At 63.8% G+C, this 48146-nt stretch carries 41 protein-coding genes, 1 tRNA gene and 1 pseudogene; 25 read left to right on the top strand and 18 right to left on the bottom strand.

Annotated elements, in window-relative coordinates; genetic code table 11:
• Positions 1 to 343 precede the first annotated feature (343 nt).
• The 6 genes from VG320_RS09610 to VG320_RS09585 form a co-directional block, all read right to left on the bottom strand.
• Positions 344 to 604, bottom strand: coding sequence for a (2Fe-2S)-binding protein (locus tag VG320_RS09610; protein WP_103706062.1), 261 nt, complete (start codon positions 602 to 604; stop codon positions 344 to 346).
• Positions 605 to 862: 258 nt separating this feature from the next.
• Positions 863 to 1720 carry a glutamate racemase gene (gene murI, locus VG320_RS09605; protein ID WP_327199879.1) on the bottom strand — a complete coding sequence of 286 codons (858 nt, stop codon included), beginning with the start codon at positions 1718 to 1720 and terminating at the stop codon, positions 863 to 865.
• A 91-nt stretch (positions 1721 to 1811) separates the two neighbouring features.
• Positions 1812 to 2291, bottom strand: a complete 480-nt coding sequence (bfr, locus tag VG320_RS09600; RefSeq protein ID WP_103706064.1) for a bacterioferritin — start codon at positions 2289 to 2291, stop codon at positions 1812 to 1814.
• Between the two features lie 261 nt (positions 2292 to 2552).
• Positions 2553 to 4076 carry a fumarate hydratase gene (locus tag VG320_RS09595; RefSeq protein WP_327199878.1) on the bottom strand — a complete coding sequence of 508 codons (1524 nt, stop codon included), beginning with the start codon at positions 4074 to 4076 and terminating at the stop codon, positions 2553 to 2555.
• Positions 4077 to 4163: 87 nt separating this feature from the next.
• Positions 4164 to 4769, bottom strand: coding sequence for a TIGR00645 family protein (locus VG320_RS09590; protein ID WP_327199877.1), 606 nt, complete (start codon positions 4767 to 4769; stop codon positions 4164 to 4166).
• 209 nt (positions 4770 to 4978) lie between these two features.
• The gene (locus VG320_RS09585; protein WP_327199876.1) at positions 4979 to 5881 is read right to left on the bottom strand and encodes a DMT family transporter; all 903 of its coding nucleotides are present in this window, start codon (positions 5879 to 5881) and stop codon (positions 4979 to 4981) included.
• 313 nt (positions 5882 to 6194) lie between these two features.
• Between VG320_RS09585 and acs the strand changes: the two genes are divergently transcribed.
• The 5 genes from acs (at position 6195) to VG320_RS09560 (ending at position 11515) form a co-directional block, all read left to right on the top strand.
• Positions 6195 to 8177, top strand: coding sequence for an acetate--CoA ligase (gene acs, locus VG320_RS09580; RefSeq protein WP_327199875.1), 1983 nt, complete (start codon positions 6195 to 6197; stop codon positions 8175 to 8177).
• Between the two features lie 118 nt (positions 8178 to 8295).
• Complete coding sequence (locus VG320_RS09575) at positions 8296 to 8661, top strand: DUF4212 domain-containing protein (RefSeq protein ID WP_327199874.1); 366 nt, start codon at positions 8296 to 8298, stop codon at positions 8659 to 8661.
• Positions 8658 to 10676 (top strand): VC_2705 family sodium/solute symporter, encoded by a 2019-nt coding sequence (locus tag VG320_RS09570; protein ID WP_327199873.1) that lies wholly within the window; start codon positions 8658 to 8660, stop codon positions 10674 to 10676. The genes VG320_RS09575 and VG320_RS09570 overlap by 4 nt, the downstream gene beginning before the upstream one ends.
• Positions 10677 to 10750: 74 nt before the next feature.
• Positions 10751 to 11374, top strand: a complete 624-nt coding sequence (locus VG320_RS09565; RefSeq protein WP_327199872.1) for a YebB family permuted papain-like enzyme — start codon at positions 10751 to 10753, stop codon at positions 11372 to 11374.
• A 50-nt stretch (positions 11375 to 11424) separates the two neighbouring features.
• Positions 11425 to 11515 (top strand) — tRNA-Ser (locus VG320_RS09560).
• A 195-nt stretch (positions 11516 to 11710) separates the two neighbouring features.
• Here the strand turns inward: VG320_RS09560 and VG320_RS09555 are convergent.
• Positions 11711 to 12127 (bottom strand): HIT family protein, encoded by a 417-nt coding sequence (locus tag VG320_RS09555; RefSeq protein WP_327199871.1) that lies wholly within the window; start codon positions 12125 to 12127, stop codon positions 11711 to 11713.
• A gap of 241 nt (positions 12128 to 12368) precedes the next feature.
• On the opposite strand from VG320_RS09555, the gene cfa reads away from it, so the two are divergent.
• On the top strand, positions 12369 to 13529 hold the full coding sequence (cfa, locus tag VG320_RS09550) for a cyclopropane fatty acyl phospholipid synthase (protein WP_327199870.1): 1161 nt from the start codon (positions 12369 to 12371) through the stop codon (positions 13527 to 13529).
• A gap of 81 nt (positions 13530 to 13610) precedes the next feature.
• Here cfa and crcB read toward each other — a convergent pair whose 3' ends face one another.
• From crcB to VG320_RS09525, 5 genes are all read right to left on the bottom strand, one after another.
• The gene (gene crcB, locus VG320_RS09545; RefSeq protein WP_167059272.1) at positions 13611 to 13991 is read right to left on the bottom strand and encodes a fluoride efflux transporter CrcB; all 381 of its coding nucleotides are present in this window, start codon (positions 13989 to 13991) and stop codon (positions 13611 to 13613) included.
• Positions 13992 to 14108: 117 nt separating this feature from the next.
• Positions 14109 to 14852 (bottom strand): SDR family oxidoreductase, encoded by a 744-nt coding sequence (locus tag VG320_RS09540; RefSeq protein ID WP_327199869.1) that lies wholly within the window; start codon positions 14850 to 14852, stop codon positions 14109 to 14111.
• Positions 14853 to 14998: 146 nt separating this feature from the next.
• Positions 14999 to 16477: a phenylacetaldehyde dehydrogenase StyD gene (gene styD, locus VG320_RS09535; protein ID WP_414696006.1), complete on the bottom strand. Its 1479-nt coding sequence runs from the start codon at positions 16475 to 16477 to the stop codon at positions 14999 to 15001.
• Between the two features lie 29 nt (positions 16478 to 16506).
• Positions 16507 to 17433: a hypothetical protein gene (locus VG320_RS09530; protein ID WP_327199868.1), complete on the bottom strand. Its 927-nt coding sequence runs from the start codon at positions 17431 to 17433 to the stop codon at positions 16507 to 16509.
• 9 nt (positions 17434 to 17442) lie between these two features.
• The gene (locus tag VG320_RS09525; RefSeq protein ID WP_327199867.1) at positions 17443 to 19422 is read right to left on the bottom strand and encodes a primary-amine oxidase; all 1980 of its coding nucleotides are present in this window, start codon (positions 19420 to 19422) and stop codon (positions 17443 to 17445) included.
• A 262-nt stretch (positions 19423 to 19684) separates the two neighbouring features.
• On the opposite strand from VG320_RS09525, the gene VG320_RS09520 reads away from it, so the two are divergent.
• The 9 genes and pseudogenes from VG320_RS09520 to VG320_RS09480 form a co-directional block, all read left to right on the top strand.
• Positions 19685 to 20686 carry an AraC family transcriptional regulator gene (locus VG320_RS09520; protein ID WP_327199866.1) on the top strand — a complete coding sequence of 334 codons (1002 nt, stop codon included), beginning with the start codon at positions 19685 to 19687 and terminating at the stop codon, positions 20684 to 20686.
• Between the two features lie 309 nt (positions 20687 to 20995).
• Positions 20996 to 22456: an APC family permease gene (locus VG320_RS09515; RefSeq protein WP_327199865.1), complete on the top strand. Its 1461-nt coding sequence runs from the start codon at positions 20996 to 20998 to the stop codon at positions 22454 to 22456.
• Between the two features lie 134 nt (positions 22457 to 22590).
• Positions 22591 to 23811, top strand: a complete 1221-nt coding sequence (locus tag VG320_RS09510) for a porin (protein WP_327199864.1) — start codon at positions 22591 to 22593, stop codon at positions 23809 to 23811.
• 140 nt (positions 23812 to 23951) lie between these two features.
• Positions 23952 to 24695 (top strand): (Fe-S)-binding protein, encoded by a 744-nt coding sequence (locus VG320_RS09505; RefSeq protein WP_327199863.1) that lies wholly within the window; start codon positions 23952 to 23954, stop codon positions 24693 to 24695.
• Entirely contained in the window at positions 24692 to 26131 is a 1440-nt protein-coding gene (locus VG320_RS09500) for a lactate utilization protein B (protein ID WP_327199862.1), read from the top strand. The genes VG320_RS09505 and VG320_RS09500 overlap by 4 nt, the downstream gene beginning before the upstream one ends.
• The gene (locus VG320_RS09495; protein WP_327199861.1) at positions 26118 to 26705 is read left to right on the top strand and encodes a LutC/YkgG family protein; all 588 of its coding nucleotides are present in this window, start codon (positions 26118 to 26120) and stop codon (positions 26703 to 26705) included. The genes VG320_RS09500 and VG320_RS09495 overlap by 14 nt, the downstream gene beginning before the upstream one ends.
• A gap of 87 nt (positions 26706 to 26792) precedes the next feature.
• Positions 26793 to 29009, top strand: coding sequence for a cation:proton antiporter (locus VG320_RS09490; protein ID WP_327199860.1), 2217 nt, complete (start codon positions 26793 to 26795; stop codon positions 29007 to 29009).
• Positions 29010 to 29825, top strand: a complete 816-nt coding sequence (locus tag VG320_RS09485; protein WP_327199859.1) for a hypothetical protein — start codon at positions 29010 to 29012, stop codon at positions 29823 to 29825.
• A gap of 81 nt (positions 29826 to 29906) precedes the next feature.
• A pseudogene (locus VG320_RS09480) lies at positions 29907 to 30140 on the top strand (hypothetical protein); the annotation flags it as partial.
• Between the two features lie 292 nt (positions 30141 to 30432).
• On the opposite strand, the gene VG320_RS09475 reads toward VG320_RS09480, so the two are convergent.
• Positions 30433 to 31887 (bottom strand): NYN domain-containing protein, encoded by a 1455-nt coding sequence (locus VG320_RS09475; protein ID WP_327199858.1) that lies wholly within the window; start codon positions 31885 to 31887, stop codon positions 30433 to 30435.
• 331 nt (positions 31888 to 32218) lie between these two features.
• Between VG320_RS09475 and VG320_RS09470 the strand changes: the two genes are divergently transcribed.
• On the top strand, positions 32219 to 33514 hold the full coding sequence (locus tag VG320_RS09470) for an alkaline phosphatase family protein (RefSeq protein WP_327199857.1): 1296 nt from the start codon (positions 32219 to 32221) through the stop codon (positions 33512 to 33514).
• 14 nt (positions 33515 to 33528) lie between these two features.
• Positions 33529 to 34860, top strand: coding sequence for a cytochrome-c peroxidase (locus VG320_RS09465; protein WP_327199856.1), 1332 nt, complete (start codon positions 33529 to 33531; stop codon positions 34858 to 34860).
• A 30-nt stretch (positions 34861 to 34890) separates the two neighbouring features.
• Here VG320_RS09465 and VG320_RS09460 read toward each other — a convergent pair whose 3' ends face one another.
• A complete protein-coding gene (locus VG320_RS09460) occupies positions 34891 to 35976 on the bottom strand; it encodes a zinc ribbon domain-containing protein (protein WP_327199855.1) in 1086 nt (361 codons plus the stop codon).
• A gap of 200 nt (positions 35977 to 36176) precedes the next feature.
• Here VG320_RS09460 and wecB point away from each other — a divergent pair, with 200 nt between their 5' ends.
• Both wecB and VG320_RS09450 read left to right on the top strand, forming a co-directional pair.
• On the top strand, positions 36177 to 37376 hold the full coding sequence (wecB, locus tag VG320_RS09455) for a non-hydrolyzing UDP-N-acetylglucosamine 2-epimerase (RefSeq protein WP_327199880.1): 1200 nt from the start codon (positions 36177 to 36179) through the stop codon (positions 37374 to 37376).
• Between the two features lie 25 nt (positions 37377 to 37401).
• Positions 37402 to 38271: a hypothetical protein gene (locus tag VG320_RS09450; RefSeq protein ID WP_327199854.1), complete on the top strand. Its 870-nt coding sequence runs from the start codon at positions 37402 to 37404 to the stop codon at positions 38269 to 38271.
• Positions 38272 to 38298: 27 nt separating this feature from the next.
• On the opposite strand, the gene VG320_RS09445 is transcribed toward VG320_RS09450, so the two are convergent.
• Entirely contained in the window at positions 38299 to 38925 is a 627-nt protein-coding gene (locus VG320_RS09445; RefSeq protein ID WP_327199853.1) for a LysE/ArgO family amino acid transporter, read from the bottom strand.
• Positions 38926 to 39014: 89 nt separating this feature from the next.
• Here VG320_RS09445 and VG320_RS09440 point away from each other — a divergent pair, with 89 nt between their 5' ends.
• Both VG320_RS09440 and VG320_RS09435 read left to right on the top strand, forming a co-directional pair.
• Positions 39015 to 39923: a LysR family transcriptional regulator ArgP gene (locus tag VG320_RS09440; RefSeq protein ID WP_327199852.1), complete on the top strand. Its 909-nt coding sequence runs from the start codon at positions 39015 to 39017 to the stop codon at positions 39921 to 39923.
• 823 nt (positions 39924 to 40746) lie between these two features.
• Positions 40747 to 41220, top strand: coding sequence for a DUF3331 domain-containing protein (locus VG320_RS09435; RefSeq protein WP_327199851.1), 474 nt, complete (start codon positions 40747 to 40749; stop codon positions 41218 to 41220).
• 432 nt (positions 41221 to 41652) lie between these two features.
• Here VG320_RS09435 and VG320_RS09430 read toward each other — a convergent pair whose 3' ends face one another.
• Positions 41653 to 42915 carry an MFS transporter gene (locus tag VG320_RS09430; RefSeq protein WP_327199850.1) on the bottom strand — a complete coding sequence of 421 codons (1263 nt, stop codon included), beginning with the start codon at positions 42913 to 42915 and terminating at the stop codon, positions 41653 to 41655.
• Positions 42912 to 43895, bottom strand: coding sequence for a PRC-barrel domain containing protein (locus VG320_RS09425; RefSeq protein ID WP_327199849.1), 984 nt, complete (start codon positions 43893 to 43895; stop codon positions 42912 to 42914). Before VG320_RS09425 ends, VG320_RS09430 begins: the two co-directional genes overlap by 4 nt.
• A gap of 523 nt (positions 43896 to 44418) precedes the next feature.
• Between VG320_RS09425 and VG320_RS09420 the strand changes: the two genes are divergently transcribed.
• Positions 44419 to 45840, top strand: a complete 1422-nt coding sequence (locus tag VG320_RS09420) for an NCS2 family permease (RefSeq protein WP_327199848.1) — start codon at positions 44419 to 44421, stop codon at positions 45838 to 45840.
• Positions 45841 to 45971: 131 nt separating this feature from the next.
• On the opposite strand, the gene VG320_RS09415 is transcribed toward VG320_RS09420, so the two are convergent.
• Positions 45972 to 46352, bottom strand: coding sequence for a hypothetical protein (locus VG320_RS09415; RefSeq protein ID WP_327199847.1), 381 nt, complete (start codon positions 46350 to 46352; stop codon positions 45972 to 45974).
• A 95-nt stretch (positions 46353 to 46447) separates the two neighbouring features.
• Between VG320_RS09415 and VG320_RS09410 the strand changes: the two genes are divergently transcribed.
• From VG320_RS09410 to VG320_RS09400, 3 genes are read left to right on the top strand one after another with little or no spacing between them, the layout of a single operon-like run.
• Entirely contained in the window at positions 46448 to 46996 is a 549-nt protein-coding gene (locus tag VG320_RS09410; protein ID WP_327199846.1) for a metalloregulator ArsR/SmtB family transcription factor, read from the top strand.
• Entirely contained in the window at positions 46996 to 47334 is a 339-nt protein-coding gene (locus tag VG320_RS09405; protein ID WP_327199845.1) for an SRPBCC family protein, read from the top strand. Before VG320_RS09410 ends, VG320_RS09405 begins: the two co-directional genes overlap by 1 nt.
• A 43-nt stretch (positions 47335 to 47377) precedes the next feature.
• Positions 47378 to 48124: a thioredoxin family protein gene (locus tag VG320_RS09400; protein ID WP_327199844.1), complete on the top strand. Its 747-nt coding sequence runs from the start codon at positions 47378 to 47380 to the stop codon at positions 48122 to 48124.
• Positions 48125 to 48146: the final 22 nt, after the last annotated feature.

Below are 48146 nucleotides of genomic sequence, written 5' to 3'. Positions count from 1 at the left end.
GCCGTCGCGGTCACGACACGGCGATTCGTGCGTAAGGCGGGGAAGGTCAGCGCGTTGGCGGTGGTTTGAGAAGCCTGCATGTTAGCGTGGCCGCCCTGTATTCGACGGCGCAAAAGGCAGACAACGCGTCGCTACGGGCAGCTTTATGGGCGAAAGATCAACAGCGAGATGCACACGGTGGTCACAAATCCGATCAGCAATTCCATCTCGTCCTCCAGAAAAGGGTGCGAGCGGTAGCTGGCTGGTCGTGAAACTGGCTTGCTGTCGGCGATAAAGCGCTCGGTTTTTTGAGCGTTGTTGCGGCGCGCGTCTCTGCAGGCTGGAAACGTACGCCACGGAAAAATCAGGCAGCCTTGCGCTCGTAGAACGTCAGGGGTACCACGTGCGGCACGGCGACGACCGGGTGAGCGTGGTGATGCGTCACGCCACAGCGGCTTGCACAAACACCGCTTTGCGCCATCACGTCGCGAACGGATTCTTCGCACTTGCCGCAGCAGGTCGCGACGCCAAGCTCGAACTGCAGCTCGTCGAAAGAGTCCATGCCTTCCGCAATGGAGGCGCGAATCGTACGGTCGGAGACGGACTTGCACACGCAGACAATCATGATGGAGCGCAATAGAGAGAGTTAATGCGAATTATTATCATTATGTTTGGCCCGTTTGGCAAGCATGCAGTCGGAATTTTTGTAACAAAACCGGATGCTTAGCAGGGATTTTGCTCTGGATCAGCGATGCGGCGCAGCGGGGCGCGATCGCGCAGGCCCGTGGCAGGCGGGCCTAAGACGGGGCCAGAAGGCGAAAGACGGGTGTAAGAATGGGGCCGTATCGAGCGGCTTTTTTTGCGGTGCTGCGCAGTGTGGTGTTCAGGCCGCGCTGGATTCGAGTTCGCGGGTGCGGCGCGAGGGAATCTGGATACGTTCGACCGGCGCATCGATGTTGAGCAGCGCCGCCGCGAGCGCGCGCAGGTGTGCGCCGTCGCTGGTCGAGCAGAACCGGACATCGGCGGGAGATTCGACATGGGCCGCCGTTGCGCGCAGACCATGCTGATCGAGCACGCGTTCGAGCTGACGGGCGATGGCCACGCTCGTATCCACGAGCGTCATGCGCTCGCCGACGATCGAGCGGATCGCGGCGTCAAGGAACGGGTAGTGCGTGCAGCCGAGCACCAGCGTGTCCGCGCCGGCGTCGAGCATCGGCTGGACGTAGCCGCGCAGCAGCGCGACCAGCTCCGGCGAGTCGATGTCGCAGCGTTCGACCGCCTCCACGAGACCGTGGCCCGGCTGGCACAGCACGCGCAGGTCGTCGGCGTGACGCTCGACGAGCGCCTGGAAGCGCGCACTGCGCAGCGTCACCTGGGTGGCGAGCACGCCCGCGACACGCGACTTCGACAACTGCGCCGCCGGCTTCACGCCCGGCTCCACGCCCACCAGCGGGATCGGCAGACGCGCGCGCACGAACTCGATCGACTGCGCCGTGGCCGTGTTGCAGGCCACCACCAGCGCCTTCGCGCCCTGCGCCACCAGCCATTCGCCAATCGCGAGCGTGCGGTCGGCGATAAAGTCGTCGTCGCGCTGGCCATAGGGCGCATAACGCGAATCGGCCACGTAGACAACCCGTTCCGCGGGCAAATGCGCGCGCACGGCGCGCAGCACCGAAAGGCCGCCCAGCCCGGAATCGAAAATACCGATGGGCGCGGCGCAATGGGGAGCCGGATGGTTCACGTGAGTCGAGGAGCGAGAAAGAATAATTCGGTGCTGCGTTGGCGGGCCGCACCCGCGGGCGCGCGGGGCACGGCCACTACAGCAATCAGAATCAGGATTCTACCGAACCCATCATGGTCTGCTGGTAATTCTGGATGCCGACCTTGTCGATCAGATCGATCTGCGTTTCGAGCCAGTCGATGTGTTCTTCGGTGTCGTCGAGAATCTTCGTGAAGATCTCACGCGAAACGAAATCACGCACCGATTCGCAATAAGCGATCGCTTCCTTGCAGGTGCCCTGGGAGATGTACTCGAGCTTCAGATCGCATTCGAGCACTTCCTTGGTTTCTTCGCCGATCAGCAGCTTGTGCAGGTCTTGCAGATTGGGCAGGCCGTCGAGCATGAAAATGCGTTCGATGAGCCAGTCGGCGTGACGCATTTCGCCAATCGACTCGTCATATTCGTGCTTGCCGAGCTTTTCCAGGCCCCAGTGCTTGTACATCCGCGCGTGCAGGAAGTACTGGTTAATCGCCGTCAGTTCGTTCTTGAGCTGCGCGTTCAGATATTCGATGACTTTCTTGTCGCCTTGCATAATTTTTTCCTTCCTTGTGGGGGCGGGCAGGTTTTAACACTGGGTTCAAACAATAAACGCTCAATTCGCAAAAGCCAAGGCCGAATCTGCGCAAAAATGCGGAAAAATCAGCCATTTGCTGCGTGCTGAGAATTAGTCTCAGTACGCTTCGCGTTAACCAGCGTTAATCAAAGAAAAACCGGGGCGCGGGGCCCCGGTTTTCTAGTTCGGCGTTGCTGCTGCCTCGCGATTATCTCGCATCTTGTATTTCAATCCGATGCATCAAGCCGTCGCAACCGGAATCTTGCCGATCTTCGCCTGCCATTCGGCGGGGCCGGTCTTGTGCACCGAGGTGCCCGACGAATCGACCGCAACCGTCACCGGCATGTCCTGGACGTCGAACTCGTAGATCGCTTCCATGCCGAGGTCTTCGAACGCCACGACCTTCGAGCCACGGATCGCCTTCGACACGAGGTAAGCGGCGCCGCCCACGGCCATCAGGTACGCAGCCTTGTGCTTCTTGATGGCGTCGATTGCGACCGGACCGCGCTCGGCCTTGCCCACCATCGAGATCAGGCCCGTTTGCGAGAGCATCAGATCGGTGAACTTGTCCATGCGGGTGGCAGTGGTGGGGCCTGCCGGGCCAACCACTTCGTCGCGCACCGGATCGACCGGGCCAACGTAATAAATCACGCGGTTCTTGAAGTCCACCGGCAGCTTTTCGCCCTTGGCGAGCATGTCGGCGATGCGCTTGTGCGCGGCGTCGCGCCCCGTGAGCATCTTGCCCGAGAGCAGCAGCGTCTGGCCCGGCGTCCACGAAGCGACTTCTTCCGGCGTGAGCGTATTCAGATCGACGCGCTTGCTGGTTTCCGTGTTCGGTTCCCAGTTGACCTTCGGCCATGCGTCGAGCGAGGGCGCTTCGAGCTTTGCCGGGCCCGAGCCGTCCAGCACGAAGTGCGCGTGGCGCGTGGCGGCGCAGTTCGGGATCATCGCGACGGGCTTGGAAGCCGCGTGCGTGGGCGCTGCGTGAATCTTCACGTCGAGCACGGTTGCGAGACCGCCCAGACCCTGCGCGCCGATACCTAGCGCGTTGACCTTCTCGTGCAGTTCCACGCGCAGCTCTTCGATCCAGTCCTTCGGACCGCGCTTGATGATGTCCTGAATGTCGATGGACTCCATCAGCGATTCCTTCGCCATCAGCATCGCCTTTTCAGCGGTGCCGCCGATGCCGATGCCCAGCATGCCCGGCGGGCACCAGCCTGCGCCCATCGTCGGCACGGTCTTGAGCACCCAGTCGACGATCGAGTCGGACGGGTTGAGCATGACGAACTTCGACTTGTTTTCCGAGCCGCCGCCCTTGGCCGCCACCTGAACGTCGACCTTGTCGCCCGGCACGATCTCGTAGTGGATCACGGCCGGCGTGTTGTCCTTGGTGTTCTTGCGGCCGCCTTCGGGCGGCGAAACGATCGACGCGCGCAGGACGTTGTCCGGGTTCAGGTAACCGCGGCGCACGCCTTCGTTGATCATGTCGGTGACGCCCATCGTCGCGCCGTCCCAACGCACATCCATGCCGACCTTCACGAAGATCGTGACGATGCCGGTATCCTGGCAGATCGGGCGGCGGCCTTCGGCGCACATGCGGCTGTTGGTGAGGATCTGCGCGATCGCGTCTTTCGCGGCCGGGCTTTCCTCCAGCTCATAGGCGCGACCCAGCGCCTCGATGTAGTCCTGCGGATGGTAGTAGCTGATGTACTGGAGCGAATCCGCGATGCTCTGGATCAGGTCTTCCTGCTTGATGACGGTCATGGCTAGCTTCTTTGGGGACGGGGTGATTCGAATCGTGGAATTTTTTGTTTTGACCAGGCGCCGGTTTCGGTCTGTGTAACTCCGGCTTTAATCTGCTTCGGCGACCTCGCGCGCCGGCACCGGATGGCGCGCGGCGAGATCGTGATAATGCTCGGGATGCGTATGCGTGGTGAGGCGGTCGATCCAGGCCATCACCAGCGCGGAGAGCAGGAACGCAACGTGAATGGCCACTTGCCAGATCACCGTGCGCTCGGACACTGCGTCCGGATTGATGAAGGTTTTCAGCAGATGAATCGACGAAATGCTGATGAGCGCCATCGCGAGCTTCACCTTCAGCACGCCGGCGTTCACGTGATCGAGCCATTCGGGCTCGTCGGGATGGCCTTCCAGTCCCATGCGCGAGACAAAGGTCTCGTAGCCGCCAACGATCACCATGATGAGCAGATTGGAAATCATCACCACGTCGATCAGGCCGAGCACGGCAAGCATGATGCTCGTTTCGTCGAGCGACATGGCGTGGGTGACGAGGTGCCAGACTTCCTTGACGAAGAGCACGCAGTAGACCGTCTGGGCGACGATCAGGCCCAGGTAAAGCGGCACCTGGAGCCAGCGGCTCATGAAGATGACGCTGGGCAGCACGCCCATGCGGCGGCGGGAAGGTGCTGCGGTCGACTTGGGGCGTGCGGCGGACATGGGCGTTTCACGTAGGGCGGAAATCGGGCAGGGTCCACGCGGCGCCGGGCGCGCCGCGCCGAGTCTGCCGGATTCCTGCAGGCTCGCGCCGTTCGCGCCGCAGCTCCGCAGGGGCCGGGCGGGCGCTATTGTAACGCGTCGGCGCGACACTTCGCCGCGATCCGGACAGCGAAGCTTTCAGGGTCATTGCATCGGCGGATGACGCTGGCTCACGACGCGACGGGCGGCAGGCGTTTCGTCTTGAGGCTGGCGAGCGCGATGCCCGCGATCACGCAGGCGAGCGCGACGCCATGCGCGGGCGTGGGCCGCTCGCCCAGAAACACCATGCCGTAGACGGCGGCGGCTACCGGCAGCACAGCCGTGAACACGCCCGCGATGCTGCCCGGCACGTGCCGGATGCCCATCATCCACAACACGAAGGAGAACACGCTGGCCGACAGCCCGTACCACAGCACAAGGCCCCAGATACCCGCGGGCACGCTCGCATAGTCGAACGAGAAGGCGCCAGACAAACCAACCGGCAGCATCAGCAGAAAGCCGAACAGATGGGTGTACGCGCAGATTTCCAGCGGCGCGAGCGTTTGCGTGAGACGGCGCGAGAGGATCACGTACAGCGATTCGCAGCAGACCGCGCCCAGCACCATCAGATTGCCGGTGAAGGAAGCGGGATTCGCTTCTGCATTGGCGCCTGCGTCCGCATGCGCCAGATTGATTACGGCGATGCCGACGATCGCCAGCGCAATCGACGCGAAAGCGCGCGCATCGGGCCGCTCGCGCAGGAACAGCCACGAGAACAGGGCGACCACGGCGGGAATCGTACTGGTGATGACGCCCGCGGCGACGGCGCTGGTGCGATGCACGCCGCCCAGCATCAGCAGGGTAAACCCAAATGTGCCGAACAGCGCCTGAAGGAACAGATTGACCCATTCCCCGCGCTTGACGCGGCGCATGCGGGCAAGGCGCAGCAGGGGCCAGAGCACGGCCAGCGCGATCACGAAACGCAGCAGCGCGAACAGCTCAACGGGCAAAAACGCAACGATCGTTTTGCCGATGCCGACATTGCTGCCCACAAGCAGCATGGCGGCGACGAGAAAAAGTGAATGACGGTTCAAGCTGGAATCCTGGCGCTCAGATCAGTTAGCATTCTAAATGGGCGTTTAAGAGGTCGCTATCGATGATCGGCGCATCATCGGCGCACCGGCGTCGGCGCGCTGCGTAAGTAGCAGGTAAGTTGCGCCGCTTAATCTTGAACCGATGGACACGTGCGCGAGTCCATTCGGAACGCAGCAAAGAACCGCAGCAAAAAACGCCGCAGGCGCTCGAACACAGAGAGCGCGGCGGCACACAGGAGACGGCGCGCGCAGGCATCGCAGATGCGGCGCGTGTCCACGAGTTTGACGTTTCATCTTCACCAAGGGGTTGTCGATGTCTGCGATTGAATCGGTTCTTCAGGAACATCGTGTATTTGCGCCGACCGCGCAAACGGTAGCAAACGCGACGGTGTCCGGCATGGACGCCTACAAGGCGCTCGTCGCCGAAGCCGAAGGCGATTACGAAGGTTTCTGGGCGCGTCTCGCACGCGAAACGCTGAGCTGGCAAAAGCCCTTCACGAAGGTGCTCGACGAGTCGAAGGCACCGTTCTACACCTGGTTCGAAGACGGCGAGCTCAACGCCTCGTACAACAGCCTGGACCGCCACGTCGAAGCCGGCAACGGCGAGCGCGTCGCGATCATCTTCGAAGCCGACGACGGCAGCGTCACCAACATCACGTATAAGGATCTGCTCGCGCGCGTCTCGCGCTTCGCCAATGCGCTCAAGCAGCGCGGCGTGAAGAAGGGCGACCGCGTGGTCATCTATATGCCGATGTCGGTGGAAGGCGTGGTGGCGATGCAGGCCTGCGCGCGCATCGGCGCGACGCACTCGGTGGTGTTCGGCGGCTTCTCGTCGAAGTCGCTCAACGAACGCATGGTTGACGTGGGCGCGGTCGCGCTCATCACCGCCGACGAACAGATGCGCGGCGGCAAGGCCCTGCCGCTCAAGAATATCGCCGACGAAGCCCTCGCCATGGGCGGCTGCGACGCCGTGAAAACCGTGATCGTCTACCAGCGCACGGGCGGCAAGGTCGCGTGGCACGAAGGCCGCGACTATTGGATGCACGAAGTGTCGGCGGCGGAAAGCGACACTTGCGCGCCGGAACCGGTGGGCGCGGAGCATCCGCTCTTCATCCTCTACACGTCGGGCTCGACCGGCAAACCGAAGGGCGTGCAGCACAGCACGGGCGGCTATCTGCTGTGGGCCGCGCAGACCATGAAGTGGACCTTCGACTACAAGTCCAACGACGTGTTCTGGTGTACGGCCGATATCGGCTGGATCACGGGTCATAGCTATATTGCTTACGGGCCGCTCACGATCGGCGCCACGCAGGTGGTGTTCGAAGGCGTGCCCACCTTCCCGAACGCGGGCCGCTTCTGGGACATGATCCAGAAGCACAAGGTCACGCTGTTCTATACGGCGCCCACGGCAATCCGCTCGCTCATCAAGGCCTCGGAAGCCGATGCGAAGGTTCACCCGAAGAGCTACGACCTGTCGTCGCTGCGCATCCTGGGCACGGTCGGCGAGCCGATCAATCCCGAAGCGTGGATCTGGTACTACGAGAACGTGGGCAACAAGCGCTGCCCGATCGTCGATACGTGGTGGCAGACGGAAACCGGCGGCCACATGATCACGCCGCTGCCGGGCGCCACGCCCCTCGTGCCGGGCTCGTGCACGCTGCCGCTGCCGGGCATCATGGCGGCGATCGTCGACGAAACCGGCCAGGACGTGCCAAACGGGCAGGGCGGCATTCTGGTCGTCAAGCGTCCGTGGCCGGCCATGATCCGCAACGTCTGGGGCCAGCCGGAGCGCTACAAGTCGGGCTACTTCCCGGAAGAACTGGGCGGCAAGCTGTATCTGGCCGGTGATGGCAGCGTGCGCGACAAGCAAAGCGGCTACTTCACCATCATGGGCCGCATCGACGACGTGCTGAACGTTTCGGGTCACCGCCTGGGCACGATGGAAATCGAGTCGGCGCTGGTGGCGAATCCGCTGGTGGCGGAAGCCGCCGTAGTGGGCCGCCCCGACGACACGACCGGCGAAGCCGTGGTGGCCTTCGTGGTGCTCAAGGCCAACCGCCCGCAAGGCGATGACGCCGTGAAGCTCGCCAACGAATTGCGCGCGTGGGTCGGCAAGGAAATCGGTCCGATCGCCAAGCCCAAGGACATCCGCTTCGGCGAGAACCTGCCGAAGACGCGCTCGGGCAAGATCATGCGCCGCCTGCTGCGCTCACTCGCGAAGGGCGAGGCCATCACGCAGGACGTTTCGACGCTGGAGAACCCGGCGATTCTCGATCAACTCGGCGAATCGCTTTAAGCCGGGCTTCACGCTGGTTCATGGACGCCGCGCTTTGCGCGGCGTTTTTACTTCGGCTCTCGAAGTGATCCTCGCATTGCCTAATTGCCGCGCCAGCGCCTTTTTGCTACACAGGCGCATGGCCGCGCCACACACCCAACCGCCGAATAATTTCAATCCCGTGCCCGAGCCGCCGCCGGTGAGCGCGGCCATGGCGCTCGCGCACCGGCGCTACTGGCGCTTTAACCTGGTGCTGATCGGCGTGCTCATGACGATCGGCTTTGCGGTCTCGTTCGTCGCGCCGCTCTTCGCGCGCGCGCTCGAAACCGTGCGCTTCGCCGGCTTCAGCCTGCCGTTTTACATCGGCGCGCAAGGGGCGATTCTGGTCTACGTGCTGCTGGTGGTCATCTACATCGTGCTGATGCAGCGCGCTGACCGCGAACTTCAGGCCGCGCGCGAAGCCGAACAAGCGATCCGCGACGCTCGCCAGGCGCCGCAACCATGAAGCTCGCGCATCGGCTGATACGCTCCTACGCGCTCTATACGCTCGGCTTTCTCGCCTTCGTCTACGTGATGTGGCGCATCGAACGCTTCACCGGCCCCGGCATGTGGATCGGCTACGTGTTCCTGTTCGTGCCGATCGCCGTGTATGCCGTGATCGGCCTGCTTTCGCGCACCTCGGATCTGGTCGAATACTACGTTGCAGGGCGGCGCGTACCGTCGTTCTTCAACGGCATGGCAACCGCCGCCGACTGGCTTTCGGCGGCCTCGTTCATCGGCCTCGCGGGTTCGCTCTACGCGAGCGGCTACGACGGCCTGGCGTACCTGATGGGCTGGACCGGCGGCTACTGCCTGGTGGCTTTCCTGCTTGCGCCATACGTGCGCAAACTCGCGCGCTACACCATTGCGGATTTTCTCGGCACGCGCTTCTCCAGCAACCTCGTGCGCGCGCTGGCCGTGCTCGCGACCATTCTCTGTTCGTTCGTTTATCTCGTCGCGCAGATCCAGGGCGTGGGGCTGATCGCCGTGCGCTTTATCGGCGTGGACTTCGCGATTGGCATCTTCTGCGGACTGGCGGGCATTCTGGTGTGCTCGTTCCTGGGCGGCATGCGCGCCGTCACGTGGACCCAGGTGGCGCAGTACATCATCCTGATCGCGGCGATCCTGATTCCGGTGTCGTTGATCGCGCATCGAGACGGCCTGGGGTGGGTCCCGCAACTCGACTACGGCACGGTGATGCAGCGCGTGGAAACGCTCGAACGTGACGTGCGCGATGCCAGCGCCGAAGCGAATGTGCGCGACGAATTCCGCCTGCGCGCGGCGCTATGGCAATCGCGCCTGGACGCGCTGCCGGGCTCGTACGTGGAAGAGAAAACGCGCCTCATCGAAACGCTCGCGGACCTGCGCCGACACAACGGCCCGCTGCGCGATATCGATTCAGTCGAACGCGACATCGCGCATTTCCCACGCGACGAGCAGGCCGCGCGCGTGGCCTGGACGCAGCAGCGCGACGACCTGCTCGCGCAGGCGACGCCGCCCGTGCCGATGCACGAACCCTTTCCCGCCGAAAGCGACGACGCGCGCCGCATTCACGAGCGCAATTTTCTGTCGCTGCTGCTGTGCCTGTCGCTGGGCACGGCGAGCCTGCCGCACATTCTCACGCGCTACAACACCACGACTTCGGTGGCGTCGGCGCGGCGCTCGGTGGGCTGGACCCTGTTCTTCGTCGCGCTGTTCTATTTGACGGTGCCGGTGCTGGCGGTGCTGATCAAGTTCGAGATCCTTTCGCACCTGGTGGGCCAGTCCATCGACGACCTGCCGCACTGGGTGATGCAATGGCGGCACATCGAGCCGACCATGATTAACATCACCAATATCAACGGCGACGGCATCGTGCGCTGGAGCGATATCCAGATGAAGCCGGATATGGTGGTGCTGGCCGCGCCTGAAATTGCGGGGCTGCCGTATGTGATGTCGGGGCTGATTGCATCGGGGGCGCTGGCGGCGGCGCTATCGACGGCCGATGGTCTGCTGCTGACGATTTCGAATGTGCTTTCGCACGATGTTTATTACCACATGGTCGATCCGAACGCGTCGAGTCAACGGCGCGTGACGATGTCGAAAATTCTGCTACTGGGAGTTGCGCTATTTGCTTCGTGGGTGGCGTCGCTCAATGCGGGGAATATTCTATTTCTGGTGGGCGCGGCGTTTTCTCTGGCGGCTTCGAGTTTATTCCCCGTGCTGGTCCTGGGTGTGTTCTGGAAGCGCACGACGCGGCTGGGCGCGGTAGCGGGGATGGTGGCGGGGCTGGCGGTGTGCGTGTATTACATCGTTTCGACTTATCCGTTCTTTACGCAGCTTACGGGGTTCGAGGGCGCGCGGTGGTGGGGGATCGAGCCGATCAGTTCAGGCGTATTTGGAGTGCCCGCTGGATTTCTGGTGGCGATTGCCGTGAGTCTGGTGGATCGCAAGCCCGATGAATATACCGTCGCGCTGGTGGATTATATTCGGCATCCTTAATATTTTAAGTATCGATATTCGATACCGGCGGTGGTGGTTTTTGAGCATTCTTATCGGGACGGGCAGGGGGCGGCTTGGCGCGCAAGAATGCGCTTATTGCAGTCTGCCTGGTGAGCTTCCCGATGATTCCTCTTGCTCTGGATGTGGCGGCCCAACTCGAAGTCGGCGACCTGATTTTTATTCGCGTCACGGCGAGGCCTTTTCTCGAAGTGTCCGCGGCCACGGGATGCTGGAGCAATCACGTTGGAATCGTGGTCGATACGTCGGGTGCCGAGCCGATCATTGCGGAGAGTACGTTTCCTTTATCGCGGTACACGAGCTTGCGGCGTTTCGTCGGGCGGTCGGAGGCTGCGCGGTTTGCTGTTTATCGGCTTGTGGGTGGCGCGCTGGAGTCGCGGCACGCGCACATTCGTCGCGCGGCGGGGCGGCGGATTGGCGTGCTTTACGACACGGGCTTCAATCTGCGGTCTTCGCGGCAGTTCTGTTCGCGGTTCGTACGCGAAGTGCTGGCCGAAGCGGTAGGGGTGGAGATCGGCCGCGTGCAGACCTTCGACGAACTGTATGCGCGGCAGCCGCAAGCCCGGCTGGCGTTCTGGCGGCTGTGGTTCTTCGGGCGGATTCCGTGGGCGCGGGAGACGGTTACGCCAGCGAGTCTGCTCGATAGCGCACGGGTGCGGCTGGTGCTGGAGGCGCGTTGAAGCGCCGATTTCCCCTTCCGCCAGAACCCTGCTATAATGCGCCTCCCGCAGGAGAGATGGATGAGTGGTTTAAGTCGCACGCCTGGAAAGCGTGTATAGGTTAATAACCTATCCGGGGTTCGAATCCCCGTCTCTCCGCCACGAATGCTCTGAAGGCCCCGCACAATCGCGTAGATTGGCGGGGCTTTTGGTTTTGGGCTACCGCCAGGTGCTTCGCGTTGATTGTGGCGGCACGACCATCCCGTGCGGCCGCCGCGATCGATGCGCAGACATCGATCCGCGACTTCGGCGTCACACAAATGGCGCGCGAGCCTCGCGCGCCATTCCCACATCGCCTTAAAGCGCCGCGCGAATCCGCTGCGCGACCGCCTCCAGTTCCGCCTTGTCTGCCATATCGCGCGCGTGCATGCGCAACTCCTCGCCCTTGCGGCGCGGGATCAAATGAAAGTGCACGTGCGGCACCGTCTGTCCCGCGGCCGCGCCGTTGAACTGCGCGATTGTCAGGCCGTCGGGCTTGAGCGCCTGACGCAACGCCACCGCCATCTTCTGCACCATCGCCATCGCGGCGGCCACGGCCTCGGATGACAGCTCGTAGATTTCCTCAGCGCCTTCCTTCGGCAGCACTAGCACGTGGCCCTCGGATTGGGGCATCACGTCCATGATCGCGACGGCTGCGTCGTTTTCGCAGAGCTTGATGGAGGGAATCTCGCCGCGCAGCAGCTTGGCGAAGATGTTGTTGTCGTCGTAGGCCATGAAGTCCTCGTGGTCGTGAGCGCTGCCGTCGGTGCATATGCACCCGCTTTATTTTCAGCAACGTGCTTAAAAAAGGGCGCGGTTTTGCAGGCCCGCCTGGCAAGCGCTGCAACCGCAGCGCCCGATTATCGCCGAGAGCCGGGCGAAGCTGTCCGTGTTGCTGCACGTTTTTTGAAGCGGGTGCATCATAGAGTTTCTCGCAGCGCGCGCGACGAAAATTGTCTGATACGGAGCAACACGTATGGCAACGACCGATCTCGAAGCAGCCCATTCCGCCCGCGAGGCCACTGGCTCGGGGGCCTGGCGGTTCGCGTCCCAACTATTGGCACGCGCCGATGTGATCTTCAACGGCCCGCGACCTTGGGACATGCAGATCCATGACCCGCAGGTGCCCGAACGCGTCCTGGCGTTCGGCAATCTGGGCCTTGGCGAGTCCTATATGGACGAGCAGTGGGACTGCGAGCAGCTCGACGAATTCTTCGCGCACGTCCTGCACGCTCACCTCGACGACGACATCGATCCTTCGCGCCTCGTTTTCCATGCGCTCAAGGCGCGCCTCATGAATCGCCAGACCGTACGCCGGGCGTGGAAGGTCGGCCAGCAGCACTACGACATCGGCAACGCTTTTTACGAGGCGATGCTCGACAAGCGCATGACGTACACCTGCGGCTACTGGTCGGGCGGTGCGAAGACGCTGGACGAGGCGCAGGAAGCCAAGCTCGATTTGATCTGCAGAAAGTTGGGCCTCGAACCCGGCATGCGTCTGCTGGACATCGGCTGCGGCTGGGGCAGTCTTATGAAGTTCGCCGCGCAAAACTACGGTGTTTCATGCGTCGGTGTAACGATTTCGAAAGAGCAGGCGGCGCTGGGCGCCGCAAGTTGCGAAGGCCTGCCGGTGGAATTTCGTCTGCAGGATTACCGGCTGCTCGACGAGAAGTTCGACCGCATCGCCAGTGTGGGCATGTTCGAGCACGTCGGGCCGAAGAATTACCGCACCTATATGGAAGTGGCGCATCGTTGTCTGGACGACGAAGGCCTTTTCCTGCTGCATACGATCGGCAAGAATCGTCGCGACACGACGCCCGATCCGTGGATCGACAAATACATATTCCCGAATGGCGAATTGCCCACGATTGGCCAGGTTGCGGACGCTTCGGGCGGTCTTTTCGTGACCGAAGACCTGCATAATTTCGGCGCCGATTACGACCGCACCTTAATGGCGTGGCACGCCAATTTTGAAGCCGCGTGGCCGCGTTTCGAAGCGGAAATGGGGCGCCGTTTCTATCGCATGTGGCGTTACTATCTGCTTTCGTGCGCCGGCGCATTCCGCGCGCGCGATATTCAATTGTGGCAATTTGTATTATCGAAAAACGGGCTGCCCGGTGGTTATCGTCGGCCGTGAATTGGCGGCCAACGCACTTTAGCCCATAAAAAAGGCTGCGAGCGCATCAAGCGCCGCAGCCTTTCTTTTTGATGCCCGCGTTCAGCGCATCACGGCGGCGACCGTCGCGATACCCAATATCGTCATTAGCACCGACGCGCAAACGTGAATTGCGATTTCTCCGGCAGCCCAGCCGAGGCGCCCGTTCTGCAGATGCGCGACCACCTCAGCGGAGAATGTCGAGAAGGTCGAGAGGCCGCCCATGCAGCCCGTGATGACGAACAGGCGCCACTGGGGCGAGACATCCGGAAGGCGCGCAAATGCCGCGAGCGCGACGCCGATGATATAGCCCGCGATGATGTTCGAGGCGAGCGTGCCAAGCGGCAGCGAAGGGAACAGGGCGTTCAGGCGCAGACCGAGCACCCAGCGCAGCAGCGAACCGAGCGCGCCGCCAATGCCGACGGCGAGGATGGACAGATACATAATCGGGAGTCGTTGTAGGTGCAATGAAAGCCAGGCCGCCCGATTGCGTTCAATCGAAAGCGGCCCGAATTCGACTCCGGAGTTTAGCACCCTGTTTTGCAGGCCAGGGCGCGCCCTTCAGGCGAGACCGCCGTTGGCGCGCAACGTTTGTCCATCTACCCAGCCGCTATCCGGTCCGGCGAGGAACGACACGACCGAGGCGATATCTTCGGGCTGGCCGAGCCGCTCCAGCGGCGGCAAGCTCGCGAAGTGGCGGATCTGCTCTTCGGTTTTGCCTTTGAGGAAGAGGGCCGTGGCGACCGGTCCAGGCGCCACGGCATTCACCGTGATGGCGCGCCCGCGCAATTCCTTCGCGAACACGCGCGTGAGCGCTTCGACCGCACCTTTGGTGGCGGTGTAGATGCCATAGCCCGGCAGATTGAGTGCGAGCACCGTGGTCGAGAAGTTGATGATGCGTCCGCCGTTGGCGAGCTTCGTCGCGGCCTCGCGCATCGTGTTGAGGGTGCCACGCACGTTGATATCGAACATTTCGTCGTAGAGCGCGTCGGTCGATTCGGCGACGGTCGCCAGCTTCATGATGCCCGCATTGTTGACGAGCACTGCAGGCTGGCCGAGTCGCTCGAGCGTGGTGTCGAACAGATCGCGCACTTCGGCAGACTTCGCGATATTGGCTTTCACGGCGATGGCGCGGCCGCCTTCGCGCGCGATCTGCGCGACCGATGCTTCGGCCTCCTGTGCACTGGAGGCGTAGTTGACGACAACAGGGTGGCCGTCGCGCGCGAGGCGCAGCGCAACTGCCGCGCCAATGCCGCGCGATGCGCCGGTGACGATGGCGACGCCGCGGGAAGGGGAAGTGTTCATGATCGGGCTCCGTTCGTTCAGGAATAAGTAAAGCGGGAACGGGCTCGATCATGAAGGAAATCGCGCCCCGGATCATTGCCTGGGCGCGGGCTTCATCATTCCATTTCGATTAACAATCGAAGGGAGCGGCGAAAGCCGGGAGGACCTCAATAAGCGATGCAGACCGATTTCGTCTCCGTATAGGAATCGATGATGGCCCGACCGTGTTCGCGGCCGATACCCGATGCCTTGAAGCCGCCAAACGGCAGCGCCGGGTCCACCATATTGTGCGTGTTGACCCAGACGGTGCCGGCCTCGACGGCATCGACCACGCGCAGTGCGCGATCGAGCTGGTTGGTCCATACGCTCGCGCCCAGACCGTATTCGGAGGCGTTGGCCGCAGCGATGGCCTCTTCGACATCGTCGTAGGGCATGGCCACGAGCACCGGCCCGAACACCTCTTCGCGCACTACGGTGAGCGGTTTGTTGGCGGCGTTGGCGACTACGGTCGGCTCGACGAAGAAGCCGGCGCGATTGCCGTTGCCGCCGCCCGCGACGATTTCGCCGCCTTCGTTGCGACCCTGGGCGATCATGCCTGCCACCTTGTCGCGATGGCGTGCGGACACGAGCGGCCCCATCTGCGTGGCCGCGTCGAAGCCGGAGCCCAGCACGGTGTTGCGCGCGACCTGGGCGATGCCCTCGACGATTTCGTCGAAGCGCGCACGCGGCAGATAGAGGCGCGAGCCTGCGGTGCAGACCTGGCCGTGATTGAAGAAGATCGCGCCCGCTGCGCCCTCGATGGCGCGCTGCGGATCGCAGTCGTCAAGCACGATCACGGGGCTTTTGCCGCCCAGTTCGAGCGAGACGCGCTTGAGATCGTCGGCGCACTGGCGGCCGATGATGCGGCCGACTTCCGTCGAGCCGGTGAAGGTGACTTTGTCGATGCCCGGATGGCGCACCAGCGCCGCGCCCGCCGTTTCTCCCTGCCCCGTGACGACGTTGAAGACGCCCGGCGGAAAGCCCGCTTCGTGCGCGAGTTCGGCCAGGCGAATCGCGGTGAGCGGCGTTTCCTCGGCGGGTTTGAGCACGACGGTGCAGCCGCAGGCGAGCGCGGGTGCGATTTTCCACACGGCCATCAGCAGCGGGAAATTCCACGGCACGATTGCGGCGACCACACCGGCGGGCACGCGGCGCGTCGATGCGTTGTAGCGCACGCCGGGCGGAAACGCGAGCGAGAGATCGACCGTGCTGCCTTCGATCTTGGTCGCCCAGCCCGCCATATAGCGCAGCCATTGCACGCTGCCGCCCACTTCGAGCATCTTCGAGAAACCGAGCAGCTTGCCCTGGTTGAGTGTTTCAAGCGCGGCGAGTTCGTCGCCGTTGCGCTCGATCAGGTCGGCGAGCTTGAGCAGCAGATGCTCGCGCGCCGCGGGCGGCAGGCGTCGCCATGAATCGGCCGCGAAGGCGCGGCGCGCGGCCTGCACGGCGGCGTCTACATCGGCGTTGGCGGCGTCCGGAACCTGGGCGATTTCGGCGCCGGTGGCCGGATCGAACACGGCGAAGGTGCGATTGTCGGCGCTCGCGCAGAAGCGGCCATCGACGAACATCTGCGTGCGGATTGTATGCGTGAAGTCCTGGCGGTCCATTGCGTCTCCTGATGGGTGTGTCGGGATAATTAGTTAATGAGCGGAAGTCGATTCGCGACCGGTGCGGGCATCTGGCGGTTGCGGCGCGCCATCTGTGCCGACGCGCAAGCGAAATTGAGCGCGGCCGCGCCTAAAAACAGCATATAAAAGCCCTGGCCGAAGCCCCACGAAGTCGTGGAGAACGTTGCGCCCGCAAGCATGCCGAGGTGATGCGCGACGCCAGGACAAGCGCCTTGCGTGGCGTGGTCAGCGCGATCGTTGCGCAGCAAGGTGGGAAGCGTGAGCGCATCGAGCACGGCGAAAGCGGGGGCGCAGTACAGCGACCACGACGAGAACGCGTCTAGCGTGAGCGCCGCGAGCAGTGCGCCGCGTAGCGAGAACAGAAACAGCAAGGCGCGGCGACGCTCGATTCGTTGAAGCCACACGGCGCTTCCAGTTGCAACGCCGAGCGATAACAGCAGATGAGAGAGTGAAAATGGCTCTGCGCCGCAAAGGGCGAAAAGCTGGAAGCGCGCAAGCACGCCACTCGACATACCCGCAAGCAGCGCGGCGCCGATCAGCGTGCCGTTGCCTGGCCGCTTAAAGTCAATCCGGCGCGTGAGTGACAGTGAAACCGATAAGGCATGCGAATCAAATAGGCGCACTGCCATCAGTATGACAAAGCCCGCAAGTACGAACGGCAACGCAAGCAGCGTTGCGTCCGCGCGCGCCTGCGTTGCCGCAAAGCTCATCGCGCCCATCGTCAGCACGAGCGCAGCGGCGCAGGGCAGCGTCGCTTGCGCGCCGAAGCGTCGTGCGAACATCGGCGGCAGCAACGCCATCGCCAGCAGCGCAACGGCGCTCGCGGCGAAAGCAGCGGCATGCGCGCCGCCGTGCATCGCAACCAGCATGATGCCTGCCGCTAGCGCCGCCGCGCCGCCCGTTACTGCGCACCAGAATGCCGCCGCGCGCCGCATGATGTGCCTTTACTTCTTGCTGCCGCAGCACGACGGCGCGGCATCGGGCGCACCATCCTGCACGCTGTGCGGATCGCGGCCGCCCGGCAGATCCATCGCCGGATTGCCGTAGAAGAAGTTATTCGGCTTGAGCATGAAGCCGGCGTACTCCACGGGCATCACCGGGAAATCTTCGGGCTTGCACACATGCGTGTGGCCGAAGCTGTGCCACAGCACGATATCTTCGTTTTCCACGTTGCGGTTCGCTTCGATATAACGCGGCAGACCGTCGCCGCCCGCGTGCTGGTTCGGGTAGTCGCCGCTTGCGTAGCGCTGCGTCGTGTCATAGGGCGTGACCCACACGTGACGCGTCGCGAACCCGCCGCGCTGGCGCACCTTCGAATCCGGATCGGCCAGCATCAGCGGCGAATCGTTGATGATGAGCTTGTAGCCGGGGTTCGCGCCCACGCGATTCTTCACGTTCGGATTGACCACTTTCCAGAAGCGGCCGGTCTGGCCATTGGCGTTGCGTGCGGCTTCCTGCTCGGTCTTGAGCACGCGTTTGGTGGTGTCGAACACGTTGCCGTAGGGATTGTCGCCGCCCATCGGACGCGGCACGAATTCGTGTTCCGTGACCGAGTTCTTTTCGCCGTCCACCATCATGTGCAGACGCGCGTTGAAGAAGTGCTGATGCGTCGGGCCGCCAAGATTCTCGGTCACCATGCCACCCCACGGATACGTATCGCCATCGGCGACTGCCGAGGTCTGCACGATGCCCGTGAGCTTGCATTCGAGCTGGATCGTGCCGTCCTGATAGAAGTACCAGTAAAAGCCGTAGTCGTAATTGCCGACGGTCGCGAAGAACGAGATCACGAGGCGGCGCGAGCGACGCATTTCAAACACGCCGGTGCGGAATTCGTAGTGCTTCCAGAGCGTGCCGTAATCCTCTTCGTGCAGGCACACGGCGTTCTTCATCGTGAAGCTGTTGCCGAAATCGTCGGCTGACGGAATGTCGAAATAGCGGATCGTGCCCAGACAATCGCAGCCCAGTTCGAGCTGGTTCGCGAGCTTGCCCAGGCCGTATTCGCCCGCGTCGAACGCGCTCTTCCAGTAGTGATTGGTGGTCGGATCGGAGTAGGGCACGCACATCTCCGTCACGCTCGCACGATAGATGATGGGGCGCGGCGCGCTCTTGCCGTCGTCCCAGGTGATCTGGTGCAGCACCAGCCCTTCGCGCGGCGTGAAGCCCACGCGGAATGTCCAGTTCTGCCAGGCAACCTGCCAGCCGTCGATGGTGAAGCTCGGGCCTTCGGGCTGGCTGATCGACAGCGGCTTGACGGTGTCGCGCGGCTGGCCCAGGCTCGGCGTGTCGTAGTTGTGCTTGGCCTTCGGAATCGAAATGATACGGCCGTCATCCACCAGGTCGATCACCTTCTGTTCGAGCAGATCGACCACCGCCACAACGCCCTCGATCGGATGCGCGTAACCGTTGTCGGTCGGGTTCTCGCGGTAGTAGCTCACGCAGCGCACGAGACGGCGGCCGCCTTCGTTCGGGCGATCGAAAGCGCCGGCCGAAAACGGATCGACCTGCACGTTGACGAGATCGGCTTCGGTGAGGCCGCGTTTTTTGACGGCTTCGCGCCACGCCAGGTCTTCCTTGACGATGCGCTCGGCGTTGATGAAGTCTTCGATCATCACAGGCGGCTGGCCGAACGGCGCGCTTTGCAGCGCGAGCGGCGTGCGCGTTTGTACCTTCTTTTCGCGCAGATCGACAATGCATTCGATCGTCTGGCTGCGCGTGCGGTCGATGGCGATCACGAAGGCGCGGCGCGAAAAATATTCGCCCTGTTTCCATGCCACCACTTCGGCTTTCGGCGGCTCCTGCAACTCGGTGACAGGAAAGCGCCCGTATTCGTCGAGCTGCTCGGCGGCCTTCACGATGTCACAGGCGAGCTGCATTTCGGCGAGGCTCAGCGGGTCGAGCGGATGCAAGTTCGGATTCGTGTTCATAAGCGTTTCGTAAGGATGACGTGGGACCGCAAACGATGCGATGAAGCGGCAGGCCCGCAGCCTTTTGAGGCAGGAAATCGGGGGCGATGTCGTGAAGCAATCGTAAAAACGCCATATTTATTTCGCGCTTGCAAAACGCGCCAAAGGGGCGATAGAGTGCGCCAGAGACAGAGCGAACGAACAATCGAGAAGCGGCCGCGGCGTGCAGTGACGTGCATTGCGACGTGCATCCCCACGAACATGCGGCCCAACGGAGAGAGACATGAAAAGAGTCCCTGTCGGCAATGGTTTTCCGATGATCCGGGGCGCAGTGATGGGCCCCATCGTGCGGGCGCTGGACGCAGCCGGAGCGGACTGCGATGCGGTATTGGCCGAATTCGGCCTGAGCCGCCGGCAACTTTCGGATCCTTATGAAATCGTGCCGCTCGGGCGCTATGTGGGCGCGTTCGAGCGCGCGGCGCAGGTGCTCGACGAACCCGGTCTGGGCCTGCGTCTGGGCAATGAATTGCAGCTCACCGAAATGGGGCCGGCAGGCCTCGTGTTCATGTCGTCGCCCACACTGGGCGCGGCGATCCGTAAGTTCACCGATGCGCTGGCGTCATGGCAAAGCGGCACGCTCGTAGACCTCGTGCGCGACAACGCCTGGCCGATGTGGAGCTATCGCGTCGCGCACGCGTCGATCTGGCCGCGCCGCCAGGACGCCGAGTACAGCATGAGCGCGATGTGTCACATGATCCGCCTCGTGTATGGCGCGTCGTGGATGCCGGTGGAGGTGCATTTCGAACATGCCGCGCCCGCCGATATCAAGCCCTATATGCGGATCTTCCGCGTGCCGGTGCGATTCCAGCAGCCTGAAAACGGCGTGGTGCTGCATCCGCACGATCTCGACGCGCCGCTCAAGAGCGCCGACACGCAGATGGCGCGGATGATGGAGCGCCACGCGACCGACCTCATCAAACGCGATACCGTGCCGCATGATCTGGTCGATCAGGTGCGCGATCTGGTGACGCGGCGCCTCGCGCGCGAAAAGCTCGTGGTGGCCGATATTGCACGCGATCTGGGGCTGTCGAACCGCTCGCTGCAACGCCATTTGACGGAGGCGGGCACGTCGGTGCGCGACATCATCCGCGAAGAGCGCCAGCGCAGCGTGGCCGTGCTGCGCGAGCAGGACGGCATGACCAACGCCGCGGTAGCGCGTGCGGTGGGCTATGCGGACGCCACGGTGCTGTGGCGCGCGACGCGCAATTGGGACAGAACGGAATAACCTTCTCTGTAAGCAATTTGTTTGTTTGTCGAAACATCTGACGAAAAAAATATCAGCAAAAAACCATTCGTCATCCGAATCAATTTTTGCGCCAGAATCTCGTTAAGTAAAAACCCGCAGCCGCATTGGCGCACTTTATCGAAAATTTGGCGCGATCAGCCAGGTCGCCCAATTTTTTAGCTGCCTACCATGCGCTCCAATCGAATCTCGAAATGCATCAGCGAGATCCGGTCCCCAGAGCGCCTTCAGGCACGCGGTTCTTCATCGTGTCGCGTGGCGCAATCAGAACAGACACCAGCAGAGGCATCGATGAACGAACCGTATTCAAGCGCCGGACTTGTCGGCGACGCCGAGGCAGATCGCGCGGCCGTCCCGCAGCGCAGCCTGCTCGGCCTGTGGCAAATCGTGTTTCTCGTGATCTCGGCGGCAGCGCCGCTTACCGGCATGCTGGGCGCGGTGCCCCCCGCCATTAGTCTTGGCAACGGCGCGGGCATCCCGGGCGCCTTCGTGATTGCGGGCGTCGTCCTGCTCGTGTTCAGCGTGGGCTTTGCGTCGATGAGCCGCCATATCGTGCGCGCCGGCGCGTTTTACGCTTACATCACGGCGGGTTTCGGGCGGCCGCTGGGCATGGCGGGCGCGCTCGTCGCGCTGCTCTCGTACACCTGCATCCAGATCGCGCTGTACGGTCTGTTCGGCTTCTTCTGCACGGTGGTGCTTGGGCCGCTGCTGCATAGTGCTATGCCGTGGTACGCGTATTCGTTCGCGTGCATTGTCATCGTGCAGATCACGGGTCTGCGCGGCATCGATCTCAACAGCCGCCTGCTCGGTGTGCTGATGTGCCTTGAAATGGGCATTCTTCTGGTGCTGTCGATCGCCATCGTGATCCATCACGGCGGCCCCGATGGCCTCACGCTCGCACCGTTCTCGCCGCAGCATGTGTTCAGCGGGCATATGGGGATTGCAGTGATGTTCGCGCTCGCGTCCTTTATCGGCTTCGAGGCCACGGCGATTTATGGCAAGGAATGCCGCGATCCCAAGGTGACCGTGCCGCGTGCAACCTATGTATCGGTCACGCTGATCCTCGTGTTTTTCGCGTTCGTGACGTGGGCCATCGTCTGCGCCTATGGCCTCAAGGACGTGGCGGACGTGGCGACCAAACAGCCCGGCGACTTCTGGTTCATCCAGTCCAGCAAATACCTGGGCGGAGCGATGACCACGACGATGAGCTTCCTGCTGCTCTCCAGCATCTTCGCGAGCCTGCTGTCGTTCCATAACACGATCGTGCGCTACATCCACGCGCTGGCCGTTGAAGGCATCCTGCCCGCGAAGCTCGATCGCCTGCATCCGAAATATGGTTCGCCGTATCTCGCGAGCTATCTGCAAACGCTCACCGTGGCGGTGCCGGTTGCGTTCTACGTGCTTGCGGGCGCGGACCCGTTCAATATCGTGTTTAGCTGCACCTCGGCGCTCGGCACGATCGGCATCGTCATGCTGCAGGCTGTGACGAGTTTTTCGGTGGCCGCGTACTTCCGCGCCACGAAAAAGGACACACGTCTGTGGCACTCGCTGGTCGCGCCGGTTCTGGGTGGCTTGGGGCTGTTGTGGATCGGCTTCGTACTGATCGGCAACCTCGACGCATTGAGCGGATCAGATAGCGCGATCGTGCGCTCGTTCCCCTGGATCGTGCTGGCCGTGGCGGTGGCGGGTATCGCACTTGGCTTCGTGCTCAAGAGCCGCCGCCCGGACGTCTACGCACGCTTCGGTCAGTAGGTCGGTATGGCTTCGACGGCTCCAGCCGTCTGTGTCAATCAATACGTAATCCTATCTAAAACAGATTAACTGCGGGCGGCGCGCTGTGCATCATGCGCGCCGCGCCATCACACTTCGACAAGACAGACAACGATATGGCAGATCAATTCGTCAAGCGCTCCGCGCTGGCGCTGGCTTCGTGCGCGCTCGCCACCTTCACGATGGGCGCGCACGCGCAGTCGTCCGTCACGTTATATGGCACCGTTGATGCAGGCCTCGTCTATTCGACCAACCAGCAGACCACGCATGCTGACGGCCACACCGACGGCCATTCGAACTGGCAACTGGGCGGCGGTAATCTCGTGCCGTCGCGCTGGGGTCTAACGGGCAGCGAGGACATCGGCGGCGGCACCACGGTGAATTTCACGCTGGAAAACAGCATCCTGACGCAAAACGGTGCGCTGCTGCAAAGCGGCACACTATTCAATCGTGACGCGTGGGTGGGCGTGGCGAACGGCACTTATGGCGCGCTCACACTGGGCCGCCAGTACGATCCGTTCTCGGATTACATGGGCGCGTATGCCTCCAGTAACAATTGGGCCACGCTCTACGGCTCGCATTTCGGCGACGTGGACAATCTCAACGAAGCGTTCAACTTCAATAATTCGATCAAGTACATCAGTCCGAGTTTTGGCGGCCTGACGTTTGGCGGCCTTTTTAGCCTGGGCGGGGTGGCCGGCAACTTCTCGCAGAATCGCGGCTGGTCGCTCGCGGCCAACTACGCAAACGGGCCGATAGCGCTTTCGGCGGGCTATCTGCAACTGCATAACCCTATGCAGGCGGCTTTGGGCGGAGAGAGCGGTTATATCGGCGATCTGAGTTGCGCCAATACCGATGCGTCCTATTGCGAATTGCAGAACGCGCAAAAGGTCGATATCTGGGGCGCGGGCGGTTCTTATGCCTTCGACAAGATCACGGTCGCGCTGAGCTACACGCACACACGCTATTCGCAAAGCCAGTATTTCGCGAGCACCGCGCAACCGCAGGGCGCGAATATTTCCTTCGATATCGCCGAACTCAATACGATGTGGCAATTCTCGCCGGCGCTGCAATTCGGCTTCGCGTATATCTTCAACGACGCGCACCCGAGTGACGGTTCGTCCACGCGCATCCACCAGATCAATCTGGGCACCGTGTACAGCCTGTCCAAGCGCACAGCGCTCTACGCCGTGGCGATTGGCCAGAAGTCGTCGGGGGCGGGGCTGGGCATCGATGCGTCGGGTGGCACGCGTAATCTCGCGCAGGTCCCGAATCTCGTGAATTCGGATACCGACAAGCAATTGGCGATTATCGCCGGCATTCGCCACAACTTCTGAGCGGTTCCGCGCGGGCAGATCGCGCGAACGCAGCGCTCGCTGCACTGCGGCACGGTCCCGGGGGAGGCCGTGCCGCTTTAAGCGCTGGCTGCGCGGAACGGCGCTAGAATGGTCCGGTCCGCTTTTCGCGCGAGCCCCGCATGAAAGTCGCCCTGTTCGTCCCTTGTTTCATCGACGCGTTTTATCCCGAAGTCGGGATCGCCACGCTGGAATTGCTGGAGCGGCTTGGCTGCGAGGTGGACTATCCGCTCGACCAGACCTGCTGCGGCCAGCCCATGGCCAATAGCGGCGCGCAGGCCGAGGCGGCGGGGACCGAACGCGTCTTCGCGCGCGCCTTTGCGGGTTACGACTACATCGTCGGGCCGTCGGCGAGCTGCGTGAATCACGTGCGCGATCATTTCACCGCCATCGAGCAGACCGACGAAGTGCGCCGCGTGCGCGCGAATACCTATGAACTGGTGGAATTCCTGCACGACGTGCTAGGCGTGCGTGAATTTCCGTGGGCCGAATTCCCCTGGCGTGTGGGCCTGCACAATAGCTGCAGCGCGTTGCGCCATCTGCACGAAGCGTCGATTTCCGAAGTCGCGGGCACGCCGTTCTCGAAACCGCTCGCCTTGCTGAGCACGGTGAAGGGCATCGAATTCGTCCAGCCCAAACGTCCCGACGAATGCTGCGGTTTCGGTGGCACGTTCGCTGTTACCGAAGAGGCCGTTTCGGTGCGTATGGGGCAGGACAAGATCGTCGATCATGTCAGCGCGGGCGCGCAATATATCGTGTCGGGCGACATGTCCTGTCTGATGCATCAGCAGGGCTGCGCTGAGCGCATGAAGGCCGACGTGCGTTTCATTCATATCGCCCAGGTTCTCAACGGAGCACGCGAATGAGCACGGCAGAAAAGCCCTCGAATGCGTCAAAGCGTGTCGAGCACGCGAAGCTCGCCGGCAACTTTCTGGCGCATCCGGAACACGTCGACTTTCATGACAAGCGCCTCTGGGATCTGCGCATGAAACGCGACGCCCAGGCGCACGCGATCCCCGAATGGGAAGCGCTGCGTGAACTGGCGTCGGGAATCAAGGCGCACACGCTCTCGCATCTGGCCGATTATCTCGACCAGTTCTCGCGCGCGGCCGAGGCGAACGGCGTGAAAGTCCATTGGGCCGATACGGCTGGCGAGCACAACGAGACGGTCTATCGCATCCTGAGCGAGCGGGGCATCACGGCGCTGGTGAAAAGCAAATCGATGCTCACCGACGAATGCGAAATGCGCCCTTATCTGGAGCAGCGCGGCATCGCCGTAATGGAAACCGATCTGGGCGAGCGCATCCAGCAACTCGACGGCGAGCCGCCAAGCCATATCGTCGTGCCCGCCGTCCACAAACTGCGCGACGATGTGGCCGAAGTTTTCGGCCGCACCATTGGCACCGATCCCGCCAACAATGACATTCACTATCTCGCCCAGAGCCAGCGCATGAATACGCGTCCATGGTTCGTGCGCGAAAAAACGGGCGGCATGACGGGCTGCAACTTCGCGGTGGCGGAAACTGGCACGGTGGTGGTCTGCACCAACGAAGGCAACGCCGATCTTTCGGCCAACGTGCCGCCGGTGCATATCGTGTCGATGGGCATCGAGAAGCTGATACCGCGCGTGTCCGATCTGGGCGTGTTTATCCGCATGCTCTCGCGCAGCGCGCTGGGTTCTCCGATCACGCAATACACCTCGCATTTTCGTGCGCCGCGCGAAGGTGCCGAACTGCATTTCGTGCTGGTGGACAACGGCCGCAGTGCCCGTCTGGCGATGCCGGACTTCTGGTACTCGCTCAAGTGCATTCGTTGCGGCGCGTGCATGAATACCTGCCCGGTTTATCGGCGTAGCGGCGGTCTGTCGTATGGCAGCACCTATGCGGGGCCGATCGGCGCGATCATCAATCCGACTTTCGATTTGAAGCGTTTCAGCGCATTGCCTTTCGCGTCCACGCTCAATGGCAGTTGCACGAATGTGTGTCCCGTGAAAATCAATATTCACGAGCAGATTTACCAGTGGCGCGAAGTCATCGCCGCGCAGCATGCCGTGCCGTTCGTGAAGCAGGAAGTGCTGAAAATGGCTGGTCGATTGCTTTCTAGTCCGAAGCTTTATCGCGGCGCTGTCTCGTCGCTCGACGGTGCGCTCAGGCGCCTGCCGAATTTCGTCCTCTATAACCCGCTCAACATCTGGGGCAGGCAGCGCACGCTGCCGCAGGCGCCGGGCACCACGTTTCATGCGTGGTATCGCAAGAATCGCAAGGGGAGCGATAAGAAAGGAGGCGGCGATGGCGAGTCGTGAAGCATTTCTCGCACGCGTGCGCGCGGCGCAGCCTGCGCCCGAGGAGCGGCCCGAAGTGCCGCTATTCGATACGCCGCCAGGCGAGTTGCGTGCGCGTTTTTCGGCTGCGCTGACGCTCATGGGCGGCAAGGAAATCGAAGCGGCCTCAGGCGAAACGGTGCTGGCCGCGATACGCGAGCGGCTGGGCGCGCAGGTATCGATTGCATCGGCTGCGCCCGAAGTCACCGGCACGCGCGCTATTAGCGCAGTCACGCCGCCGGCGTCGCTAGAAGATGTCGATGTCGGCGTCGTGCGGGCGCGTTTTGGCGTGGCGGAAACCGGCTCGGTATGGCTTAGCGAGCGCGAATACATCGTCAATGCGCTCGGTTATCTGGTGCAGCATCTCTACGTGTTGCTCGATCCTGGCGCACTCGTCGCGGGTCTGCAGGATGCGTACCGGCGCGACGATTTTCGCAATGCGCGTTACGCGGCGCTGGTCACCGGGCCTTCCGCGACGGCCGATATTGAAGGCGTGCTGATTCAGGGCGCGCAAGGTGTGAAATCGCTGACTGTGGTGTGGCTGCCCGCGCATTGAGCGCTGGGCGCCGACGTCTGGCGATTGCAGTGGTTGCAAGGGTTCGTCGGCTATTCATCAAGACACCTCCACATCGCACGGGAAACGATGGTCATCCACATTCTCCTCTTGAGCGGCTTTCTGCTGGCGAGCATCGCACTGGTGCAGGCGGTGAGCCTGCGCTTCGCGCTGTCCGAGTCGGTGCTGCTGGCTGCCTGGGGTTTCGCGCTCGGCGGCATTTATCTCGTGAGCGGCGAGGCGTGGCCACACCTGGCCGCGAGCGTCGTCACGCCCGCGCTGGAACCGCGCCTGCCGCCCGAGGCCTATCTGTGGATCTTTCTGCCGCTGCTGCTGTTCCAGGCCGCGCTGAGCGTGAACGTGCGCGAAATGCTCGGCGATGCCGCGCCTATCCTGCTGCTCGCCGTGGTGGCCGTGTTTGTCGCGACGGCGATGGTAGGCGGTGCGATCCGCCTGACGGGGCTCGGCCCGCTCACGGACGGCTTGCTGCTCGGCGCGATGATCGCGACCACCGACCCGTCAGCCGTGCTTGCGGTGTTTCGAGAAGTCGGCGCGCCCGCGCGTCTCGTGCGACTTGTCGAAGGCGAGAGCCTCTTGAACGATGCGGCGGCGATCGCCATCGCCAGTGTGCTGATCGCCGCCATCACCGGCGACGCGGCGGCAGCGACGGGTACGGCCGCGCTGCGCACACTGGGCGTCGAACTGGTCGGCGGCCTGGTGGTGGGGGGACTCGCGGGCCGTGCATTTGCGTATCTGCTGCCGGCGTTGGGCGGCGAGGGCAAGGCCGAAATTTCGTTGAGCTTCGCGTTGCCGTATCCACTCTATCTGTTCGCCGATCAGGTGCTGCATGTATCAGGTGTAGTGTCGGTGGTCGCGGCGGGGCTCGTCATCAGCGGCCTTGGGCGCACGCGTCTGTCGCCCGTCAACTGGTTGCATCTGCAACTGATCTGGGAGCAGGTCGCGGCGATGGCGGGGGCGGCGATCTTTTTGCTCGCCGCCATGCAGATTCCGGCCACCTTGCGTGATGCCCATCTGCTCGATCTGGTTGCGCTCGCCGTGGTGGTGGTCGTTGCGTTCGTTGCACGGCTTGTGGTGGCGTTCGGTATGTTGCCCTTGCTGAGCCGCTTCAGGCTCACCGAGCCGGTAAGCGCCGCGTACAAACTCGTGATCGCTTGGGGCGGGTTGCGCGGCGCGGTGACGCTGGTGCTGGCGCTGGGCCTCGCGCAGAACGCAGCGCTCCCAGAAAGCACGCGCCGCTTCGTGGCGATTCTCGCTACGGGTTTCGTGCTGGTGAGCCTGATCGTCAACGGCTCGTCGCTCAAGCTGCTGATCCGCAGGCTCAAGCTCGATCTGCTTTCGCCGCAGGAAGAGGCGATCCAGCAGCAGGCCGTGCAACTGTCGTCGATCCGCGTGTCCCAGCAGGTGCATGCGGCGGCCAGAACATTTCGTATTCCAGATGAAATTGCCCATGAAGCCTGCGCCACCTTTCGGCGCAGCATCGACATTAGCGCGACGGCCTTCGATATCGAAGCGGCACTTTCCGAGCGCGAGCGCCTGGCCATCGGGCTCGTCACGCTCGCGGCCAAGGAGCGCGATCTGATTCCGCAGTATGGCAGCGGCATCGTCACCATCCGCAACCTGGACGCCATGACGCGCAACACCGACGCGATGATCGAGGCCGCGCGCGAAAGCGGGCGCATCGGCTACCAGCGCGCGGCGGCGAAGATCCTCGCGGATACGGCTGAATTGCGCGTGGCGCGTTTCGTGGCGCGCTGGCTGCGCATCCGGCAACCGTATTCGGATGCGCTGGCCGATCGTTTCGAACTCCTGATGTGTCGGCGCGTGGTGCTGCACGAGCTGATCGCTTTCGCCGATACGAGCCTTACGCCCTTGCTCGGCGAGCGGCTCGCGAAGCTGCTTGGCACGATCCTGCGCGCGCGTATCCAGAAGGCGGAGCGAGGTCTGGACGACGTGCGGGGCTGCTTCGGCCACGGCGCGGACATGCTGGAGCAGCGCATGATGCTGCTCTATGCGCTTCGCGAAGGGCGCGCGCGCGTGGTGGCGATGTACGAGGACCGTTCGATTTCAAAGGAGATTTACGATTCGATCCGCCGCGAACTTGACGTGGCCTGGAAGCGCGCAGTGCCGCGTGTCCATCCCGGTGTGCTGCTGCCAGGCGAGCGGGCGCGGGCGCAGAAAGAGGAAGCGGATTTGCCTGTGCCCAAGCCTCCGGCGGACGAAGTGCCGCAAGCGACAGCGGTCGACGGTTCGGTCAACATCGCAGAAGACCCGCAGGGGAGAGCCTGAATGATCGAGATCGGCCTGGCGCTGCTGGTGTTCGTGCTGCTGCTCGGCGGCACGGGGCTGGGCGTGCTGCTGCGGCCCTTGCTGCCCGAAGAGCATCGCAAGCACGAGACGGTGCAACTCGTGCAACTGGTGCTGGGAATGCTCGTCACGTTCGCGGCGCTGGTGCTGAGCTTGCTGACCGCGTCGGCCAAGAGCAGCTACGACACGGCAACCAACGACATGCGCGCTTACTCGGCCGATCTCATTCAGCTCGATGCGCGCCTTCGCGACTACGGCCCGGATGCCGAAGCCGCGCGCGCTGCGCTGCGTAGCTACACCGCGGCGGCGATCGCTTCGACCTGGCCGGGCGAGCCCGCGCCCCAGGGGGACTCTCCGCGCGTGGGGGCCGCGAAGGACGGCGAACTGGAAAGCGTGGCGCTAGGTGGCCTGCTCAATACGGTCGGACACGATATCGCCAGTTTCGCGCCGCACGATCGCTACCAGGGCGTCCTTGCCGCGCGCCTGAGCGACGTGTTCGGGCGCGTGCGCGATACGCGCTGGCGCTTGATCGAGGAGGCGCACAGCACGCTCTCGCGGCCGTTTTTCGTGATGCTCACGCTCTGGCTCATTCTGATTTTTCTGAGCTTCGGGCTGATTGCGCCGCGTAACGCGCTGGCCATGGTGATGATCGCGCTGGGTGCGGTATCGATATCTTCGTCGGTGTATGTGATCGTCGATCTCGATACACCGTTCACGGGCCAGATCGTGATTCCGAGCGATTCGATGCGCGACGCGCTCACGCATATGAATCAGCCAGTCGGGGCGCAGCCGCAATGAGTGCGCTTGAGGTGTGCGTGAGGTGTGCTTTAGGTGCGCTAGACTCGCGGCTGGTTTCGAGCGAGAAAAAGGAGGTGCCCGATGCATCGCAAGACACTCAACGCGTCGCGGCTGCAGGACGAAGTGAAGCGCCGCCTTCAGCGCTTGCCGGAAGTGGTCGAGGACGGTGTGAAGATCGTCGTGCCGCGCCCGCAGGCGCAGGAGCCCGATCGCACCGGCTGCAACTGGACGATGCGCCATTTCGGCAATGCGGCGGGTTTTGAAGCGAGCATCGCAGGCGTGCTCGCGCAGGTGCAAGCCGAGTACAACCTGGCGGTTGGGGCGGACGAAGACGAGTCAGAGCCAGCGTCACGCGCCGACGATCCGTTCGATCATCCGATTGGCGGCGCGCGTGGCCCGCAAAGCGCGAATCCTTTCGGCGAAGCGTCGCCCAGGCCGAAGACCAATCCCTTCGGCGGCGATACGCCCGCCAAGGCCGCTGATCCCTTTGGTGCGCCAGATGAACCGGGCGACGAAAAAGAAACGCCGGGCAAGCGCCCGGCGAATCCCTTTGGTGACTAAGTGAGCGGGCATGGCGGCGTGTCGACGCCATGCCGCCACGCCTCGATCAGCTTTCTTCCGCTGCCTTGCGCGGGCGGCGTGCGCGCGCCGGAGTCTTCCTCGGCGCTTTCTTTTTGGGCGCGTCAGCCGCCGTCGCATCCGGCGTGGCTTCTGCGGCCGCTTCAGTGTGCGCGGCGGGCTGTGCCTCGGTCTCTACCGCTGCAGCGGCCTGAGCCTCGTCCTTGACGGCTTTGGTGGCCTTCTTGCGAGCGGGGCTCTTGCGCGAAGCGGTTTTACGCGCGCGGCGCGGCGCCTCTTCAAGCACTTTGACTTCTTCTGGCGTGGCGGGCTCGAACAGCGGCAGGGCGGATTCGTGCGAAAGCGGCTGGGTGAAAAGATCGTGATCCGAGTCAGTGTCGGCCGCTTCGGTTTCCTGCAGCGACTCGATATCGAAGATCTCCTGCTTCTGCACGACTTGCTGCGCCTCATGCACGTCATGCACGTCACGCGCGGCCTCGTTCGTCCTGCCGGCGCCACGGCCGTTACGGCGGCCCTTGCGGCGCGAGCGCGTGTCGTCCGTACGCGGTGCGGCGGATTCTTCCGCGACCGGCGTGGGCGCTGCTGCCTCTGCCGCAACCGGCGCCGTTGCCGTGCTCGCCACATTCGCCACATTCGCCGGCGGGCTCGTACGCGTCACGAAGGTGCCCGATTTGTCGTCGCGGCCCACTTCCAGCAGCCCGCGCGTCTGCGCCTCTTCCAGCAGGTTGCCGAAGGCGCGAAAGCCGTAACGCGCCTCGCTGAAATCGGGCCGGCGGCGCTTGATCGCGCTCTTGAGCACCGAGGCCCAGATCTTGCCGCCGTCGCCGCGATCGTAGCCAAGCGCATCGAGCGTTTCGACCACCAGCGTGATGGCCTTGAGCTTGCGCTCTTCGCTGCGGTCTTCGGCGCTGTCATTCTTCGGCTGGCGCTCGTCGCCGCCCTGGCGCTTCGCGTTTGCGGCGCTTTCGCCGCGGCCCTTGCCGCGCGCCTGCTGCTCGCGCACGAGTTCACGCACGAGATCGTCATAGAAGATGAATTCGTCGCAGTTCGCGACCAGCAGATCGGAGGTCGAATGGCGCACGCCCACGCCGATCACCTTCTTCGCGTTCTCGCGCAGCTTGGAGACGAGCGGGGAGAAGTCCGAGTCGCCGCTCACGATCACGAAGGTGTCTACGTGCGACTTCGTATAGCAAAGGTCGAGCGCGTCCACCACGAGGCGGATATCGGCGGAATTCTTGCCGGACTGGCGCACATGCGGAATTTCGATCAGCTCGAAACTCGCTTCGTGCATTGACGCCTTGAAGCCCTTGTAGCGCTCCCAGTCGCAATAGGCCTTCTTCACGACGATGCTGCCCTTGAGCAAGAGCCGCTCGAGCACGGGCTTGATATCGAAGCGGTCGATCTTCGCGTCGCGCACGCCGAGCGCGACGTTCTCGAAGTCGCAGAACACCGCCATGCTGACGTTTTCTTGAGGGGAGGCCATGTGATTCGTTTGTTCCATCTACGGTACGAATTCACATGATAGCTGGTTGTGCGCGGTGGGACCGCGTTTCACCCATGAACTGACGAAAGGGGCAGGGCGGCGACCTATTCCCAGACCGACCAGTTGGTTGTGTGCGCACGCATAGTTCATTTGGACGATGTACGGGAAATATGCCGCAATCACCATGTTTTTTCACGGTTCCGTCACACAGGCTCCTTAAGCTTGCGCGGCCCAACCGATCGCACATTCATTGTGCATGTGGGCAGACGAAAAGAATATCGGCCCAAGCCGAATTATCCCTATAACGACTCGACAAGACAGAGGAACACCCATGGCAGTCCGCTTTACCGGCCGGATCGGCGCAACCTGCGCTGCAATCTTCGCCGCGCTCCTGTGCGCGCTCTTCGTGAGCGCGTGCGGCTCGAGCGTCAACTCCACGACCGCGGGAACGACCCAGCAGATCAAGCACGTTTTCATCATCACGCTCGAAAACGAGAACTACACGACGACGTTCAGCTCCACGACGAAGGCCCCGTATCTGGCCAACACGCTCACGGCGCAGGGCGCGCTGGTGCAGCAGTATTACGGCACGGGGCACGTGAGCCTCGACAACTACATTTCGATGATCAGCGGCCAGTCGCCGACGCTGCAAACCGACAACGACTGCACGACCTATGAGGACTTCAGCCTCACGGGCATGACGTCGGACGGCCAGGCGATCGGCACGGGCTGCGTGTATCCCGCGAGCGTGAAGACCATCGCCGACCAGCTGAAAGCGGCGAACCTCACGTGGAAGGGCTACGAAGGCGACATGGGCAACGACCCGGCGCGCGAAGCGGCCACCTGCGGTCACCCGACGCTCAACACGACGGACCTGACCAACACCCAGGAAGCGCCGAACGCGACCACGCCCGCAGGCGACTCGTACGCCACGCGTCACAACCCGTTCATGTACTTCCACTCGATCATCGATTCGCCGGACTGCCAGGCGAACGTGGTCAACCTGAACAACCTGACGACCGACCTCCAGCAGGTCGCGACCACGGCGAACTTCAACCTGATCACGCCGAGCACCTGCGACGACGGCCACGATTCGCCGTGCGCGAACGGCGCGACGGGCGGTCTGGTATCGGCTGACGCCTTCCTGCAGAAGTGGGTGCCGATCATCACGGCATCGCCGGCGTTCAAGCAGGACGGTCTGCTGATCATCAACTTCGACGAAAGCAGCTACGCGTCGGTGACGATGCCGAGCACGAGCGAGGTGGACTTCACCTTCGCGGGCGACACCTGCTGCAGCCAGCAGGAAGGCCCGAACCTGGGCACCTTCCCGCAATCGAGCGCGATGGGCACGGTGCCCGCCTCGTATCTGACGAAGCTGGGCATGACGGTGCCGGCGGGCCTCACGGGCAACGTGAACCTCGTGCTCGCCAAGACCAGCTATGGCGGCGACCGCACGGGCGCAGTGATGATCTCGAAGTTCATCAAGCCGGGCACGGTGTCGACGGTGGCGTACAACCACTACTCGATGCTCAAGAGCGTCGAGGACATGTTCGGCCTGACCCATCTGGGCTACGCAGGCCAGGCAGGCCTGACGGGCTTCGGCAAGGACATCTTCACGAATCTTTAAGCCGATCCAGTCCGATGACCGTTTTCCACGCATGTCTGGCGGCGCGTCGCGCCGTCACGACTGCGCTGGCCGCTGGCGCTACCGCGCTGGCGGCTTTTGTCGCACCGGGCATCGGTGCGGCGCAGGCGCAGTCCCATTCCGCCACTGCCGTTACAACTGCCGCTGCTGCTGCGCCGCTTGGCGACACCGCCGCGCTCGGCAAGCTCATCTTCAACGATCCCTCGCTCTCCGCATCGGGACGCATGTCGTGCGCGAGCTGCCATAGCGCGGCGCACGCTTACGGGCCGCCCAACGGTCTGGCCGCGCAGCTTGGCGGCCCCGACCTGCGCACCCAGGGTACGCGCGCCGTGCCCACGCTCGGCTACGTGCTCAACCGCACGCCGGTCTGGACCCACGTGCAGGCCGCCAGCGTGTTCGAGCGCCTGACCGACGCCGACAGCCCGCCCGCAGGAGGCTTCGCGTGGGACGGGCGCTTCAACAGCCTGCACGAACAGGCGCTGTTCCCGCTCTTCAGCGCCAACGAAATGGCCAACCGCGATCCCGCCGAGGTTGCTGCGAAACTCGCGCGCGCACCCTACGCGGCGCGCTTCAAGCAGGTATTCGGCGAGACGATTTTCGCTTCGAAAGACGCGGCGCTGCGCCAGGCGATGATGGCCGTCGAGCGCTACGAACTCGAAGAACCGGGCTTCCATCCGTACACCAGCAAATTCGACGCCTATCTCGACGGCAAGGCTGAGCTGACGGCCAGCGAAATGCGCGGCAAAAAGCTGTTCGACGATCCGAACAGCGGCAATTGCGCGTCCTGCCATATCGACCAGGTGGGCGCGAACGGCGCACATCCGCTCTTCACGGACTTCCAGTTCGAGGCGCTTGGCGTGCCGCGCAATCCCGAACTGCGCGCGAACCGCGACCCCAACTATTACGACGAAGGCCTGTGCGGCCCGGTGCGCACCGACAAGTCGAGCAACAAGACTTACTGCGGCCTCTTCAAGACGCCGACGCTGCGCAACGTCGCCACGCGCCAGGTGTTCTTCCACAACGGCCGCTTCCATACGCTGCGCGACGCACTGCGTTTCTACGTGGAGCGCGATACCGCGCCGCAGAAGTGGTATTCGAAGGACGCGCGCGGCCATGTGGTGAAGTTCGACGACTTGCCGGCGGCGGTGCGCGATAACGTCGATACCGTCGACGAGCCGTTGACGCGCAAGGAGGGCGGCAAGCCCGCATGGAACGCGCGCGATATCGACGATGTGATCGCCTTCCTGAAGACGCTCGACGACGGCTATCAGCCGCGTACGCCGGTCGCCAAAGTGATGAAGGTCAGCGCGCCGCTCCAGCGGCCGTGAGCCAAAAAGCAGCGTGTTGCCGCGACCGCCTCACGGTCGCGGCGGCTCGTCGTCGGGCTGTGCGGGCGCCGGCTTCGTGACGTGCGTGCCGCACTGGTTGCAGAACGGAAAGAACGCGAAATTGCGCGCACCGCACGCGCAGACTTCGAATAGCCGCAGCCCGCAGTGGATACAGAACGAAACCTGCTCGCCACCCAGGTGCCAGGGTTTGTCGCAGGAAGGGCAGAGCTTCTTCTGATACGCGCTGATGGCCTTCTCGTACACCACCGAACGCGCGCGCTCGCTCTGGCTTTGCTGCATTTCGGCGCGCTTGCGTTCGACATAGCGCTGGAACGCGCGCAACATGTACAGCCCCGCAAAAACCGTGAGCACAATGCCCACGAGCACGCGCACATAGCCGCCGAAATTCGGCAGATACGGCACCAGCTCCACGAAGAACGCACTGAGCGCAAACAGACCAAAGCCATAAATGAAGGGCCAGTAACGGCTTTTGCGACGCCGCACGAACAGCCACACGGCGACGATGAGCACCGGCAGCGTGAGCGCGAGACGCCAGCCAAACACAGTGATTTCGTAGCGCTTGCTGGCCGCCGCGTAGCGCGCGTCGGCATCGGCCTGGAGGTGCGCGAGTTGTGCGTTGATTGCTTCGCTCTGCGAATCGAGTTTGCGTTGCTGGTCGACGATCGCATCGCGCTGATGCTGCCAGTTCAGCGTGTTCTGCTGCAGCATGTCGAGCTTGCGCGTGCGCGAAAGCAGTTCGATGTCGTTGCGGTTGTCGCCGGTGGCGCTGCGCGTCGCGAGCCAGTTGCGCAGGCTCTCCTGGGCGTCGCGATATTCGGTGCTGGCGCGCTCATAGCCTAGCGAAAGCGTCTGCGCCTTGTCGCCCAGCACGCTGCGCTGACGCTCGATTTCGCGCAACTGCGCGTCGAGCGGGGCACTCGCGCTGGTATCGACGAACTGCTCGGCGCTGGGCGGGCCGCCATGCGGCACGAACATCAGATCGCGGATCACGAGACTGCCGAACATGTCGAGAAAGCCGGCGAACACGATAGCGATGATCCACGAAGCGATCTGTAACAGGCGGGCGGGCCGCGAGTAAGCCTGACTGGTATTCATGGGTGATGCCTGCAGTGAAGAAAGCGGCGCGACCGGCGCCGGGGTTGAACGTGAGCATCGATCTGCGCGGCCCATTGTACGAGGCTGCATGGATGCGGCATGGCAATTGCGCAGGCGGCGGGCTGCATCGATGCGTGTGGCATAGCGGATTCGATGTGCAAGCCTGATCCGAAGTCCAACCCGACTGCTCTGACGGAAGCCTGCCCGTGCGTACTTTGTCGATCTTTGGAACGCGGCCCGAAGCCATCAAGATGGCGCCGCTCGTGAAATGTCTCGAAGCCGAACCCGGTGTGGAGTCGGTCGTCTGCGTCACCGGTCAGCATCAAAGCATGCTCGACCCGGTGCTGGAACTGTTCGACATTGCGCCCGCGCATCACCTTGGCGCGATGACCGCCAACCAGTCGCTCAACGGCCTCGCCGCGCGCCTTTTTGCGGGCGTCGATGCCGTGCTCGCCGAAGTGCGCCCCGAGCGCGTGCTGGTGCACGGCGACACCGCCACCAGCATGGCGGCAGCGCTGGCGGCGTTCCATCGTCGCATTCCGGTGGGACATGTTGAAGCGGGGTTGCGTACCGGCAATCTGTTCGAGCCGTGGCCAGAGGAAACCAACCGGCGCGTGGTCGATATCGTGAGCGATCTGCTGTTCGCGCCCACCGCGAGCGCACAAGCCAATCTGGACGCCGAGTCGCTCAGCGGCCGCGTGATCGTGACCGGCAACACGGTGATCGACGCGCTGCGGCTCATGTGCGCGCGCCTCGATCGCGATGTGGCCTTGCGTGCGCAGATCGACGCGCGGTTTCCGTGGCTCGAACCCGAGGGCGAAGGGCGGCCGATGCTGCTGGTCACGGGGCACCGGCGTGAGAGCTTCGGGGCGGGCTTCGAGAATATCTGCGCGGCGCTCGCGGACCTGGCCGCCAGCGGCAAGATGCAGATCGTCTATCCGGTGCATCTGAATCCGAACGTGCGCGCGCCGGTGCTCGCCGCGCTGGGTGACGCGCCCAACGTGCATCTGACCGATCCGCTCGACTATCCGGCTTTCGTGCGCCTCATGCAGCGCGCCGCGATCGTGCTGACCGATTCGGGCGGCGTGCAGGAGGAGGCGCCTGCGCTGGGCAAACCGGTGCTTGTGATGCGCGACGTGACCGAGCGGCCCGAGGCGCTGGCGGCGGGGACCGTGAAGCTGGTCGGCACGCGGCGCGAGGCGATCCGGCGCGCGGTGCTGGAACTTGTCGAGGACGATGGCGCGCGGCGGGCGTGGGCGCGCCGCGTCAATCCTTATGGCGATGGCGAGGCGTCGGCGCGCATCGTCGCCGCGCTGATGGGGCGCCCCGTCACGCCATTCGCGAGCGCCGCGCTGCCGGGGTATCGGCATCCGGCGATGGCGCAGCGCACAGCCGCGTAATGGCGTCGCAGAGAGGGCGATGCGTATGAGGCAACGGCGCGCAATGCTTGTGGCGGCGAGCGTGCTGCTTGCTGCGGCCTGCTTTGGCCGCAACGCGCTGGCGGCGCACGATGACGCTCGCGCGCCGCCGCTTGCGCAAGGCGTGGTCTGGCAGCCCGACAACGCGCACCTGGACCCGCGCGGCGACTGGCAGCGGCTGGGCGTGCGCGATCTGCTGGTGCAATGGACCGCCGTGGATGACGTGGCCTTCGTGCCGGGCGCGGATTTGAACGCGCCGCGCGTACCCGACTGGACACGCATCGCGCAGGAGCCCTGGGCGCGCGATGTGATCGTCGGTCTCGCGGGTTATGCCGATGAAAAGAAGGCGCGCGCGAATCTGGACGAACTGGTCGAGCGTTCGCTCAAGCTCGCCGATGCGCGCCCGCCGGTGCATGTGAGCGGCTGGTATTTCCCGGTCGAAGTGGACCCGGGCTGGACCGACGCCGCGCGCATGGGGCCCCTGCTCGAACGTCTGCCGCATCCGCTCTGGATCAGCGTCTACGACACGCGCAACATTGGCGGCGCGGCGCTGGCGAAGTGGCTGGACGGCTGGCTGCCGCGCGATGTCGGCGTGTTTTTGCAGGACGGCAATGGCGTCTATGCGCGCGTCCCGGCGGTGGCGCGCCAGTATGCGGACGCGCTCGCCGCGAGGTTGGGCAAACAGCGCGTGCGCATCATCGCCGAGGCCTTCAGGCCGAAACCCGGTGGTGGCTTTCGCGCGGCCACGCCCGCGGAACTCGCGCCGCAACTGCAGGCGTATCGCGGCTATCGCGTGTATCTGTTCGACGGGCCGCACTATGTGTCGCCGGAACTCGTCGATGGATTGCTGGCGATCCGCCGCGCGCAGCAACCCTGATGGCGCGCAGATTCAGCGCAACTGCATTCAACGCAATTGCGTAAACGCGATCAACAACACCATCGACCCAATCGCGCCATCGAGCACGCGCCACGCAGCGGCGCGTTTGAACAGCGGGGCGAGTGCGCGTGCGCCATAACCGAGCCCGAGGAACCACACCGCGCTCACGGCCATCGCGCCAATCGCAAACGCGAGGCGCGCGCCTTCAGGCTCGCGTGCGCCGGCCGTGCCGATCAACAGAAAGGTGTCGAGATAAACGTGCGGATTGAGCCACGTAAAGGCCAGCGTCATCAGCATGATGGGCCAGGCGCGTTGCTCGGGCGCGTTGCGCGCATCGGCGGCAGAGGCCGTGTCCATCACGTCGTGCGCGGGTTTCACCGCACGCCGCAGCGCGCCGATGCCGAACCACACGAGCCACGCGAGACCCGCGTAGAGCACGAGGTGAACGAAGGTCGGATAGCGCTCGACGAGTGCGGAAGCGCCGCCCACGCCCGCGCCGATCAGGATGAAATCGGACAGCGCGCACAGCAGCACGATCTTGCCGACATGCGAGCGCAGGATGCCCTGGCGCAGCACGAAAGCGTTCTGCGCGCCAATGGTGACGATGAGCGAGGCGCACAGTGCGGCGCCGTGAGAAAAAGCGAGCCAGTTCATGATTGGACTTTGCGGGGGAACGGCGCTAGTCTGCCGCCAGGAGCGGATTAAGCAAAGCTCATTCTCTTAAACCAGATTAAGGAACGCTAATGCTGGACTATGCGCTGCTCGATGCGCTTGCCGCCGTGGTGCGCCACGGTTCCTTCGAGCGTGCCGCGGGCGCGCTCAACGTCACGCCCTCGGCCGTCTCGCAGCGCGTGAAGCTGCTGGAGGAGCGCGTGGGCGCCGTGCTCGTCAAGCGTGGCCAGCCTTGTGTGGCGACGGCGGCGGGCGCGCTGCTGTGCCGCCATACCGAGCGCGTGCAACTGCTCGAAGCCGAACTCGGCGGCGGCATGCCCACGGTGGCGGGCGGCGCACATGCGTCACGTCCTACCTTGCGCGTCGCCGTGAACGACGACAGCGTGGGCACCTGGTTTATCGACGCCGTGGCGCCGTTTTGCGTCGAGCGCGGCATCCTGCTCGATCTCGTGATCGACGATCAGGACCACACGGCGCAGCGCATGCGCGACGGCAGCGTGCAGGGCGCGGTGACGACCCAGGCCGAACCCGTGCAGGGCTGCCGCTCTACGCGGCTTGGGCGCATGCGTTATCTCGCGGTCTGCTCGCCGGAATTCTTCGAGCGCTATTTTGCGCAGGGCGTGGGGCGCGAGTCGCTGCGTCGCGCCCCGTGCGTGGAATTCAATCCGAAGGATCAGCTGCAAAAGCGCTTCGTGCGACGCATCACGCGCGCGCAGGTGGATGCGCCGCTGCACTGGGTTCCGCACGTTGCGGGGTTTCTGCGCTGCTGCGTGAGCGGACTGGGCTGGGGCATGTGTCCAGAGCGCATGATCGCGCCGCAACTCGCGCGCGGCGAACTGGTCGAGTTGACGCCGGGGCGCTCGCTCGACGTCGAGCTGTACTGGCAGAGCTGGCGTCTGTCGATTGGCTGGCTCGACGATTTCGGCACCATGCTGCGGCGTCGCGCTGCCGACTGGCTGGATCAGGGACGCGGCGCCTGAGGTCGTTCCTGACGTGGCCGAAGCGTGACCCAGGCGCTGGCCACGGTCTGTCCTGGCATTGGTCCGCATGCACGATCTTTACCCGCCATTGATGCAGTCTTTAGCCGCCATTTGAATTGTTGTTATCCATGCGGGTAATCTCCGTAACTATAGAGTGCTATTGACGGGGCACCCTTTGATGTGATTACAAGCATTCGCGCGTGACAAAATCACTAAAGCGAAATTGATTTTTGATTAACGATTCATGAAATAGAGGCGTGTCTCACAATTGACTTCGATCAGGCCGCGGGAACCTCGTGCGACAATTCCCCGCGGCCTCCGGACTAGCCGCTGAAGTGAAATCTTCCCGCTGTATGTGACATAGACCTGTAATGCGTTTCATTGATCGGACAACATGCGGTGCGCCATCGCGGTGCAACCCGTGATGCATGAAAAGATCATGGAGATGCCCGCTCAGGCCGATGTGGCGGGGCATTGCGGCTTGCTGGTGCGGACGCGTGAGCAATACGCGTGGCGACTTCAATAGTCTTGCTAATGCATTTGCCTCGTCTGCATAACGTCGGGCTATCCGGTTATTTTTTCCTGCGCACAATGTTAAACATCAACAAATCGGCAAAAAAGTGCGAATGTAAAGAAACCACTATTGCTATCCTGCAATCAGGCTTGAAGCCTCATGTCTGGCTTTTTGTCCGGGTCTGCGATATATCGTGTGAAAATTCAGTTTTTTCTGTGGAGTGCCAGAATCGCACGCTATAATCCCGACGTGGCAGAGTGCTTATTCGACCGGCATATTTGAATCGTTTCCACGTGCACGAGGTGCATTATGACGAAATTAGATACCGGCAGCGCATGGCAACAAACCATTGATCTTCTGACCGCAGCCTCGGAGCCGCTTGGCCCGGACGGCGAGCCCGAAGTCATCAGGAGCTGCAAACCGGTACCCATCACACGCAGCGCATCGGAAGCGGCCAATCGGCGCCGTGCCACCGTGCGGTCGTGGGATGCGCAAGGCATCACCTTGATCCGGCGTCATGATCCGGACAGCATCACCGTTTGTTGGAGTGACGCGACCTATGGCCGCTACTCCGATCAGTTGTGGCGGGTTTGCACGGCGCGTCGCAGCGCCGTGTGCGCGTTGACTGGCGAGAAAATCCGCCGGGGCGACGCGGTGTTCCGCCCGAGCCCGAATCGCCGTCATCGTCCGGCCAATGCCGACGCGATGATCCTCGCGAGCAAGCTCGATGCATTCCCCAACGGCGTCGTCGCTGCGCGTCTGGATGAAGCGCTCGCGGCCTGAAGCTGTTATGTGAAGATCGGCAGCGGAGCGACATGGGCTCCACCGCACGGTTCGCGTCAGGCGCACTCTCGTTGCACAGCCGTACCTTCCAGCATCTCCTGTAGTGAAATCAGCGTATCGTCTGGGCGGACTGATCGCCTGGCGGGCGCGGGTTTCGCTGCGGGCGACTGCCTGGGTCACAGTCTGGGTCTCAGCCCCTTCGGCCTCCTGAGTTCTTGCGGGCCACGCACGCGCACATCCGTCGGGTCTTTTTGTCTGCAGATATGCGGCGCCTCCGGCCGCACTTGCACTCGCGTGACGCAATAGCGTCTTTATCGTCAATCCAGCATCGAACGATTTGCACCGCCCAAAAAGAGCGGGGCGCCACTGCCGCGCCCGGTCGGGTTGCGGCGGTGGCGCCCCATGGGCGCTGGTATGGCGACGGCGGTGGCGCTAGGCCGTTTTGTCGCTGGCGGTTTCCTCTTCGAGCGCGTCGCGCGTTTCCGGCATCACGAGCCACACCATCAGCACCGCCGCGGCGCCCGCGGAGGCCAGGCCCAGGAAGCTCACAGTATTGCCGAAGTGATCGGCGATAAAGCCCGCAACGGCAGTCGATAGCGTCGCGCCAATCCCCGCCGACAGCCCAAACAGCCCGATACACAGGTTGTAGCGGCCCTTGCCGCCCGCCACGTCGGCGGCGATCAGCGGCAGCATCACGCCGAACACGGCAGCCGAAAGACCGTCGAGCATCTGCACCGGCACGAGGAAGTACGGATTGCCGACTGCCGCGAACAGCAGCGCGCGCAGCGGCAGGGCGCTGAAGCCGAGAATCAGCACCGGCCGGCGGCCCCAGGCCTGGGCGGTGCGGCCGACCCACGGCGACATCATCGCGACGATCGCCTGCGGCACGATGATGCAGGCCGCAATCACGAGCTGGACGTTGTCGCCCATGCCCGCCGTCACTTCGCCAGCGGCAAGGTTGAGCATCGCCGCGTTCGACAGATGGAACAGGATCACGCAGCCCGCGAAGGTCAGCATGCGGCGGTCGCGCAGCAGATCGAAGATCGTCTCGCGCTCGCCGCTTGTGGTGTCAGCGGGCGTTGGCGTGGCCTTTAGCGGCTTGGGTGCATTCGCGTGTTTGTCGTATTCGATCATCGCGAGCGCCACCAGCGCGGGCAGCGCCAGCGCCGCCGTGAGCCAGAACACGGCGCGCGGCGAGACATATTCACCGCACAGGCCCATCAAGCCCGCTGCCACCGCGCTGCCGATCGACGCCCAGCGCGCATTACGCCCAAGCCGGTCGCCCAGATTCTGGCGGCCAACCAGCGCCAGCGCGAGCGCCGCCATCGCCGGCACCAGCATGCAGCTGGCGAAACCGTGAAAGACTTCGGCGGCCATCACCGGCACGACCGTCGGGCTGACGGCCAGCAGCATCGCCGAAATAATGATCGCGATGATCGCCCAGGCCGCGGCGGCCTTCTTGTTCTTGAGGGCGTCCACGGCCGCGCCGCCCGGCACCTGGCTGACCATCGCGCTGATCGTGCCCACCGAGAGCGCCAGGCCGATCTCGCCTTGGGTCCACTTGTGCGAAGCCAGATACGAGGCGATGAACGGACCGAAGCCGGTCTGCACGTTCGCCACGAAGAAGTTCAGCCAGTCGAGCGCGCGCACGCTGCGCAGGCTGGGTGTGAGTTGCGTCGTCGTGCCTGTCGTCATTGGGCACCGCGCGCGGAGGCTGCGGGCGCGGCCGGGGTTGCCGCTGCTGCTGCTGCTGCGGGATTCGGGCTGACGGCGCGCACGGGCTGGTCATTCACGTAGGGCGGCGAGGCGTCGAGCTGCTGGTCGCTCATTTCGAGCTGGGCTTCAAGCGCGTTGTTCTTCGTGACGAAATGCAGCGCGGCCCAGTCGGCGGCGATGGTGCGGCGCTTCTCCAGCAGATCGCTCACGTCGAGCACCACGGCCAGCGGCGCGGCGCTGCCGTCGATCAGCACGTCCACCACGCGGCCGACTTTCGCGCCGTTCGGGCGCTCGACGGTCGTGTCGAGCAGCGGCAGGCGCGTCGGACTGGCCTCGGGGGCGCCGGGCTGGGCGCCGCCGGCCTTGGGGCGGTCGGGGATCTGCAGTTGCTGGGGCGTGAGCGCGAGCGTGATGGCGGGGGTCTTCGGCTGCGTGTTGATGCGCACGGCGCTCCACGGGAAATTGGCCTTGCGGTCGCCGATGCCCATGAAGCCCTGCAGATTCACCACCACTTCCTGCGGTTTGCCGCCGGGCCCGGCCACCATGTCGACTGCGCGGCCCACGACCTTGCCGTCGGGCTTTTGCACTTCGCTGTCGAGCAGCGTGCGGAAGCTGCCGCGCTCGATGGTGCGCGTCTGCACGATGGGGGCGGGCGGCGGCACGACCGGCGCGCTCGCCGGCGTGGGCGGGGGCGGCACGACGCGGTGCGGCTTGCGCGGCACAGGGCGCGGCTTGCGCGGCGCGGGTTTCGCGTTGGCTTCGGTGTCGCTCGCGGCTTCGGGCGCGGACGCCGCTTCAGGCTCGCTGGCGGGCATCTCGGGCTCGCTGGCGGCGATGGGCGGTTCCGGCTCGGGCGGCGGCGGCGAGCGGAACAGCGAACAGCCCGACAGTGCAAGCACCGCAAGCAAGGTCAGGACAGGCGTAAGGGATACAGCAGGACGTGCGAAACCGCCTCTCATCTACAAAAACTCCAGGAGCGGCCGGCGCGGGGCGCGCGGCGGGTAAAAACCGGGTCGTGAGAGTTTAACTCGCATGCGGTGGTAATTCGCCTTAAACGGCCGTTAATCTGCTGACAAAAACCTTATCAATGCCACAGGCAATGCGCCTGGCTTATACGGGTTTTTGTGCGCCACAAGCCATTAACCGATTCGCCGCGACCATCGCAAGGCGCGCGCCCGGCGGTCAAACCCACCGGGGTATACGCGAAGCCCTTAGGGCCGCTGCGCCTTGCATACGGCGATATAAGCATCGCGGCATGTCCTCAATGCGATTTGCGCGATGGGAGCGTATGACGCCTTGGCCTAACCTTCGAACCTGTCAAAAGTTGTAAAAACACGAGTTTTCAAAAAATTGACACGCGCCACAAGAGCGCATCTGGCTGTGCGTCGACACCCACAAGTCAAACCTGCGAGACGAACCTGATGACGGATCCCCAAGGAGATGCGGGACCGTTTCAGCATGCTGATAAAGGAGGCACTCACCATGATGGAACCCCACGCACAGCCGTTGTCGGAAGTAGCAAGCATTGCCGATCCGGCCCTTCGCGACAGCGAAGTCGATGAAACCCTCGCCGAAGCAAGCGGCGTCCTCAACCGATATTTCGGCATTGGCGAACGCGGCAGTTCCGTGCGCCAGGAATGTATTGCCGGCGTCACCACCTTCCTTGCGATGGTGTATTCCGTGTTCGTCGTGCCGGGCATGCTCGGCAAGGCGGGCTTCGACACCAGCGCGGTGTTCGTCGCCGTGTGTCTGACCACCGCGTTCGGCTCGCTGCTCATGGGCCTGTGGGCGAAGCTGCCAATCGCCATCGGCTGCGCGATTTCGCTCACCGCTTTCACCGCCTTCGGCCTCGTGCTCGGCAAGGGTCTCAAGCCCGAAGTCGCGCTCGGCGCCGTGTTCCTGATGGGCCTCGTGTTCACGGCGATCTCCGTGACCGGCGTGCGCTCGTGGATCCTGCGCAATCTGCCGCACGGCATCGCGCACGGCACCGGCATCGGCATCGGCCTGTTCCTGCTGCTGATCGCGGCCAATGACGTGGGCCTCGTTGTGAAGAATCCGGGGGCGGGTCTGCCGGTGTCGCTCGGCCATATCACCTCGCTGCCCGTGATCATGTCGGTGGTTGGGCTGGCCGCGATCTTCGGCCTCGTGCGCCGCCGCGTGCCGGGCTCGATCCTGATCGTGATCGTGGCGATTTCGGCGCTCGGTCTCGCGCTCGATCCGGCCGTGAGCTTCCACGGCGTGTTCGCGTGGCCGACGTTGTCGGCGCCCGGCCATGCCTCGCTGATCGGCGCGATGGACATCAAGGGTGCGCTCTCGCTCACCGTGCTGCCGAGCGTGCTGGCGCTCGTCATGACCGCCGTGTTCGATGCCACCGGCACGATCCGCGCCGTTGCGGGGCAGGCCGGCCAGCTCGACGCCAACGGCCGCATCATCAACGGCGGACGCGCACTCACGGCCGACTCGGTCAGCTCGATCTTCTCGGGCTTCTTTGGCGGCGCTCCGGCGGCGGCCTATATCGAATCGACGGTGGGTGTGGCCGCGGGCGCCAAGACGGGACTCGCCGCCGCGCTGGTGGGCGTGCTGTTCCTTGCGGTGATGTTCTTTGCGCCGCTCGCGGGACTGGTGCCGTCGTACGCCACGGCGCCTGCGCTGATGTACGTCGGTCTCATGATGCTGTCGAGCGTCGCGCGCCTCGATATGGCCGATATGGTCGATTCGATGTCGGGCCTCGTTTGCGCCGTGTTCATCGTGCTGACCGCCAATATCGTCACGGGCATCATGCTGGGCTTTTCGACGCTGGTGATCGGCCGCCTGGTGAGCGGCGAGATCAAGAAGCTCAACGTCGGCACCGTCATCATCGCCGTGGTGCTTGCGGCGTTCTACCTGGGCGGCTGGGCCATCTGATGCAGTGACATCGATGACCTGGTCATCGGCAAGACGGAGCCTGGCGGCCCGTCCTGCCGGCTTCACGGCCCGCGTCCGCTTTATGGCGGCGCGGGCCGTGCGGCATTTTGCGGGACGCGCGCGGTGTCCGCTTACTTCGGCAGGATGCTTTTGCCGCTGCGTTTGCGGGGCTTCGGCTCGACGCCCACGCGCGGATCGCGTGCGTGCACCAGCGCGACGAGCTGTTCGGCGAGATCCTCGAATGCCGGATCGTCCTGCGGCACATAAAGCCATTTGCCGAGCACGGGATGCGGGCGCAGCGCGGGGAATTCGTCGATGAGCGCAGCCTGCCGATCGTGCGAGGTGGCGACCAGCAGGCCGTTGAAGGGCTTGGCGCGGTCGGCGGCGATCAGGCAGAGCAGGCCGTCCACGTAGGCGGCGTCGCAGCCGAACATCGGCTTGCGCACATAGGTGGCTTCGCGCTCCAGAGAGTCGAAGATCCAGAGCAGCGAATTGCGGATTTTGGACGGCATGGTGCGCGCGCAAGCAGAAAGAAAGGGGGGGAAAGCGTCATTCTAGTGGCGCGCGCGGGCTTGACATCGGCGGGTTGCGACCTATGCTTAACCGCATGGTTAAGTATCAAGACGATCACGACGATCACGCCGATCAGGACAGCGCGCTGGACCGCACTTTTGCGGCGCTGGCGGACCCCACGCGGCGCGCCTTGCTCGCGCGCCTGGCGCAGCAGCAGGCGCTGTCGGTGAGCGCGCTTGCGCAGCCCTTCGCGATCTCGCTGCCTGCGGTGATGAAGCACCTCGACGTGCTCGCGCAAGCGGGGCTCGTTACGCGCGAGAAAACCGGGCGCACGGTCGAGTGCCGGCTCGCGGCGGGGCCGATGGAGGACGCGATGCAGTGGCTGGCGCACTATGAACGCTTCTGGAGCGCCGCGCTCGATCGTCTGGCCGCATTCGTGGAGGAGGACGCATGTCAACCAAACCCGACGCCGGAACCCATGGCGCAGCCGTTGCCAGTGACAGAAGCGGTGCAAGCGCTGGAAGTGCTGGAAGTGCTGGAAGCGCCGCCGCCAGTCCCGATGCCCCCAGCCTTATCCTCCGGCGCCGTATCCACGCGAGCGCCGCGAAGGTCTACGCGGCATGGACGCAAGCTGCGCAACTGATGCGCTGGATGCACCCGCTCGACACGATCTGCCTGCACGCCGAGGCGGACGTGCGGCCAGGCGGGCGCTTTCGCGTCCTGATGCGCTCGCCGGACGGCGAGGAGCACGACGTGAGCGGCACGTATCTGGAAGTCGTGCCGGAAGCGAAACTCGTCTTTACGTGGGCATGGCGTAGCACGCCGGAGCGCGAATCGCGCGTGACGGTCACACTGCGCGCCGACGGCAGCACCACGGAACTGATGCTGCGCCACGAACGCCTGTTCGACGAGGCCACGCGCGATTCGCATCGCGAAGGCTGGTCGAGCGCGCTCGATCATCTGGTGGAGCTGTTCGAATGAGTTGAACGGCATCCCGATGCCAACCCGCAAGGAGGAAGACACGATGGAACCGCACAAGATCGTTTCGGAGACCGAATGGATGGCGGCGCGCGAGGCGCTGCTCGCGCAAGAGCGCGCGTTTACGCACGCACGCGATGCGCTGGTCGCGAAACGCATGGCGCTGCCGTGGGTGAAGGTGGAAAAGCGCTACACGTTCGACACGCCGCAAGGCGAGCGCACACTCGCGGAGCTATTCGGGCCGCGCAGCCAGTTGCTCACTTATCACTTCATGCTGGGCCCGCAATGGGAGGAGGGCTGCCCCGGCTGCTCGTTTGTCTCCGATCACGTGGATGGCATGCTCGCGCATCTGGAACACCACGACGTGACCTACGTGGCAGTCTCGCGCGCGCCACTCGCGAAAATCGAGGCCTTTAAAAAGCGCATGGGCTGGCGTTTCCCGTGGGTATCGTCGAACGGCAGCGACTTCAATTTCGACTACCGCGTGTCGTTCAGCGAAGCCGACAAGGCGCGCGGCAAGGTCGTCTACAACTACGAGGAGCAGGACTACGTAAGCGACGAATTGCCCGGCATCAGTGCGTTCTATCGCGACGAACTCGGGAATGTCTACCACACGTATTCGGCCTACGCGCGCGGCGTGGAGATGGCGCTGGGCACCTATGCGATGCTCGAATTCACGCCGAAGGGGCGCAACGAAGAGAAGGACATGCGCGAATGGATGCGCCATCACGACCGCTATGAGGACAGCCCGCAGCAGCACGCGTGCTGCGCGCACGAGCAGAAGGCTTCATAGGGGATCGAACGGGAAACAGGCG

This window comes from Paraburkholderia sp. (genome assembly GCF_035948235.1).
Taxonomy (GTDB): domain Bacteria; phylum Pseudomonadota; class Gammaproteobacteria; order Burkholderiales; family Burkholderiaceae; genus Paraburkholderia.
The sequence above is the reverse complement of the archived record's forward strand: the minus strand, read 5'-3'. Positions and strand labels throughout refer to the sequence as shown.

Coding starts and splice junctions, on each gene's coding strand:
- VG320_RS09610 (WP_103706062.1), bottom strand. CDS start 604: ATGATTGTCTGCGTGTGCAAGTCCGTCTCCGACCGTACGATTCGCGCC.
- bfr (WP_103706064.1), bottom strand. CDS start 2,291: ATGCAAGGCGACAAGAAAGTCATCGAATATCTGAACGCGCAGCTCAAG.
- VG320_RS09595 (WP_327199878.1), bottom strand. CDS start 4,076: ATGACCGTCATCAAGCAGGAAGACCTGATCCAGAGCATCGCGGATTCG.
- VG320_RS09590 (WP_327199877.1), bottom strand. CDS start 4,769: ATGTCCGCCGCACGCCCCAAGTCGACCGCAGCACCTTCCCGCCGCCGC.
- acs (WP_327199875.1), top strand. CDS start 6,195: ATGTCTGCGATTGAATCGGTTCTTCAGGAACATCGTGTATTTGCGCCG.
- VG320_RS09575 (WP_327199874.1), top strand. CDS start 8,296: ATGGCCGCGCCACACACCCAACCGCCGAATAATTTCAATCCCGTGCCC.
- VG320_RS09570 (WP_327199873.1), top strand. CDS start 8,658: ATGAAGCTCGCGCATCGGCTGATACGCTCCTACGCGCTCTATACGCTC.
- VG320_RS09555 (WP_327199871.1), bottom strand. CDS start 12,127: ATGGCCTACGACGACAACAACATCTTCGCCAAGCTGCTGCGCGGCGAG.
- cfa (WP_327199870.1), top strand. CDS start 12,369: ATGGCAACGACCGATCTCGAAGCAGCCCATTCCGCCCGCGAGGCCACT.
- crcB (WP_167059272.1), bottom strand. CDS start 13,991: ATGTATCTGTCCATCCTCGCCGTCGGCATTGGCGGCGCGCTCGGTTCG.
- VG320_RS09540 (WP_327199869.1), bottom strand. CDS start 14,852: ATGAACACTTCCCCTTCCCGCGGCGTCGCCATCGTCACCGGCGCATCG.
- styD (WP_414696006.1), bottom strand. CDS start 16,477: ATGGACCGCCAGGACTTCACGCATACAATCCGCACGCAGATGTTCGTC.
- VG320_RS09530 (WP_327199868.1), bottom strand. CDS start 17,433: ATGCGGCGCGCGGCGGCATTCTGGTGCGCAGTAACGGGCGGCGCGGCG.
- VG320_RS09525 (WP_327199867.1), bottom strand. CDS start 19,422: ATGAACACGAATCCGAACTTGCATCCGCTCGACCCGCTGAGCCTCGCC.
- VG320_RS09520 (WP_327199866.1), top strand. CDS start 19,685: ATGAAAAGAGTCCCTGTCGGCAATGGTTTTCCGATGATCCGGGGCGCA.
- VG320_RS09515 (WP_327199865.1), top strand. CDS start 20,996: ATGAACGAACCGTATTCAAGCGCCGGACTTGTCGGCGACGCCGAGGCA.
- VG320_RS09510 (WP_327199864.1), top strand. CDS start 22,591: ATGGCAGATCAATTCGTCAAGCGCTCCGCGCTGGCGCTGGCTTCGTGC.
- VG320_RS09505 (WP_327199863.1), top strand. CDS start 23,952: ATGAAAGTCGCCCTGTTCGTCCCTTGTTTCATCGACGCGTTTTATCCC.
- VG320_RS09500 (WP_327199862.1), top strand. CDS start 24,692: ATGAGCACGGCAGAAAAGCCCTCGAATGCGTCAAAGCGTGTCGAGCAC.
- VG320_RS09495 (WP_327199861.1), top strand. CDS start 26,118: ATGGCGAGTCGTGAAGCATTTCTCGCACGCGTGCGCGCGGCGCAGCCT.
- VG320_RS09490 (WP_327199860.1), top strand. CDS start 26,793: ATGGTCATCCACATTCTCCTCTTGAGCGGCTTTCTGCTGGCGAGCATC.
- VG320_RS09485 (WP_327199859.1), top strand. CDS start 29,010: ATGATCGAGATCGGCCTGGCGCTGCTGGTGTTCGTGCTGCTGCTCGGC.
- VG320_RS09475 (WP_327199858.1), bottom strand. CDS start 31,887: ATGGCCTCCCCTCAAGAAAACGTCAGCATGGCGGTGTTCTGCGACTTC.
- VG320_RS09470 (WP_327199857.1), top strand. CDS start 32,219: ATGGCAGTCCGCTTTACCGGCCGGATCGGCGCAACCTGCGCTGCAATC.
- VG320_RS09465 (WP_327199856.1), top strand. CDS start 33,529: ATGACCGTTTTCCACGCATGTCTGGCGGCGCGTCGCGCCGTCACGACT.
- VG320_RS09460 (WP_327199855.1), bottom strand. CDS start 35,976: ATGAATACCAGTCAGGCTTACTCGCGGCCCGCCCGCCTGTTACAGATC.
- VG320_RS09450 (WP_327199854.1), top strand. CDS start 37,402: ATGAGGCAACGGCGCGCAATGCTTGTGGCGGCGAGCGTGCTGCTTGCT.
- VG320_RS09445 (WP_327199853.1), bottom strand. CDS start 38,925: ATGAACTGGCTCGCTTTTTCTCACGGCGCCGCACTGTGCGCCTCGCTC.
- VG320_RS09440 (WP_327199852.1), top strand. CDS start 39,015: ATGCTGGACTATGCGCTGCTCGATGCGCTTGCCGCCGTGGTGCGCCAC.
- VG320_RS09435 (WP_327199851.1), top strand. CDS start 40,747: ATGACGAAATTAGATACCGGCAGCGCATGGCAACAAACCATTGATCTT.
- VG320_RS09430 (WP_327199850.1), bottom strand. CDS start 42,915: ATGACGACAGGCACGACGACGCAACTCACACCCAGCCTGCGCAGCGTG.
- VG320_RS09425 (WP_327199849.1), bottom strand. CDS start 43,895: ATGAGAGGCGGTTTCGCACGTCCTGCTGTATCCCTTACGCCTGTCCTG.
- VG320_RS09420 (WP_327199848.1), top strand. CDS start 44,419: ATGATGGAACCCCACGCACAGCCGTTGTCGGAAGTAGCAAGCATTGCC.
- VG320_RS09415 (WP_327199847.1), bottom strand. CDS start 46,352: ATGCCGTCCAAAATCCGCAATTCGCTGCTCTGGATCTTCGACTCTCTG.
- VG320_RS09410 (WP_327199846.1), top strand. CDS start 46,448: ATGGTTAAGTATCAAGACGATCACGACGATCACGCCGATCAGGACAGC.
- VG320_RS09405 (WP_327199845.1), top strand. CDS start 46,996: ATGCGCTGGATGCACCCGCTCGACACGATCTGCCTGCACGCCGAGGCG.
- VG320_RS09400 (WP_327199844.1), top strand. CDS start 47,378: ATGGAACCGCACAAGATCGTTTCGGAGACCGAATGGATGGCGGCGCGC.